The sequence below is a fragment of the Streptomyces scabichelini genome (genome assembly GCF_011045015.1).
GTDB classification, from domain to species: Bacteria; Actinomycetota; Actinomycetes; order Streptomycetales; family Streptomycetaceae; genus Streptomyces; species Streptomyces scabichelini.
Map to the genome: position 1 here is coordinate 1 of NZ_JAAKZY010000076.1, position 44,376 is coordinate 44,376.

Here is a 44,376-nt window from a genome sequence, read left to right on the forward strand (position 1 = left end):
CCCTGGCCCCCGAAACGGGGTCCGGGGCGGAGCCCCGAGAGGGGGCCAGGGGGCTACGCCCCCTGGCGGGGTCTGGGGCGGAGCCCCAGGAGAGTGGACGGGAACGGGTAGGGGCGGCGGGGGCGAAAACCCGCCCCTACGGCCTCACAGGCCGTACCGCTCGCGCGCTTCCTTCACAGCCGACGCCTTGACCTCGCCCCGCCGCGCCAGCTGCGCCAGCGCCGCGACGACGATCGACTGCGCGTCGACGCCGAAGTGGCGGCGGGCGGCCTCACGGGTGTCGGACAGGCCGAAACCGTCGGCTCCCAGCGAGGAGTAGTCCTGCTCGACCCACTGAGCGATCTGGTCCGGGACCTGACGCATGTAGTCGGAGACCGCGAGCACCGGCCCCTCGGCACCGTGCAGCGCCTGGCGGACGTACGGCACCCGCTCCTCGCCGCGCAGCAGCGCCGCGTCGGCCTCCAGGGCGTCCCGGCGCAGCTCCGTCCACGACGTCGCCGACCAGACGTCCGACGCCACGCCCCACTCCTCGGCGAGGGCCTTCTGGGCCTGAAGCACCCAGTGGATCGCCGTGCCGGAGCCCAGCAGCTGGATCCGCGGGGCGTTGGCGGCCGGGGAAAGGCCCGCCGACTCCGCTGTGTTGAAGCGGTAGAGGCCCTTGACGATGCCCTCGTCGATGCCGAGGCCCGCCGGCTTCGCGGGCTGCGGCAGCGGCTCGTTGTAGACGGTGAGGTAGTAGAAGACGTTCTGGTCCTCGCCCGGAGCCGCCTCGCCGTACATACGGCGCAGACCGTCCCGCACGATCGCCGCCACCTCGTACGCGAACGCCGGGTCGTACGTCAGCGCCGCAGGGTTGGTCGCCGCGATGACGGGCGAGTGGCCGTCGGCGTGCTGCAGGCCCTCGCCCGTCAGCGTCGTACGGCCGGCCGTCGCGCCGATCAGGAAGCCGCGGCCGAGCTGGTCGCCGAGCTGCCACATCTGGTCGGCCGTGCGCTGCCAGCCGAACATCGAGTAGAAGATGTAGAACGGGATCATCGTCTCGCCGTGCGTCGCGTACGACGTCGAAGCGGCGATGAAGTCGGCCATCGAACCGGCCTCGGTGATCCCCTCGTTGAGGATCTGCCCGTCCTTGGCCTCCTTGTAGTACATCAGCTGGTCACGGTCGACCGGCTCGTACGTCTGGCCCTTGGGCGAGTAGATGCCGAGGGAGGGGAAGAGGGATTCCATGCCGAAGGTGCGCGCTTCGTCGGGGACGATCGGTACCCAGCGCTTCCCTGTCTGCTTGTCGCGGACCAGGTCCTTGACCAGGCGTACGAAGGCCATGGTCGTCGCCACGTTCTGCGAGCCGGAGCCCTTGTCGAACGACGTGAACGCCTTCTCGGCGGGCGCGGGCAGCGGCGCGAGCGCGTGCGTGCGGCGGGCCGGGGCCGGGCCGCCGAGGGCCGCGCGGCGCTCCTGGAGGTAACGGACCTCGGGGGAGCCGGCGCCCGGGTGGCCGTAAGGCACCACACCATCCACGAACTGGCTGTCGGAGATGGGCAGTTCGAGAAGATCACGCATCTCCTTGAACTCGTCCACCGTCAGCTTCTTCATCTGGTGGTTGGCGTTCTTGGAGGCGAAGCCCTTGCCGAGCGTGAAGCCCTTCACCGTCTGGGCGAGGATCACGGTCGGGGCGCCCTTGTGCTCGACGGCGGCCTTGTAGGCGGCGTACACCTTGCGCGCCTCGTGACCACCGCGGGACAGGTGGAAGCACTCGAGGATCTTGTCGTCGCTCAGCAGCTTCGCCATCTCGGCGAGCGCCGGGTCGGCGCCGAAGAAGTCCTGGCGGATGTAGGCGGCGTCGCGCGTCTGGTACGTCTGCACCTGCGCGTCCGGGACCTCACGGAGCCGGCGTACGAGCGCGCCCGTGGTGTCGAGCTGGAACAGCTCGTCCCACGCCGTGCCCCACAGCGTCTTGATGACGTTCCAGCCGGCACCGCGGAACTGGGCCTCCAGCTCCTGCACGATCTTGAAGTTGGCGCGGACCGGGCCGTCGAGGCGCTGGAGGTTGCAGTTGATGACGAAGGTCAGGTTGTCGAGACCCTCGCGGGACGCCAGCGAGAGTGCGGCCGTGGACTCCGGCTCGTCCATCTCGCCGTCACCGAGGAACGCCCACACGTGGGACTGCGAGACGTCCTTGATGCCGCGGCTGGTGAGGTAGCGGTTGAAGCGCGCCTGGTAGATCGCGGAGAGCGGGCCGAGGCCCATCGAGACGGTGGGGAACTCCCAGAGCCAGGGCAGGCGGCGCGGGTGCGGGTACGACGGCAGGCCGTTGCCGCCCGCCTCCTGACGGAAGTTGTCCAGGTGCGTCTCGGTGAGGCGGCCGTCGAGGAAGGCGCGGGCGTAGATGCCGGGGGAGGCGTGGCCCTGGATGTAGAGCTGGTCGCCCGAGCCGTCACCCTCCTTGCCCTTGAAGAAGTGGTTGAAGCCGGTCTCGTAGAGCCAGGCGGCGGAGGCGAAGGTGGCGATGTGCCCGCCGACGCCGTGTTTCGAACCGCGTGTCACCATCGCGGCCGCGTTCCAGCGGTTCCACGCGGTGATGCGGTGCTCCATCGCCTCGTCGCCGTCCACGGTGGGCTCGGCGGCGGTGGGGATGGTGTTGACGTAGTCGGTCTCGAGGAGCTTGGGCAGCGCGAGACCGCCCGCCTCCGCGCGCTCCAGCGTGCGGCGCATCAGGTACGCGGCGCGGTGCGGCCCGGCCGCCTTGGTGACGGCGTCCAGGGAGGCCTGCCATTCGGCGGTCTCCTCGGGGTCGCGGTCCGGGAGCTGGTCGAGCTCGCTCGGCTGGATAGCGGTGGGGTCGGTCATTGCGCCGCCTTCCGGATGCGGAGGGGTGTTCCCTCATCGGTAAGGGGTTGAGGTGTGCCCTTTGTCTTTGGCAGGACAGGGCGGCGGGCTGTGGTGGCAGCCCGTCGGTGACTGTAACTCCCTGATCGATGATCGATCAAAGGGTTGACGGGCAAAACCTCTTGATCACGAGAAAGTAGGCACGGGGTGCCTTGGCGGCAGGCACGGGGTGCCTGGTTTTTGCAGGTGAGGGCACGTCTGAGCGGGGTGTCGCTCCTACGACGGCTCGCTACCCGTCCGCGGTGCGCAGCCCAGCACATGCGCCTTGACCAGCTCCGCGATCAGCGGATCGCGCCGCCGGAAGGCCTCCACCAGCGCCTCGTGCTCCTCCGCGTACGACTGCTGCACCGTGCCCAGCCACCGGATCGACAGGGCCGTGAACACCTCGATGCCCAGACCCTCCCAGGTGTGCAGGAGCACCGAGTTCCCGGCCGCCCGCACCATTTCGCGGTGGAAAGCGACGGTGTGGCGGACCTGGCCCGTGCCATCGGCGTGCCGGTCGGCCTCGTACAGCGCGGCGACATGCGGTTCGAGGGCCGAGCAGTCCTCGGCCAGCCGCTCCGCCGCCAGCTCCGCCGCGATCGCCTCGAGACCGGCTCGTACGGGGTAGCTCTCCTCCAGGTCGGCGGCGGTCAGATTCCGTACGCGTACGCCCTTGTTCGGCGCCGACTCGATCAGCCGCAGCGACTCCAGCTCCCGCAACGCCTCCCGTACGGGCGTCTGGCTGACCTCCAGCTCCGTCGCGATCCGCCGCTCCACGATCCGCTCGCCCGGCTTCCAGCGCCCGCTCACGATCCCCTCCACGATGTGCTCGCGGATCTGTTCGCGCAGCGAGTGGATGACGGGCGCGGTCATGAAGGGCTCCTTTGAAGGGGGCGTACGAGAGCCCCGGGGGCGCTGACGTCTAGACAATAAGGCCGAGTCCCCGTCGGGGAGAGGCGTGCGGGGGAGCTTTCGCGCAGGTGAGACAAGGCTTACACGGGCGCTCCGCTGGGAGAGCCGTTGGGTGCCGTGGGGGTTGCTTCGGTTTCTTGGCCGCGGGCTGTCTGTGGCTGGTCGCGCAGTTCCGCAAGGGCGCGGGCGTCCCTGTGAACATACGACGGTGCCCCGCCCGGAGAAACCCGGGCGGGGCACCGTACAGAACAGACGCTGGACTACAGGCCGAGCTCGACCTCGAACTCGCCCGCCTCCAGGATCGCCTTGACCGCCGTCAGGTAGCGGGCGGCGTCGGCGCCGTCCACCAGACGGTGGTCGTAGGAGAGGGTCAGGTACGTCATGTCGCGTACGCCGATGACGGAACCCTCGTCGGTCTCGATGACGGCCGGACGCTTGACCGTGGCACCGATGCCCAGGATCGCGACCTGACCCGGCGGCACGATGATCGTGTCGAAGAGCGCGCCGCGCGAACCGGTGTTGGAGATGGTGAAGGTCGCGCCGGACAGCTCGTCCGGAGTGATCTTGTTGGCCCGGACCTTGCCCGCGAGCTCCGCCGTGGCCTTGGCGATACCGGCGAGGTTCAGGTTGCCGGCGTTCTTGATGACCGGGGTCATCAGGCCCTTCTCGGAGTCCACCGCGATACCGATGTGCTCGGTGTCGAAGTAGGTGATCGTGCCCTCGTCCACGTTGATCCGGGCGTTGACGGGCGCGTGGGCCTTCAGCGCCTGGGCCGCCGCCTTCACGAAGAACGGCATCGGGGAGAGCTTGACGCCCTCGCGCGCCGCGAACGCGTCCTTGGCCTTGGCACGCAGCCTCATCAGCCGCGTGACGTCGACCTCGACGACCGAGGACAGCTGGGCCTGCTCGTGCAGGGCCTTGACCATGTTGTCGCCGATGACCTTGCGGATGCGCGGCATCTTGACGGTCTGGCCACGCAGCGGGGAGGCCTCCAGGACGGGGGCCTTCTTCGCGGCGGTGGCGGCGGTGGCGGCCGGGGCAGCGGCCGGAGCCGGAGCAGCGGCGGCGGCCTTCGCGGCCTCGGCGGCGGCGAGGACGTCCTGCTTGCGGATGCGGCCGCCGACGCCGGTGCCCTTGACGGTGGCCAGGTCGACACCGTTCTCGGCGGCGAGCTTGCGCACCAGCGGGGTCACGTACGCGCCCTCGTCGGTGGGCTGAGCGGCGGCCGGAGCCGCCGGAGCCGGGGTGACGGGAGCGGGCGCGGCCGGAGCCGCGGGCTGAGCCGGAGCCGGAGCCGCAGCGGCGGGCGCCGCCGGAGCAGCCGGAGCCGCAGGGGCAGGCGGAGCGGGGGGCGCCGCCGGAGCCGCGGGCTGGGCCGGAGCCGGGGCGGCAGCGGCCGGAGCGGGCTGAGCCGGGGCCGGAGCGGCGGCCGGAGCCGCGCCCGGGGCGCCGATGACGGCGAGCTTGGCGCCGACCTCGGCCGTCTCGTCCTCGGCGACGGTGATCTCCAGAAGCACACCGGAGGTGGGCGCCGGGATCTCGGTGTCGACCTTGTCCGTGGAGACCTCGAGCAGCGGCTCGTCGGCCTCGACGTTCTCGCCGACCTCCTTGAGCCAGCGCGTGACGGTGCCCTCGGTGACGGACTCGCCCAGCGCCGGAAGGACCACGTCGGTGCCCTCGGCGGTACCTCCGCCGGTGGCTGCCTCGGCCGTCGGGGCCGGCGCCGGAGCGGCGGCCTCGGTGGACGGAGCCGCCGGGGTCTGAGCGGCCGGAGCGGCCTCGGGGGTGGGAGCCGGAGCCGCGGGGGCCTCGGCGGCGGCCGGGGCCGGGGCGGCAGCGGGCGCGCCCGTGCCGTCGTCGATGACGGCCAGCTCGGCGCCGACCTCCACCGTCTCGTCCTCGGCGACCTTGATGGACGCCAGTACGCCGGCGGCGGGCGAGGGGATCTCGGTGTCGACCTTGTCGGTCGACACCTCCAGCAGCGGCTCGTCGGCCTCGACGCGCTCGCCCTCGGCCTTCAGCCAGCGGGTGACAGTGCCCTCGGTGACGCTCTCGCCGAGCGCCGGAAGGGTTACGGAAACCGCCATGGTTTCTGTTGCTCCTTACGAATTGCGGAAGTCTGTGTCGTCGCGGCGATCTGTTTCGACCGAGGGTCGGTCAGTCGTGCGAGTGCAGCGGCTTGCCGGCCAGGGCCAGGTGGGCCTCGCCCAGCGCCTCGTTCTGGGTCGGGTGGGCGTGGATGAGCTGCGCGACCTCGGCGGGCAGCGCCTCCCAGTTGTAGATCAGCTGAGCCTCGCCGACCTGCTCGCCCATACGGTCGCCGACCATGTGGACGCCGACGACGGCACCGTCCTTGACCTGGACGAGCTTGATCTCGCCCGCGGTCTTGAGGATCTTGCTCTTTCCGTTGCCCGCGAGGTTGTACTTCAGAGCGACGACCTTGTCCGCGCCGTAGATCTCCTTGGCCTTGGCCTCGGTGATACCGACGGAGGCGACCTCGGGGTGGCAGTACGTCACCCGGGGCACGCCGTCGTAGTCGATCGGCACGGTCTTCAGACCGGCGAGACGCTCCGCCACCAGGATGCCCTCGGCGAAGCCGACGTGCGCGAGCTGGAGCGTCGGGACCAGGTCACCGACGGCCGAGATGGTCGGCACGTTCGTCCGCATGTACTCGTCGACCAGGACGTAGCCGCGGTCCATCGCGACGCCCTGCTCCTCGTAGCCGAGGCCGGCGGAGACCGGGCCGCGGCCGATGGCGACCAGCAGCACCTCGGACTCGAAGGTCTTGCCGTCGGCGAGGGTCACACGGACGCCGTCCTGCGTGTACTCGGCCTTCTCGAAGAAGGTGCCGAGGTTGAACTTGATGCCGCGCTTGCGGAAGGCGCGCTCAAGAAGCTTCGAGCTGTTCTCGTCCTCGACCGGCACGAGGTGCTTCAGACCCTCGATGACCGTGACGTCCGTACCGAAGGACTTCCAGGCGGAGGCGAACTCGACGCCGATGACGCCGCCGCCGAGGATGATCGCGGACTGCGGGACGCGGTCCAGCGTCAGCGCGTGGTCCGAGGAGATGATGCGGTTGCCGTCGATGTCGAGGCCCGGCAGCGACTTCGGCACGGAGCCGGTCGCCAGAAGGACGTGACGGCCCTGGACGCGCTGTCCGTTCACGTCGACGGAGGTGGGGGAGGACAGCCGGCCCTCGCCCTCGATGTACGTCACCTTGCGGGAGGCGACGAGACCCTGCAGACCCTTGTAGAGGCCGGCGATCACATCGTCCTTGTACTTGTGGACGGCGTTGATGTCGATGCCCTGGAAGGTCGTCAGGACACCGAACTGGTCGGCCTCGCGTGCCTGGTCGGCGATCTCGCCGGCGTGCAGCAGGGCCTTCGTGGGGATGCAGCCGTTGTGCAGGCAGGTGCCGCCGAGCTTGTTCTTCTCGATCAGGGCGACGTCAAGGCCCAACTGCGCTCCGCGCAGGGCCGCGGCATAGCCGCCGCTACCGCCGCCGAGGATCACTAGGTCGAAAACGGTGCTGGCGTCGTTCGCCACGTCACGTCCTCCATGCATGTGCGCCGTACGCCGGTCTCCCGACCGGGCGGCGGCTGGTGTCCGGCCGCTCTTTCTTCGGCCCTGTGGTGGGGCCCTGTCCTGCCGAGAACCCATCTTCGCACTTGTCTGCGGGAACATGGACGCCGGGCCGCTGTGTGAGACGTCGCACTGCCGTCCCCCGAGCCCCGAAGGGGCGCGGGGAACTGCGCGATCAGCCACAGACGGCCCGCACTCGCCGTACGACAGAACGAACCGAGCTACTGGGCGGCTATTTGGCGCCCAAATCCCCCGAAGCCGCCAGCTCGGCAACCCGCACCAACGTGCGCACCGCCGAACCCGTACCACCCTTCGGCGTGTAGCCGAAGGGACCGGACTCGTTGAAGGCCGGGCCCGCGATGTCGAGGTGGGCCCATGTGATCCCCTCGCCCACGAACTCCTTCAGGAACAGCCCGGCGACCAGCCCACCACCCATCCGCTCACCCATGTTGGCGATATCGGCGGTGGGGGAGTCCATCCCCTTCTTCAGGTGATCCGGCAGCGGCATCGGCCAGGACGGCTCACCGGCCTCCTCCGCGGCCTCGACGACCGCGGTGCGGAACGCGTCGTCGTTGGCCATCACCCCGAAGGTGCGGTTGCCCAGAGCGAGAACCATCGCACCGGTCAGCGTCGCCACGTCCACGATCGCGTCCGGCTTGTCCTCGGACGCCTTCCACAGCGCGTCGGCCAGCACGAGGCGGCCCTCGGCGTCGGTGTTGAGGACCTCGACGGTCTTGCCGCTGTACATGCGCAGCACGTCACCCGGGCGGGTGGCGGAGCCCGAGGGCATGTTCTCGGCCAGGGCGAGCCAGCCGGTCACGTTGACCTCGAGACCCAGCCGAGCGGCGGCGACCACCGCGGCGAACACGGCGGCGGCGCCGCTCATGTCGCACTTCATCGTCTCGTTGTGCCCGGCCGGCTTGAGCGAGATGCCGCCCGAGTCGTACGTGATGCCCTTGCCGACGAAGGCCAGGTGCTTCTTCGCCTTGGAGGAGGTGTACGACAGCTTCACGAGGCGGGGAGCGGACGCGGATCCGGCGCCGACGCCGAGGATGCCCCCGTATCCGCCCTTCTCCAGCGCCTTCTCGTCGAGCACCTGCACCTTGATGCCGTGCTCCTTGGCCGCGGTCTGCGCGACGGCGGCGAAGGCCTCGGGGTTCAGGTCGTTCGGCGGGGTGTTGACGAGGTCACGGGCGCGGTTGAGCTCCTCGGACACGGCGACGGCACGCTCGACGGCCGCCTTGTACGCCTTGTCGCGGGGCTTGCCGCCGAGGAGGGCGACCTCGGCGAGCGGGGGCTTGCCGTTCTTCCCGTCCTTCTTGCCGTTCCTGCCGTTCTCCTTGTACGTGTCGAAGGCGTACGCGCCGAGCAGCGCGCCCTCACCGATGGCGCCCGCGTCGGCGGCGTCGGCGACCGGCAGGGCGAACGCGGCCTTCTTCGAGCCGGCGAGCGCGCGGGCGGCGGCACCGGCGGCGCGGCGCAGCGTCTCCGTGTCGAACGAGGCGCCCTTGTCGGGCTGCGCACCGAGACCGACCGCCAGCACGACCGGTGCCTTGAAGCCGGACGGCGCCGGCAACTTCGTCACCTCGCCCTCGCCACCGGAGGCGCCGAGGGTCTCCAGAACGCCGGCGAGCCCGCCGTCGTACGCCTTGTCCACGGCCTCGGCGCCCGGCGCGACAACCAGGTCACCGGACTTGGCGGAGCCGCCCTTGGCGACACCGACGACGATCGCGTCGGCCCGCAGGCCGGGCGCTGCGGCGGTGCTGAGAGTGAGAGCAGTCACGGTGGTGAAATCTCGCTTCCATTGAGTTGCTGTGGCCGAGAAGGGTGGCTCGGCCGGGCCCGACGAAGGAGCCTAGAAGACGGCGGATCGGCAGGCTGGACCGGACCGGAGGGGTATCGGACATGAGCCTACGCGCGGTGGCGGGTTTCGCTCACTCCGCGGCCGTTCATCGGGGGCGTCCTACCAGGAGGGCATGGGCGCGGGAGGCGGCGGCGGTGCGAGCCGGAAACCCGTGACCGACGTCCCGGCGACGCGGTCCGCGAGGGAGCGGCGGGTCGGAGACAGGACGGGCAGGGCGTTCAGGAGGAAGGCGGCCACGGCGACGGCCCAGCACAGGAACGAGACCACGAACCAGCCCTCGACCAGCAGACAGCACGCCAGCGCGAACAGGCCGACGTCGGCCGTGGTCGTCACGGCCGCGCGCACGGCGGCCCGGTGCGGCGGGCACTCGGCGACCTTCAGACCCAGCAGGGCCTTGCCGAGGGTGCGCTTGGAGAAGGCGAGCGTCACCCACTGGTAGAGGAAGGTGGCGAGCACCAGCAGCCCGAAGGCCTGCTCCACGTACAGCACGGCCTTGTTCCACAGCGAGAGCCCCAAGTCCTCGGAGGCCTCGACGAGTTCGCCGCGCGAGGTGAGGATCTCCCAGCCGCTCGCCGTCGCGAGGTCGGGCAGATCCGTCACGAGCGCGGAGATCCGGTTGAAGGTGAACACGGCGAGCGCGGTGGCGAGTGCGAGCACCAGCGCGAAGTCGATCAGCCAGGCTAAGGCGCGACGAGATTTCGGCACAATTGTCCCCCGAGCATCATCAGTTGTCCGGTGCAGTTGTCCGTTCGGCAGGTTATGCAGATTATTGGGTCTGCCTTCAGCCCAGGGCCAGAACGACCAACGAAATCGTCGCCGCCGTCTCCGCAAGCCCGCCGAACACATCGCCCGTGACGCCGCCGAACCGGCGGACGCAGTGCCGCAGCAGGAGTTCGGCCGCCGCGCAGGCGGCGAGCACGGCGATCGCGCCGCGGACGATGCCGTACGTCCCGTCGTACGCCCCGAAGAGCGCGCCCGCGCCCGTGACGACGGCCGCCGTGATGAGTGCGGCACGAACGGGGACCGTGCCCGCGACCGCGGCGCCCAGGCCCTCGGGGCGGGCCGGCGGCACCCCCGCACGGGCGGCAAGGGTGAGCGCGAGCCGGGCGGCGGTCGCCGAGACGACGGCCGCGAACATGCCACGGGCCCAGGAGGACCCGTACGCCTGGGAGAGCGCCGCGACCTGGGCGAGCAGCACGAAGAGCAGGGTGATGACCCCGAACGGGCCGATGTCCGACTGCTTCATGATGCGCAGCGCGTCCTCGGCGGGCCTGCCGCTGCCGAGGCCGTCCGCGGTGTCGGCGAGCCCGTCGAGATGGAGTCCGCGCGTGAGGACGGCGGGTATCGCGGCGGTGACCACGGCGGTGAGCAGCGCGCCGGCACCCAGAAGCAGGAACAGCCCGCCCGTCGCGGCCGCGCACAGGCCGACGGCCAGACCCGCGACGGGCGCGCAGAGCATGCCCGCGCGGGCGGCCTCGCGGTCCCAGCGGGACACCGTCACGGGGAACACGGTGAGGGTGCCGAAGGCGAAGCGGAGACCGTCCTGCCAGGGGGCCTTGGACGTGTCGGACGCGGGCTCGTCCCCTGGCTCGTTCCCCGGTTTGTTTGCGGGTTTGTTCTCGGGTTTGTTCTCCGACTCGGACACGGGCGCAGGGTACGGCACGGCAGGCGGCGGGCCGGATCCGGTCGCAGGATGGGTCCATGGGCGACTGGTGGTATCAGAACATCGTCGAGCCGGGGAAGCTGCCGCTGCTGCTGGCGCTCGCCTCGTTCGTGCTGACGTTCGCGAGCACGCGGGTCATCACCCGGCTCATCCGCGCGGGCAAGGGCCCCTTCCGCAACGTCACGCCCGGCGGCGTGCACGTCCACCACGTCGTCCCAGGAGTGATCCTCACCGTCGTCGGCGGCTTCGGCGGGGTGGCCGGCGGAGGGCACGGCGTCGGCTCGATGGTGTGCGCGGTGCTCTTCGGGATGGGCACGGGCCTGGTGCTCGACGAGTTCGCGCTGATCCTGCACCTCGACGACGTGTACTGGACCGAGGAGGGCCGCAAGAGCGTCGAGGTCGTGGCGATCACGGCGGCGCTGGGGGGCCTGCTCCTCCTCGGCTTCGTGCCGTTCGGGGTCAACGACCTCAGCGAGGAGGAACTGCAGGACCGCGGCGCCCTCATCAGCAGCATGGTGGGGAACTTCCTCATCGCACTGCTCGCCCTCAGCAAGGGCAAGGCACGTCTCGCGATCTTCGGCGTGATCGTCCCGCTCATCGCCCTGATCGGCGCAGTCCGCCTCGCCCGCCCCGGCTCCCCGTGGGCCAAACGCTTCTACCGCCGCCGCCCGCGCGCCCGCGCCAGGTCAAGCCTGCGCGCATACCGCCACGACCGCCGCTGGGCGGGCCCCCGCCGCCGACTGGAGGACTTGATCGGCGGCAGACCGGACCCGGCCCCGCGCTCTTAGGGAGGCCGCAGGCCTCCTAGGGGCGCCGGGCTGTATCAACTTGCGGCTCCGCAGCGCCCTTCAGGGGCGCGGGGCTGTGTCAATTTGCGGCTCCGCCGCGTGGGCGCGACCAGCCACAACGAACCCGCAGCTTCGAAACCACCTCACCCAGCGGAGCGCTCACGCACTCTCCGAGCCCTGCGGCTCAAGGCTCGTGGACTCCTCCTCCGCGTCCTCCGCGTCCTTCGCCTCCTCCGGCTCCGCCATCTCCGGAAGCTCAGCGGCCAGCGCAGCCGCGGCCTGGACCAAGGGCAGAGCGAGCAGCGCCCCCGTACCCTCGCCGACCGTGACCCCGTGGTCGAGCAGCGGCTCAAGGGCCATGCGGTCGAGGGCCTTCGCCTGGGCGGGCTCCCCGCTGTTCTGGCCCGCGAGCCACCAGTCGGGAGCGCGGAAGGCGACCCGCTGCCCGACCAGGGCGCACGCGGCGGACACGACACCGTCGAGGATCACCGGCGTCTTGCGTACCGCGCTCTGCAGCAGAAAGCCGGTCATCGCGGCGAGGTCCGCCCCGCCCACCGTCGCGAGCAGTTGCAACTGGTCCCCGAGTACGGGCCGGGCGCGCCGCAACGCGTCCCGTACGGCCGCGCACTTGCGCATCCAGGCCAGGTCGTCGATCGCGCGCCCGCCACGCCCGGTGACCACGGACGCATCGGTCCCGCACAGCGCGGCGATCAGTACCGCCGCGGCCGTCGTCCCGCCGACGCTCACATCCCCCAGTACGACCAGATCGGTCCCGGAGTCCGCCTCCTCGTCCGCGACGGCGACCCCCGCGCGGAACGCCGCCTCCGCCTCCTCGACGGACAGCGCGTCCTCCACGTCGATCCGTCCGGAGCCACGCCGCACCCGATGGCGCCCGACCTCGTCGGGCAGCGTCTCCGGCTCGCAGTCGAGCGCCATGTCGACCACGCGGACGGGCACGCCGAGCCGCCGGGCGAGCACCGCCGCGGGGCTCTCGCCGTCGAGCAGGGCGCGCACCAGCTGGTCGGCGCTGCCCAACGGCCGTGCCGAGACACCGAGTTCGGCAACCCCGTGGTCACCCGCGAACACCACCACACGCGGACGCTCGATCGCCCGCACCGGCACGGCCGACTGCGCGGCCGCCAGCCACTCACCGAGTTCGTCGAGGCGCCCGAGGGACCCGGGCGGCACGACCTGCCGCTCCCGGCGCGCCTCGGCATCACGGCGCACGCCACCGTCGGGGCGCTCGATCAGATCGGAGAAGTCGTCGAGATTAAGCGAGCTCATTCGCCGAACAGTACCGGCAGCTTCATTGCATCCAAGATCGTGATCCCATACGTTCCGGTTTGCAGTGGATTGTCGTACCGGGTCCTCTCGAGTCGTACTGCTTGCACCGTCTCGTACTGCACCGTCTCGTACTGCACCGTCCCTGGCAGGAGCCCCCCATGTCCCCCACACTCACACCCACACCCACACCCACACCGCAGACCGTGGCCGCGCGTCGCGCCGCGTATCGCGTCGAACTCGCCCTGGAGACCGACCAGTTCCACGAACCGCGCAGACCCGACTGCCCCTGGTGCGGTTCGCGGCGGCTGCGCACCCGGCTGCGTACCCCGGACCTGCTCCAGCGCATGCCCGGCACCTTCGTCGTCGACGAGTGCGAGGACTGCGCGCACGCCTTCCAGAACCCCCGCCTCACCGCCGAGGGCCTGGCCTTCCACCACCGGGACTTCCGCGACGACACCCTGCCCGCGCGACTCCTCCGCACCAGGGGAGGCCGCAGAAGCCACGAGGCGGCGGCTCGCGCGATGCTCCCGTATCCCGAGCCCGAGAGCTGGCTGGACGTCGGCACCGGGTACGGCCGTTTCCCGGCCGTCGCCAGGGAGGTGCACCCGTACACGGCCTTCGACGGGACCGACCCCACCCCGCGGGTCGAAAGGGCGCGGGTGGCGGGCCGGATCGAGGAGGCGTACCGCGGCCGGCTGCCCGACCTCGTCGAGCGGCTGCGCGCCCGCTACGACGTAGTGAGCCTCTTCCGCCACCTCGAATACAGCCCCGACCCGCGCGAGGAGCTGCGCGCCGCGCTCGCCGTGCTGCGCCCCGGCGGACATCTGCTGGTCGAGGTCCCGGACCCCGACTGCGCGTTCGGCGCGCTGCTCGGCAAGTGGTGGCTGCCGTACGGCCAGCCGCGGCACCTGCACCTCATGCCGCTGCGCAACCTCCTCGGCGAACTCGACGCACTCGGCTGCACGGTCGTCTCCACCGACCGCCGCGAACCGCACATCCCGTACGACCTCACCGGCGCGCTCGCGCTCCGCCTGTCGGGTGCCCGGTTCTGTACGCCTCTGTTCGCCGCCGCGTTCGCCCTGGACCAGGCCCTGGCCCCGCTGCTGCGCCGCACCCGCTTCTCGAACTCGTACCGGGTGATCGCACGCAGGGGTATGTCGGCCTGAGCGGAGTATGTCGGCTGAGCCTCGTGCCGCTCCGCGGCCCGGAGCCGGTCCACTCCCCGGCCCCTCACCCCCGCAGCGACAGCGCCTGCCCCGCCACCACCAGCAGCACGTGCTCGCACTCGGACGCGAACGCCGCGTTCAGGCGGCCCAGTTCATCGCGGTAGCGGCGGCCGGAGGGGGTGGCGGGGACGATGCCGGAGCCGACCTCGTTGGAGACGGCGACGAGGGTACGCCGGGTCTCCCGGACGGCGGCCGTCAGCTCCTCGACCCGGGCCCGCAGCGCCTGTTCGCCACCGCCGGCCCACTCGTCGTCGTCCCAGGCGTCGACGGCGTCCATCGCGTCCGTCAGCCACAGCGACAGACAGTCGATCAGCAGCGGCGGCCCGTCCTCCTTCAGGAGGGGTACGAGGTCGCAGGTCTCGGCGGTACGCCAGGAACCGGGGCGCCGCTCGCGATGGGCGCTCACCCGGGCGGCCCATTCGCTGTCCCCGTTGCGGGCACCACCCGTCGCCACGTACAGCACATCCGGGAAGGCCTCGAGCCGCCGCTCCGCCTCCACCGACTTCCCGGACCGCGCCCCGCCGAGCACCAGGGTCCGGCGCGGTACGTCGGGCACGTCCTCGTACACCCCCACGATCAGCGTCGTCCCGTCCGGCACCGCCCGCGCCCCCGCCGCCGCGAGCCGCCGCCGCAGTTCGGGGCCCGGCGGCACGTCGTGGCCGACATGCACCGCGATCACGTCCGTCGTGGGCCCGACGGCCCCGACCGCGCGCAACCGGGCCAGCGCGTCCGGCCGCCCCAGAACATCGGCGACCACCATGTCGTACGCCTCGCCGCTCCCGCCCGGCCCGCCGGTCCCGTACGTTCCGTCCGTCCCGTCGAGCCCCGAGGGCGCCGCGCCCGGCGGCAGATACAGCAGCCGCTGCCCGTCCGGCCCGCTCACCGCGTACCCCGTCCCCGGCGCGTCCAGCGGCACAGCCCGCACCCGATGCCCGGTCAGCAGCGCCAGCTCCCGCCCGTCCGGCACCCGTCCGGGCTGCGGCAACCCGGCCGGCACCTCCACCGCGGGCCCGTCATGGGGATGCGACAACAACACCTGCCGCACACCGCCCAGGGACCGCCCCACCCGAGCAGCCGCGAACGCCGCCCCGGGAGTGAGGTCGAGCAACAACGTGCCGTCCACAAGAACCGCGGTCGCCGCCCGCGCATACGCCCCGAGCGCGACCGCACAGGCCGCACAGGGACAGCCGGGACGAGGCAGGCCATCGGGAGCACCGGTCCCGAGCAGAGTGATGTCCACGGAACCGATTTTTCCGCCTCAACTCAGCTCGTGCGCGACAGGGGGCACTCCGTTACGCGACAGGGGGCGCCCCTTCAGCCGTGCATCCGGGCCCACGACAGGCGCCCCGTAAGGGGCGCGGGGAACTGCGCGACCAGCCACACACGACCCGCACCCACCACACAACACTCCCCGACCTGCCCCTTTGAACACCGCACCCCAAGCGGAGCGCCTAGGCTTCAGCAAGGCAACCGGATCTTGCTCGGTACTTGGGAGGCGACATGGCGGCATGGACGTGGCGGTTCGAGAAGTCCGACGGGACGGAGGTCCAGCCCGCGGTACAGCCCGAGGAGTTCACCACGCAGGGGGACGCCGAATCCTGGCTCGGTGAGTACTGGAAGGCGCTGGCCGAAGGGGGAGCGGACCAGGTACGGCTGTTCGAGGACGCCACGGAGATCTACGGCCCGATGAGCCTGCACGCGGAAGCCTCGCAGGACTCGTAAAACCTCGTAGCTCGTAAGGCCTCGTAGGAGGCGCGGTGCGCGGCTGGCTGACGCAGGACTCAGCCGCGCACCCCGCACAGGTGCAGCAGCGCCGCCACCGCCCGATACGGATCCGTCCGCCCGGCCCGCTCCTCGGCGGCCAGCAGCACGTCCACGTCGTCCGGAACCGCCGCGTCGTCCGCGGCCAGGTCCGTGAAGACCCGCACGCCGTACCAGGCGTGCAGCGGCGCCCCGATCCCGGCGAGCGTGCCGGTGAGCGCGTCGAGCCGGTCCGCGCGTACGTCGAGGCCGAGCCGATTCGTGTACGCGCTGCCGTCGAACGAGGCCAGGGCGCCGGCCCAGTCACCCGAAAGGCCCGGCCGCATCGCCAGCGCGTCCCCGTTCCGTACGAGCAGCGACAGCAGCCCGCCGGGGGCCAGCATGCGGGCAAGACCGGCGACCAGCGCGTCGGGATCCTCGACGTACATCAGCACGCCGTGGCACAGCACCACATCGAAACTGCCGGGCAGGAAGTGGACGCCGGTGTCCCGCCCGTCCCCCTCGAAGAGCCGCACCCGGCTCCTGATCCCCTCGGGTTCGGCGGCGAGCGCCTCGCGGGCCGCGGCGACCATCTTCGGGTCCTGCTCGAGGCCGGTGACCTTGTGCCCGGCCCGCGCCAGGCGCAGCGCCTGCGTGCCCTGGCCCATGCCCACGTCGAGGACGCGCAGCCGCTGCCCCACCGGGAACCGCCCGGCTATCTGCTCGTCCAGCTGCCGGGTCACCAGCTCCTGGCGTACGACATCACGCAGCCCGCCCAGCTTGCTGAGCCAGGCGTCCGCCGCACCACCCGTGAAAGATGCCGCGCTCAGGGCCGCTCTCCGCGCTTGACCTGCGGCTTCGGCAGCCGGAGGCGACGCATCTGGAGGCTGCGCATCAGCGCATAGGCGGCCGCGCCACGCTTGGGCTCGTCGGGGTAGCGCTCGTTCAGCTGCTTCTTCAGGCGGATCACGATGCCGATCGAGTCGACCACGATCAGCACGATCACGAAGAGCCACAGCAGCAGCGCGACGTTCTGCAACTGCGCGATCTGGACCATGCTCAGTACGAGGATGATCACAGCCAGCGGCAGGAAGAACTCGGCGATGCAGAACCGCGAGTCGATGAAGTCACGCGCGAACTTCCGCACCCGCCCCTTGTCACGGGCGGGCAGATAACGCTCGTCACCGCTGGCCAGCGCCTCGCGCTGTTTCGCGAGCGCGGCGCGGCGGTCTTCGCGCTGCCGCTTGGCCGCCTCTTTGCGGTTCGTCGGCGTATGCGCGACGCTCCGCCGTCGGGGCTGGGCCTCACTGCGCTTCGGCGTGGGGCGCCCCTTGGGGGCCTGCGGATCACGGGGCTGATTGGAGTCGGTCACCGTCGCCTTGTCGGCAAGGGCCTTCTCTTCTTTGGCACGGCTACGGAACACAAAACCCAAGGGTAAGGGGTACCCGCGCATGGACCACAGCCGAGTGGGGAACGATCCGGCAACACCGGTCGTCTGTAGGAGGACAGTGGGGAGGGGCAAAAGGGGTGTTGCCTTCGGTTCGCCCGGGGTGGGCCTGAGGTAATCCCGAAGTTGTCCCGTACCTAACCCTGGGAGGCACCTACTCCCTACGCCGGAGCGGTGCCGACCACAGTCGTCCTTGGGGATGAGCGCATCCGTCCCCGAACAGTGCGGTAATGGATGCAGAGCCCGTACCGTGGGTTCTGTTGCAGTCGCTGGAGCTGGAGTCCGTCAGAAGGGGGCGCGCGAAGCCCATGAGCGGTGTCATGAAGCGTATGGGGATGATCTTCCGCGCGAAGGCGAACAAGGCCCTTGATCGGGCCGAGGACCCGCGCGAAACCCTCGACTACTCGTACCAGAAGCAGCTGGAGCTGCTGCAGAAGGTGCGCCGCGGAGTCGCCGATGTGGCGACGTCCCGCAAGCGCCTGGAGTTGCAGCTCAACCAGCTCCAGAGCCAGTCCTCGAAGCTGGAGGACCAGGGCCGCAAGGCGCTCGCCCTCGGCCGTGAGGACCTGGCCCGTGAGGCGCTGTCGCGCCGTGCCGCGCTCCAGCAGCAGGTCACGGACCTGGAGACGCAGCACCAGACCCTCCAGGGAGAGGAGGAGAAGCTCACGCTCGCCGCCCAGCGGTTGCAGGCCAAGGTCGACGCCTTCCGTACGAAGAAGGAGACCATCAAGGCCACGTACACCGCCGCCCAGGCGCAGACCCGGATCGGCGAGGCCTTCTCCGGGATCTCCGAGGAGATGGGCGACGTCGGCATGGCCATACAGCGTGCCGAGGACAAGACGGCGCAGCTGCAGGCCCGGGCCGGCGCCATCGACGAGCTGCTCGCCTCCGGCGCCCTCGACGACTCGTCCGGACTGGCCAAGGACGACATCCAGAGCGAGCTGGACCGGCTCTCCGGTGGCACGGACGTGGAGCTGGAGCTGCAGCGCATGAAGGCCGAGCTGGCCGGCGGTTCCTCCTCGTCCCAGCAGGCGATCGAGGGCGGTCAGGGCCAGACTCAGTCCCAGGACCAGCCGAAGGACACTCCGCGCTTCGACAAGCAGTAGTCCCACGCCTTAGGAGGGCGTCGTGATCGTACGGATCATGGGAGAGGGACAGGTGAAGCTGGACAACGCCCACTTCACCGAGCTGAACAAACTGGACGACGAGCTCCTCGCGGAGATGGAGTCCGGCGACGAGGAGGGCTTCCGGCGCACGCTGGGAGCACTCCTCGACGCGGTACGCCGCATGGGCACGCCACTGCCCGACGACGCCCTCGAACCATCGGAACTCATCCTCCCGTCCCCGGACGCAACGCTGGAGGAGGTCCGGGAGATGCTGAGCGAGGACGGCTTGATTCCGGGCTGACTGAGAACTCCGGCACCTTTGAAGGCGGGCGACCGCTGTACGGTGCCCCGTAAGGGGCGCGGGGAACTGCGCGACCAGCCACAGACGACCCGCAGCCAAAATACGGCCCAACCGGCGGAGCCAAGCGTGAGCACAATCGAGCGCACCCGGGACCGGCTGCGGGCACATCCGCTGGTGGTGGACGGAGCGCTGGCGGCAGCCGTACTGCTGTGCATGATCATCGCGTCGTTCGTCGCCCCGGACGGCCACGGCGGGAAAACCTGGGGCACGCGCGCACCCGACGCGCTCGGCCTCACCCTGATGACGCTGGGCGCCGTCGCCCTGGTCTTCCGCCGCCGCGGCCCCATGCCGGTCCTCGCCGTGACGAGCGCCCTCTCCCTGCTGGAGTTCGTCACCGGCGACCCGCGGACCCCGGTGGCGATGTCCGCCGTGATCGCCCTCTACACGGTCGCGTCGACGACCGACCGGCCCACCACCTGGCGGGTCGGACTGCTCACCATGACCGTTCTGACGGGCGTCGCGATGCTCGCGGGCTCCATGCCCTGGTACGAGCAGGAGAACCTCGGCATCTTCGCCTGGACCGGCATGGCCGCCGCCGCGGGCGACGCGGTACGCAGCCGCCGCGCCTTCGTGCACGCCATAAGAGAGCGCGCCGAACGCGCCGAGCGCACCCGCGAGGAGGAGGCCCGCCGCCGCGTGGCCGAGGAGCGGCTGCGGATCGCCCGGGACCTGCACGACGTCGTCGCCCACCACATCGCGCTGGTCAACGTGCAGGCCGGAGTCGCCGCGCACGTCATGGACAAGCGGCCCGACCAGGCCAAGGAAGCCCTCGCCCACGTCCGAGAGGCCAGCCGCTCCGCGCTCAACGAACTCCGCGCCACCGTCGGCCTGTTGAGGCAGTCCGGTGACCCGGAGGCGCCCACCGAACCGGCCCCGGGACTGCACCGCCTCGACGAACTCGTCGGCACCTTCCGCAGTGCGGGCCTGCCCGTCGAGGTGGCCCACACCGACCACGGCACCGCCCTGCCCGCCGCCGTCGACCTGGCCGCGTACCGCGTCATCCAGGAAGCCCTCACCAATGTGCAGAAGCACGCGGGTACGGAGGCGAAGGCCGAGGTCAGCGTCGTACGCGTGGGGCCGAATGTGGAGATCACCGTCCTCGACAACGGGCCCGGCGACGATGTGGAGGCCCGGCAGGACGAGAACGGCGGGCACGGGCTGCTCGGCATGCGTGAGCGGGTCACCGCGCTCGGCGGCAGCTGCACCGCCGGACCCCGCTACGGAGGCGGCTTCCGGGTCCATGCGATCCTGCCGGTCAAGAACCGCACCGGGAACACGGCATCGCCCACCCAGGCATCGGCGACTCAGGCATCGACGACCCAGACATCGCCGAGCGCGGCACCCACGAAAACCGCACCCACGAAGACGACATCCACGAAAACGGCACCCACGGGGGACCCCGCATGACCATCCGCGTCCTGCTCGCCGACGACCAGGCACTGCTGCGGAGCGCGTTTCGCGTGCTGGTCGACTCCGAGCCCGACATGGAGGTCGTCGCGGAGGCCTCGGACGGCGCGGAGGCGGTGCGGCTGGCGCGCGAGGAGCGGGCCGACGTCGTCCTGATGGACATCCGCATGCCCGGTACGGACGGTCTCGCCGCCACCCGGCTGATCAGCGCCGACCCGGGCCTCACGCACGTACGCGTGGTCATGCTGACGACCTTCGAGGTCGACGAGTACGTGGTGCAGTCGCTGCGGGCCGGGGCCTCCGGCTTCCTCGGCAAGGGCTCGGAGCCCGAGGAACTGCTGAGCGCCATCCGGATCGCGGCGGGCGGCGAGGCGCTGCTGTCGCCGGCGGCCACGAAGGGGCTGATCGCCAGGTTCCTCGCGCAGGGCGACGACGACAGGGATCCCGCCCGCACCGAGCGTCTCGACGCGCTGACCGGGCGGGAGCGAGAGGTCCTCGTCCAGGTCGCGGGCGGGCACTCGAACGACGAGATCGCCGAGCGGCTCGAGGTCAGCCCGCTGACGGTGAAGACGCACGTCAACCGTGCCATGGCCAAACTGGGCGCGCGTGACCGGGCTCAACTGGTCGTCATCGCGTACGAGTCGGGGCTGGTACGTCCAAGGGTGGAGTGAGCTCCGGCCGGGCGTACTGCGCCCGCAGTATGAGCCGGATAAGGAAATGGACTCAGGGGCGACGGATCGGCCTTCGCCGATGGCTCAGGGTGTAGGGGCGGGCGCTCACATGTGCCCCTCCAGCCGCTCCGGCACACCCAGCCACAGAAGAGAGATCCGCCACCCATGTCCTGGCTGTCCAGGTTCAGCCTCGCACAACGGGCCCTCATAGGGCTGATGTCGATCGTCGCGCTAGCTTTCGGAGCGATCGCGATCCCGCAGCTCAAGCAGCAGTTGCTGCCCACCATCGAACTGCCCATGGTGTCGGTGCTTGCGCCGTACCAGGGCGCGTCCCCCGACGTGGTCGAGAAGCAGGTCGTCGAGCCCATCGAGGACAACCTCGAAGGGGTCGACGGCATCTCGGGCGTCACCTCCACCGCCAGCGAGGGCAACGCCCTGATCATGGCGTCCTTCGACTACGGCAATGACACCGAGCAGCTCGTCGCCGATGTCCAGCAGGCCGTCAACCGGGCCCGCGTCCAGCTCCCGGACGACGTGGACCCGCAGGTCGTCGCCGGTTCCACGGACGACATCCCGACCGTGGTGCTCGCCGTCACCTCCGACAAGGACCAGCAGGCCCTCTCGGACCAGCTCGACCGCACCGTCGTGCCCGAGCTGCGCGACATCGACGGCGTCGGCCAGGTCACGGTCGACGGCGTACGGGATCTCCAGGTCACGGTCACGCCCGATGACGCGAAGATGGCGCGCGCCGGGGTCACCCCGCCCGTCCTCGGCCAGGCCCTTCAGGCGGGCGGCGCGACCGTACCGGCCGGCTCCTTCGACGAGAACGGCAGCAACCGCACCGTCCAGGTCGGCGGCGGCTTCACCTCGCTGAAGCAGATCCAGGACCTGATGGTCACCGGCGAGGGCGTCGAGAAGCCCGTACGCCTCGGTGACATCGCCGCGGTCGAGGAGCAGCCCGCCACGGCGGAGTCCATCACCCGCACCGACGGCAGGCCCAGCCTCTCCGTCTCGCTGACGATGGACCACGACGGCAGCGCGGTCGCCATCTCCGACGCGGTCCAGGACAAGCTGCCCGACCTGCGCAAGGACCTCGGCTCCGGTGCGACGCTGACCGTCGTCAGCGACCAGGGTCCGGCGGTCTCCAAGTCCATCTCGGGCCTGACGACCGAGGGCGCGCTCGGCCTGCTCTTCGCGGTCGTGATCATCCTGGTCTTCCTGGCCTCGATCCGCTCGACCCTCGTCACGGCGGTGTCGATCCCGCTGTCGGTGGTCCTCGCGCTGATCGTCCTGTGGACCCGCGACCTGTCGCTCAACATGCTCACCCTCGGCGCGCTGACCATCGCGATCGGCCGCGTCGTCGACGACTCGATCGTGGTCCTGGAGAACATCAAGCGCCACCTTGGTTACGGCGAGGAGCGCCAGGAGGCGATCCTCAAGGCGGTACGGGAGGTAGCGGGCGCGGTCACGTCCTCCACTCTCACGACGGTCGCCGTCTTCCTCCCCATCGGCCTGACCGGCGGCATGGTGGGCGAACTGTTCGGCTCCTTCAGCCTGACGGTGACGGCGGCGCTGCTGGCCTCGCTGCTCGTCTCGCTGACGGTCGTACCGGTGCTCTCGTACTGGTTCCTGCGCGCCCCCAAGGGCACGCCCGCGGACGCCGACGAGGCGCGCCGCAAGGCCGAGGAGAAGGAGGCCCGCAGCCGCCTCCAGCGCTCGTACGTCCCTGTCCTGCGGTTCGCCACCCGGCGCCGCCTGACCAGCGTGGCCATCGCGGTGGTCGTCCTCATCGGTACGTTCGCCATGGCGCCGCTGCTGAAGACGAACTTCTTCGACCAGGGCGAGCAGGAAGTCCTCACCGTCAAGCAGGAGTTGAAGCCCGGCACCAGCCTGGCCGCGACCGACGCCCAGGCCAAGAAGGTCGAGCAGCTGCTCGACGGTGTGAAGGGCGTCGAGGACTACCAGGTCACGGTCGGCTCCTCCGGCTTCCTGGCCGCGTTCGGCGGGGGCACGGACACCAACCAGGCCTCGTACACGGTTAAGGTCGCGGACTCGGCCTCGTACGACGATGTCCAGGACCGGATCGAGGAGGGACTCGGCAAGCTCTCCGGGATCGGTACGACGACGATCTCGGCCGGGGACGGCTTCGGCGCCCAGGAGCTGAGTGTGGTCGTCAAGTCCGCCGACGCCGAGGTGCTGCGCGAGGCCGCGGAGGAGGTCCGGGACGCGGTCGCCGGGCTCGACGACGTCACGGACGTGACGAGCGACCTCGCCCAGTCCGTACCGCGGATCTCCGTCAAGGCCAATGACAAGGCCGCGGCGGCCGGGTTCGACGACACGACGCTCGGCGCCGCCGTCGGCCAGGCGGTGCGCGGCACCACCAGCGGCAAGGCGATTCTGGACGACACCGAGCGGGACGTGGTCATCAAGTCGGCGAAGCCAGCCCGGACGCTGGACGAGCTGAAGAAGCTCCAGCTGGGGCCCGGTGTGGAGCTCGGTGACATCGCCACGGTGGAGCTGGTCGACGGCCCGGTCTCGATGACCAGGATCGACGGGCAGCGGGCGGCGACGATCACGGCGAAGCCGACGGGCGAGAACACCGGTGCGGTGAGCGCGGATCTCACCACGAAGCTCGACGCGCTGAAGCTCCCGGACGGGGCGACGGCGGAGATCGGCGGTGTCTCGCAGGACCAGGACGAGGCGTTCGGATCCCTCGGCCTGGCGATGCTCGCGGCGATCGCGATCGTCTTCATGCTGCTGGTGGCGACCTTCCGGTCCCTCATCCAGCCGCTGATCCTGCTGGTGTCGATCCCGTTCGCGGCGACGGGCGCGATCGGCCTGCTGGTCGCCACGGGCACCCCGATGGGCGTACCGGCGATGATCGGCATGCTGATGCTCATAGGCATCGTGGTCACGAACGCGATCGTGCTGATCGACCTGATCAACCAGTACCGCAGGCAGGGTTACGGAGTGGTCGAGGCCGTACTGGAAGGCGGCCGCCACCGCCTGCGCCCGATCCTGATGACGGCACTGGCGACGATCTTCGCCCTCCTCCCCATGGCGCTGGGCATCACGGGCGAGGGCGGCTTCATCGCCCAGCCCCTGGCCGTGGTGGTCATCGGCGGCCTGATCACGTCGACACTCCTCACCCTCCTCCTCGTCCCGACGCTCTACGCGATGGTCGAACTCCGCAAGGAGCGGCGGGCGAAGAAGCGGGAGGCCAAGCGGGCGAAGAAGGCGGAGGCGCCTGCGCAGTCGGAGCCGGAGCCCGCGGGCGTGTGACGGTCTGACCCGCACAGCCTGATCCAGGGCGGCCGGGCCCCGAACCCAAATGGTTCGGTGCCCGGCCGCCGTCGTGTGCCGTTACGTATCCTGTGGGCTCGAACTGCTTTATGGGGGAAGGGGATTCGGGCGGTGCCACTGCACAGGGACGACCCGAAGTCGGTCGGCGGATACAAGCTGGTCGACCGGCTCGGAGCCGGGGGCATGGGGGTCGTCTACCGGGGCAGAGCGCGTTCGGGGCGCGAGGTCGCCGTCAAGGTGGTGCACGCCCAGTACGCCGCGGACGGCGTCTTCAGGGCCCGGTTCCGGCAGGAGATCGAGGCGGTCCGCAAGGTGAGCGGCGCCTTCACCGCACCAGTCGTGGACGCCGACCCGGAGGCGGCGCGGCCGTGGATGGCGACCCAGTACGTGTCCGGCCGCTCGCTCGCGCAACGGATCCAGGACCGCGGCCCGCTCCGGGACGCCGAGCTGCGGCAGTTGGCGCTCGGTCTGGTGGAGGCGCTGCGCGACATCCACCGGGCCGGGGTCGTGCACCGCGACCTGAAGCCGGCGAACGTCATGATGGCCGAGGACGGCCCCCGGGTCATCGACTTCGGCATCTCCCGCGCGGCGGAGAACCAGACCCTGACCGAGACCGGCCAGATGATCGGCACCCCGCCGTTCATGTCCCCGGAGCAGTTCACCGACGCCCGCACGGTCGGTCCGGCCTCGGACGTGTTCTCGCTCGGGGCGCTGCTGGTGTACGCGGTGACCGGGCGGGGCCCGTTCGACACCGACAGCCCTTATCTGACGGCGTACCGGGTGGTCCACGACGAGCCTGTGCTGGACGGGGTGGGCGGGCCGCTGCGCACGATCCTGGAGCGCTGCCTGGTCAAGGACGAGGCGGAACGGCCCGGACTCGACGCGTTGGCATGGGAGTTCGCGAGGGCCCTGCCCGAGGGGGACGCGGGCGACCTGCCCACCGTGACACTGGGCCGGGCCGCACAGGCGGTGGCGGAGATCCGCCCCGGGACGGTGGCCGACTCGGGCCGTGACGGCCGGCCCGGCCTGCGGAGCCGTATCCACCCGCTGTGGGCCGCGACCGGCACGGTCGGCGCGCTGGTCCTCGGGCTGACGGCCTATCTGCTCATCGGGCCGGGGCAGGCGGACGGCCAGGGGGCGGCGAGCCCGTCCTCCCGGTGGGCGGCGCTACCCGACGGCTGGAAGCCGTGGCAGACAACGGTGTACGAGAGCGCCCCGCGAGGCGCGAAGAAGGCCATGAGCGTGCACGGCGGGACGGAGGGCGGGCCCGAGTGTCTGGTGCACGAGGACGCCGTCTACTGCGGGGGTGAAGGAGTCCTTCCCGTACGCCTGGACGGCCGGACCGGCAAGACCGTCTGGCGCGCCGGCATCGCGCCCTCCGGCACCGACAGCGCGATGTACTCCGCTTCCCCCCTCGCCGTACGGGACGGCGTGTTCCTGGTGCAGCAGCAGATCATCGGCGAATCCACCGAGACCGACCCGACCGACATCATCGCCCTCGACGCCGAGACCGGTGAGCGGCTCTGGAGCCGCAGGGTGACTGAGTCCTACGTCGACATGACCTTCTCCGGCGGCGTGGTCGTGACGCCGGACAAGAGCGGCCGCTCGCTGGTGGCCCTGTCGCCGCGTACCGGCGCCGAGCGCTGGACGAAACCTTTGCCCGCGAACCACTACTGCGCGTTCACCGAGGCCGGCGAGGGCCTGTATCTGGAGTGCCTCCCGGACACAATGAAACGCGAGGACAACCGGATCCTGCAGCTGGATCCGACCGACGGCTCGGCACGGCGTCTGACGGCGCCGAACAGCGCCGGCCTCCTCGGGGTCCTCGACGGCCGGCTGCTCTTCCTGCAGTCGACCGAGAACGAGCGAGGGGAAGAGCTGGCCGGCGAGGAGGCGCCGTACGACCGGATCCTGTTGATCCATCCGGTCACCGGTGCCCGCAGCACGACCAAGCTGGCCAAGGAGTACGCGGGACAGGTGACTCTGGTGGACAGCACGCTGTGGTTCGCCGCATCCAGTGGCCGGGTGACCGCCGTGTCGGCCCGCACGGGCAAGCCGCTGCAGCAGACCTCGACCAGCCTGGAACAACCGAGCCCGCCCACGTACGACCCGCGGACAGGGGCTCTGTACCTGGCCAGTGCCAGCGGCCGCGCAGCCGCCCTCGACACGCGCAAGGGCACGCTGCTGTGGGAGACGCTGCCACGGGCCGAGAAGGTGTCGTCCGGCCTCACTGCCGGGCCCGAGGTGCTGCTCCAGGCAGGGGCGCTGCTGGTGACCATCCCGGACGGCACGGTCTTCAGCCTCGATCCCGCTCACCCCGAGCAAAAGCCCGCCTCGGGGTGAGCGGGATCGGGCACCGGGTTACGGCAGCGCCAGCATCCGCTCCAGCGCCAGCTTCGCGAACTGCTCGGTCTCCCGGTCGACCTCGATCTGGTTGACGAGATTGCCCTCGGCCAGCGACTCCAGCGCCCAGACCAGGTGCGGCAGATCGATGCGGTTCATGGTCGAGCAGAAGCAGACCGTCTTGTCGAGGAAGACGATCTCCTTGTCCTCGGACGCGAAACGGTTCGCCAGACGGCGGACCAGGTTCAGCTCCGTACCGATCGCCCACTTGGAGCCCGCAGGAGCCTCCTCCAGGGTCTTGATGATGTGTTCCGTGGACCCCACGTAATCGGCGGCGGCCACGACCTCGTGCTTGCACTCGGGGTGCACGAGCACATTGACGCCCGGAATCCGCGCACGCACGTCCTCCACGCTCTCCACCGAGAAGCGCCCGTGCACCGAGCAGTGCCCGCGCCACAGGATCATCTTCGCGTCGCGCAGCTGCTCGACGGTCAGGCCGCCGTTCGGCCTGTGCGGGTTGTAGACGACGCAGTCGTCGAGCGACATCCCCATGTCCCGCACCGCGGTGTTCCGCCCCAGGTGCTGGTCGGGCAGGAAGAGCACCTTCTCGCCCTGCTCGAAGGCCCACTCCAGGGCCCGCTTGGCGTTCGACGACGTGCAGATCGTGCCGCCGTGCTTGCCGGTGAACGCCTTGATGTCCGCCGAGGAGTTCATGTACGAGACGGGCACGACCTGCTCGGCTATCCCGGCCTCGGCCAGTACGTCCCAGCACTCGGCGACCTGCTCGGCCGTCGCCATGTCGGCCATGGAACAGCCGGCGGCGAGGTCGGGGAGTACGACCTTCTGGTCGTCGCCGGTCAGGATGTCCGCCGACTCCGCCATGAAGTGCACACCGCAGAAGACGATGTACTCGGCCTCGGGGCGGGCGGCGGCGTCCCGGGCGAGCTTGAAGGAGTCCCCGGTGACATCCGCGAACTGGATGACCTCGTCGCGCTGGTAGTGGTGGCCGAGCACGAAGACCTTGTCCCCGAGCTTCTCCTTGGCCGCACGGGCGCGCTCCACCAGGTCCGGGTCGGACGGCGAGGGCAGGTCACCGGGACACTCGACGCCCCGCTCGCTCCTGGGGTCGGCCTCACGGCCGAGCAGCAGCAGGGCGAGGGGCGTCGGCTGTACGTCGAGCTCCTGGGTCTGGGCGGTGGTCACGAAACACGCACCCTTTCTGTTCTGCGGCTCGCTTGAATCACCTGGAACGATCAAGCGGAACAAGCCTTTTCGTCGAAATGACGTTATCTATCATAACCGCTTCACGTCACTTTGACGATGCCCATAGCGTCGATGTGACGTGAATCCCGGTGACTCGTACGGCAGGTGACAGGGAAGCGTCTTTCGGGTTGCCCACCGGTCTGCCACCGGGTTGTCCACAGGACGTTTTCCGCTTCCAGCCGCGTGTGCGAGCATGAGGAGGGAGAAGAGAGAACCGAAAGACACACGCTCGGCCCGGAATGAATCCGCGGCCCCGCCGGTTGCAACCGTCGGCAAGCAGTCTCCGTACAACCCGGGAGAGAAGCAGATGTCCGTATCGGACGAGACCACCACCGTGAGCGACGGCATCCTCCTGTCGGACGCCGCCGCGGCCAAGGTCAAGGGCCTGCTCGAGCAGGAAGGCCGCGACGATCTGGCACTGCGCGTCGCCGTTCAGCCCGGCGGCTGCTCCGGCCTGCGGTACCAGCTCTTCTTCGACGAGCGCTCCCTTGACGGCGACGTCGTCAAGGAGTTCGGTGGTGTGAAGGTCGTCACCGACCGCATGAGCGCTCCGTACCTGGGCGGCGCCTCCATCGACTTCGTGGACACGATCGAGAAGCAGGGCTTCACGATCGACAACCCGAACGCGACGGGTTCCTGCGCCTGCGGCGACTCCTTCAGCTGACCCCGAGCCCGGCCTCGTAACGCAGAAGGCCGCGTGACGCAGAAAGGCGGCGCCCCCTCCAACGGGGCGCCGCCTTCGCGTGTTCAAGGCCTCCTTGGCGGCCTACTTGGTCAGCTTCGGCAAGTCCTTCTCCAGCGGCAGCGCCTTGCCGTCCGTACTCACAACCTTGCGGTCCCCGAGCGGTTCCTTCAGCTCGACCGTCTTGTGGAAGGTTTTGGCGATCATGATGCAGACCTTGTCCTTCCACGGCTTCTCGGTCACCTTGACCGTCACGGTGTCGCCCTTCTCCTCGGCCGACGCCGAGTAGTCGCTGCACACCCCGCCCGTGAAGCGCACGGTCAGCTTCTTGTCGTCCGCGCTGTAGCCCTCGACCCTGACATCCCGCTGCGTCGGCGCCGTGCTCGGCTCGGCGGGAGGCTCGTCACCGGGACCGCTCGGCTGCGGGCTCGGCTTCGCCGTCGGGGTGTCGCCCGGCTGCTCCGGCGAGGTCAGATACTTCGGCTCGACCGCCGGATGCGTCACCGTGAAGCTCTCCCCGGCACCCTTGGCCCCCTCGGGCCGTACCTCGAAGAGCCAGGAGGGCACCAGCGCCTGCCGCCCGTCCACGAGCTGCGCCGCCAGACCGAACGTGGCGCGCTCGACGACCGCGGCAGGCTCGATCATCAAGGTCGTCGGCCCGCACGGGTCCTCGACCGTCTCCGCCAGGGGTACGGGGCTGGCGCACCCACCGATGCCCACGCGCCCGTCGGTCCCGGACCGGTTCAGCAGTTCGAGCGTCTTCTGCGCACCGAGGACGGGATACGTGTCCCCCTTCACCGGCGCCTTCAACTGGCCGCTGCCGCCCACCACTTGACCGTCCGCGCCCACCTGGACACCGGTCGTCCAGCCGTACGTCGGCAGCCCGCCGACCTGCGGCTCGGCGTTCACCGCGCGTTTCGTGCCCATGAGCTGGGTCGCGTCGAGCTTGGCGTCGTCCTGGCCGACCGCCTTCAGGACGGGCGCGGCCGCCTTCTTCGCGGCGTCCACGCTCACCGGGTCGACCTTGGGGTCCTCGGCGGCCCCGCCGCTCTTGCACACCGTGGTGCTCTCGCAGTTGTCGGTGCCGGGGGCGAAACGGCTGAACGTCCAGATGCCGGGCGCCTTCTTGTTCACCCGGAGGCTCGGCCCCGAACCGTCCTTGGTGGCCCCGACCCTCCAGGCCTCGCCCTCCGCCGTCGGCTTGCCCTCCACACCGAGGGCCTTGGCGAGCGCGGCCACCTCGGCGGCCGTGACCTCGCCCTTCGCGCGATACACGGGCGCGGAGTCGGGACCGCCGGGGAGCTTGCCCTCGACGCGGTACTTCGTGCTGTTCGGGTCGGGCTCGCCGGGCGCGATGCCGTTCGTGTCGCCCGTACCGCTCTCTGTGTAGCCGTCCAGGGCGAGCGGTGGGGGAGGGCCGTCGCCTCCCGGCGTTCCGGAACCGCCCCGGTCATCGCCGCCGTCCGACGCGGTCGTGGCGAAGTACGCCCCGCCGCCTCCGACGAGCAGCACCGCGGCCGCGACCGAGGCGACGGCCACGAAACGCCTCCGGCGCGGCAGAACGGCTTCGTCCCGGACGGCTTCGTCCCGGACAGTTTCGTCCTGGACGGCTTCGTCCTGGGCGGCCTCGTCCCGGCCCGCTTCGTCATCGGGTCGCTCGGTGTTCACCGCATCGCTCCTTCTACCGCACCGCGGTCCCATGAGACCCAGCCCTGACGGGGGCAGGGCGCAGCAGGGTCGTATCTCATCTCCCCTTTACAGGGGACAGCGATGGGACGCGGCGGGGGAGCGCATGGTTCCCTTCCAGGAGGCCTTGGTAAGTCCGGTGCTGCCCCGCGCCCCGTAAGGGGCGCGGGGAACTGCGCGACCAGCCCCCACCGGCCCGCAGGTTCACACCGCCCTTCCAGCGGAGCGTTCCTGCGGAGCGCTCAGTCGCCGTAGTCCGACATGGCGTCCAGGAGCCGCGCAGAAGCCGGTGGGACCGTCACGCCGTGGATGAGTGAAGGGGACACCGGGAGGGCAGTGATCCGGGCGGGTGCGGTCCAGTGCGGCACCATCCGGGCACAGTCGCCGCGCAGCTCCGCGAGACCGCCTTCGAGCTCCAAGCCGCCTTCGAGCCCGACCGGAGCGGAGCCGTGGATCTTGAGGTTCGTCATAACGGAACCGTATGCACCGCAAGCCCTGCGCCAAAAGCCCTACTATCGGGTAGTTCTGCCCGCTTCGAAGTAGCAGGGCTGACCCGATAGCGTGAACTGTCAATCTCCCTCCTCGCAGGAGTGTGTTCCTAGCCGTGCGTATCGCAGTCACCGGCTCCATCGCCAACGACCACCTCATGACCTTCCCCGGCCGATTCGCCGACCAGCTGGTCGGCGACCAGCTGCACACGGTCTCCCTCTCATTCCTGGTCGACAAACTGGACGTACGCAGGGGAGGTGTGGGCGCGAACATCGCTTTCGGCATGGGCCAGCTCGGCTCCCGGCCGATCCTGGTCGGAGCCGCCGGCGCCGACTTCGACGAGTACCGGGCCTGGCTGGACCGGCACGGCGTCGACACCGCGTCCGTACGCATCTCGGAGGTGCTGCACACCGCCCGCTTCGTCTGCACCACGGACGCCGACCACAACCAGATCGGCTCCTTCTACACCGGCGCCATGAGCGAGGCCCGGCTCATCGAACTCAAGCATGTCGCCGACCGTGTGGGCGGGCTCGACCTCGTCCTCATCGGCGCGGACGACCCCGAGGCGATGCTCCGGCACACCGAGGAGTGCCGGACCCGCGAGATCCCCTTCGCCGCCGACTTCTCCCAGCAGATCGCGCGCATGGACGGCGAGGAGATCCGCATACTGCTGGACGGCGCGACGTACCTCTTCTCGAACGAGTACGAGAAGGGGCTCATCGAGTCCAAGACCGGCTGGACGGACGCCGAGATCCTCGCCAAGGTCGGCCACCGTGTGACGACTCTCGGGGCGCGCGGCGTCCGTATCGAGGCCGTCGGCGAGGACACGATCGAGGTCGGCGTCCCGGAGGAGACGGTGAAGGCGGACCCGACGGGCGTCGGCGACGCGTTCCGCGCGGGCTTCCTCTCGGGCCTGGCCTGGGGCGTCTCGCACGAGCGCGCCGCCCAGGTCGGCTGCATGCTCGCCACGCTGGTCATCGAGACCACCGGCACCCAGGAGTACGAGCTCCACCGCGCCCACTTCATGGACCGCTTCACCAAGGCGTACGGGCATGAGGCGGCGGCGGAGGTCCAGGCGCACCTGGCCTGACCGTTCCCGGTTACGACATACGGCGGACCACGTAGGCCGAACCGTGGTCCGCCGGCTCCTCCCCGACGTACTCCTGCCCCCGCATAGCGCACCAGGCGGGGATGTCGAGCCGGGCCGCCTCGTCGTCGGAGAGGACGCGGATCGTGCCGCCCGGCGGTACGTCGCCGATGACCTTCGCGAGTTCGATGACCGGGATCGGGCAGCGCTTGCCGAGGGCGTCCACGACGAGGGTGTTCTCGGCGGCGGGCGCCTTCGGCGCGTGGACCGGGGCGCCCAGCTTCTCGCGCACCGTCGAGACCGCGCCCGGCAGCACCTCCAGGAAACGGTCCACATCTTCCCCGGGCGTGCCCAGGGGCAGTGACACGCGGACGTTGCCCTCGGTCAGTACGCCCATCGCCTTCAGCACATGGCTCGGCGTCAGCGTGCTGCTTGTGCAGGACGATCCGGACGACACCGAGAAGTCCTCGCGGTCCAGCTCGTGCAGCAAGGTCTCTCCGTCGACATAGAGACAGGAGAACGTGAGCAGGTGGGGGAGCCGGCGCTCCGGGTCGCCCACCACCTCCACGTCCGGGACCAGTTCCGGCACCCGTGTACGGATCCGGTCCGTCAACTCCCGCAGACGGGCCGACTCGGCGGCCGCCTCCGCCCGCACGGCACGCAGCGAGGCCGCCGCGGCGACGATCCCGGGAATGTTCTCGAAGCCGGGAGCGCGGCCCGACTCCCGTTCGTCGACGGGGCCCTGAGGGGCGTACCGCACCCCCTTTCGTACGACGAGAAGCCCGACACCCGACGGTCCGCCCCACTTGTGGGCACTGCCCGTCAGCAGCGACCAGTCGCCCTCGACCGGCCCCCAGGCCAACGACTGCGCCGCGTCCACCAGAAGCGGTACGCCCGCCTCACGGCACGCGGCGGCGACGGCGGCGACCGGCTGCTCCGTACCCACCTCGTGGTTGGCCGACTGGAGGCAGGCGAGCGCGGTGTCGGGGCGGAGGGCGGCGGCGTATGCGTCCGGGGAGACCGCGCCTGTGCGCAGAACGGGCACTTCGGTCACCGTCCCGCCCTCGGCCCGGTGGACCTCCGCCGTGTGAAGCACCGAAGAGTGTTCGACGGCGGACACGATCAGGTGGCGTCCGACACGGCGGCGCCCCGCCAGCGCGCCCGCGATCCCGGAGTGCACCGCGCGCGTGCCCGAGGAGGTGAAGACCAGCTCGTCCGGCCGGCACCCCACCGCCTCGGCGGCCGCCTCACGCGCCGCGTCGAGCAACAGCCGGGCACGCCGCCCCTCGCGGTAGAGCCGGGCGGGATCGGCCCACCCCTCGTCGAGCGAGGCCTGCAGGGCCTGCCGGGCAACGGGATGGAGAGGGGCGGCGGAAGCAGCATCAAAGTAGGCCACACAACAACGCTACTTCCAGCGGGGCAGCAGACCTGAGGGCAGCGGACCCCAGGGGCGCGGGGAACTGCGCGATCAACCACAACGCACCCGCACTCGCGACACATAGCCGCACCCCCGAGCTATTAGGCGCCCCAACGACCCTTCGGCTAACCGGCGGCACGGAGGGGCCCCCTCCCCGCGAACCCCCGGAGGGCGTCGGCTAGGGTTTGGTCCGCATAAACATCCAAACCCCTGCCCGACGCAGGGCGGCGACCGACCACCGAGAAGGCCGCAGCCAACACGCGCGGGCGAGACTCTCGGGAAGGCGCTACGTGAGTCCCAACGGCTCCGACCTCCCCCACGCCCCGGGGGGCGCGGGCGGTACCCCCACGCCGCGGCGCCCGCTCCGGCGGAAGCTGCTGCAGGCACTGACTGCGGGCCTGGTTCTGGCGACAGCCTCTGGTTGCTCGTACAACTGGGAAGACTTCCCCCGCCTCGGTATGCCGACCCCGACCACGGAAGAGGCTCCGCGGATCCTCTCCCTGTGGCAGGGCTCCTGGGCTGCCGCGCTCGCCACCGGCGTGCTGGTGTGGGGCCTGATCCTGTGGAGCACCATCTTCCACCGGCGCAGCCGCACCAAGGTCGAGGTTCCCCCGCAGACCCGGTACAACATGCCCATCGAGGCGCTGTACACCGTGGTCCCGCTCATCATCGTCTCGGTGCTCTTCTACTTCACCGCCCGCGACGAGTCGGAGCTCCTCGACACCTCCAAGAAGCCCGACGTGACGATCAACGTCGTGGGCTACCAGTGGAGCTGGGGCTTCAACTACATCGAGAACGTCGAAGGTTCGGACGGCGACGCGAAGACCAACGAGAACCTGGACGCGATTCCGACCCGGTTCAAGGACGACTTCCCGGCGAACGCCGGCGGTGTCTACGACGTCGGCACGCCCGGCACGCGGAATCCGCAGACGAACAACCCCGGTCCGACCCTCTGGCTCCCCAAGGGCAAGACGGTCCGCTTCGTCCTCACTTCGCGTGACGTCATCCACTCCTTCTGGGTGGTGCCGTTCCTGATGAAGCAGGACGTCATCCCGGGCCACACCAACGCCTTCCAGGTGACCCCCAACAAGGAGGGCACCTTCCTGGGCAAGTGCGCCGAACTGTGCGGCGTCGATCACTCCCGGATGCTCTTCAACGTGAAGGTCGTCTCTCCCGAGCGTTATGAGGCCCACCTCAGGGAGCTCGTGAAGAAGGGCCAGACCGGTTACGTCCCGGCCGGTATCGAGCAGACGGACCACGAGAAGAACCGGGAGACGAACCAACTGTGAGCATCCTCAACGAACCTCAGGGTGCCCCCGCGCCGGAAGAGACGTACCAGAACGAACTCCCGGTACGGCGCAGGCAGCCGGGCAACGTGGTGGTCAAGTGGCTGACGACCACGGACCACAAGACGATCGGCACGCTGTATCTGGTCACGTCGTTCGCGTTCTTCGTCATCGGCGGCGTGATGGCGCTGCTGATGCGCGCCGAACTGGCCCGTCCCGGCAACCAGCTGATGTCGAACGAGCAGTTCAACCAGGCGTTCACGATGCACGGCACGATCATGCTGCTGATGTTCGCGACGCCGCTGTTCGCCGGCTTCACCAACTGGATCATGCCGCTGCAGATCGGCGCCCCGGATGTGGCGTTCCCGCGGCTGAACATGTTCGCCTACTGGCTGTACCTGTTCGGCTCGCTGATCGCCGTCGGGGGCTTCCTCACCCCGCAGGGCGCCGCCGACTTCGGCTGGTTCGCCTACTCCCCGCTGTCCGACGCGGTCCGCTCGCCGGGCATCGGCGCCGACATGTGGATCATGGGTCTGGCGTTCTCCGGGTTCGGCACCATCCTCGGCGCGGTCAACTTCATCACCACCATCATCTGCATGCGCGCCCCGGGCATGACCATGTTCCGCATGCCGATCTTCGTGTGGAACGTGCTGCTCACCGCGGTGCTGGTGCTGCTGGCCTTCCCGGTGCTGGCGGCCGCGCTGTTCGCGCTGGAGGCGGATCGGAAGTTCGGGGCACATATCTTCGATGCCGCGAATGGTGGCGCGTTGCTGTGGCAACACCTCTTCTGGTTCTTCGGCCATCCAGAGGTGTACATCATCGCGCTGCCGTTCTTCGGCATCATCTCCGAGGTCATCCCGGTCTTCTCCCGCAAGCCGATGTTCGGCTACATGGGCCTGATCGGCGCGACCATCGCGATCGCCGGCCTGTCGGTGACGGTGTGGGCGCACCACATGTACGTCACCGGCGGTGTGCTGCTGCCGTTCTTCTCCTTCATGACGTTCCTGATCGCCGTCCCAACAGGCGTGAAGTTCTTCAACTGGATCGGCACCATGTGGAAGGGGTCCTTGTCGTTCGAGACCCCGATGCTGTGGGCCACCGGCTTCCTGATCACCTTCACCTTCGGTGGTCTGACCGGCGTCATCCTGGCCTCGCCGCCGATGGACTTCCACGTCTCGGACTCGTACTTCGTGGTGGCGCACTTCCACTACGTGGTGTTCGGCACGGTGGTGTTCGCGATGTTCTCCGGCTTCCACTTCTGGTGGCCGAAGATGACGGGCAAGATGCTCGACGAACGCCTCGGGAAGATCACCTTCTGGACGCTGTTCATCGGCTTCCACGGCACCTTCCTCGTCCAGCACTGGCTGGGTGCCGAGGGCATGCCGCGGCGGTACGCGGACTATCTCGCGGCCGACGGCTTCACGGCGCTGAACACGATCTCGACGATCAGCTCGTTCCTGCTCGGCCTGTCGATCCTGCCGTTCTTCTACAACGTGTGGAAGACCGCCAAGTACGGCAAGAAGGTCGAGGTCGACGACCCGTGGGGCTACGGCCGTTCGCTTGAGTGGGCGACGTCCTGCCCGCCGCCGCGGCACAACTTCCTCACCCTGCCGCGGATCCGCAGCGAATCCCCGGCGTTCGACCTGCACCACCCGGAGATCGCCGCCATCGACCAGCTCGAGAACGTCGGTCCCGCCGAGAAGTCCCTCGCTGGTGGCAAGGAGGCCGGCAAGTGAAGATCCAGGGCAAGATGTTCATCTGGCTGGCCGTCTTCATCCTCGCCATGGCGATCGTCTACGGCGTGTGGTCGAAGGAGCCGGCCGGCACCACGGCGCTCTTCCTGGGCTTCGGCCTGAGCATCATGATCGGCTACTACCTGGCCTTCACGGCCCGGCGGGTCGACGTGGGTGCCCAGGACAACAAGGAGGCCGACGTCGCGGACGACGCCGGCGAGATCGGCTTCTTCAGCCCGCACAGCTGGCAGCCGCTCTCCCTCGGCATCGGTGGCGCGCTCGCCTTCATGGGCGTCGTCTTCGGCTGGTGGCTGCTGTACTTCTCGCTGCCGATCATCCTGATCGGCCTGTGGGGCTGGGTCTTCGAGTACTACCGCGGTGAGAACCGCACCCAGTAACACGCGCTGAGCGCTCTGGAGCCCGGACACTCCGTCAGGAGGGTCCGGGCTCCCTCGTTCGCCGGGCATCGCGTCCCCCACACGGGCCACTCGCCGCGCCGGAGTGGACGGGCGTTCTTACGTTGAGCCCATGAGCCACTCACCGCGAAACCGCACCGTCACGAGCTGCACCCTGCTGGTGGTCTCCCTGGGCGCGGGCATCACGGCCTGCAGCTCCGACGGCCACCCGCTCTCGGCCGAGCCGTACGACGCGGCGGAACAGGTCTCCCTCAACGCCCCCGTGGACGACGGCAAGAAGGCCGACCCGGACAAGCCCCTGGAGATCACCGCCGAGGGCTCCGACGGGCGCATCACCGACGTGACGGCCACGGACGCGGCAGGCAGGTACGTGGCGGGCGAACTCTCCGCCGACGGCACCCGCTGGCACAGCACCTCACCGCTCGCCGCGGGCGCCCGCTACACGGTGCGGGTGAGCACGGAGGACGAGGACGGAGCGCCAGGGCGCAAGGTCCTCGCGTTCGACACCAGCAGGCCCACCACGAAGAAGCGGCTCAATGTGAAGTTCGGCCCCGACGCGGGCACGTACGGCGTCGGCCAGCCCGTCACCGCCGAGCTCAGCGCCCCCCTCAAGGACAAGGTGGCCCGGGCGGTGGTCGAGCGCGCCCTCAAGGTCGTCTCGCAGCCCGCGGTGGAGGGCGGCTGGCACTGGGTGGACGCCAAGACCCTGCACTACCGCCCCAAGGAGTACTGGCCCGCCCACGCCACCATCCGCGCGTACAGCAACCTCGCCGGCATCAAGGTCGCCGAGCGGCTCTGGGGCGGCAGGGCCAAGCCCCTGAAGCTCACCACGGGCGACCGCGTCGAGGCCGTGACGGACGCCTCGGCGCACTCGATGGCGGTCTACCGGAACGGCGAGGTGATCAAGCAGATTCCCGTCACCACCGGCAAGCCAGGCTTCGAGACCCGCAACGGCGTCAAGGTCGTGCTGGGCAAGGAATACTTCGTACGGATGCGCGGTACCAGCATCGGCATCGCCGAGGGCAGCTCGGAGTCGTACGACCTGCCCGTGTACTACGCGACCCGGGTCACCTGGAGCGGCGAGTACGTGCACGCCGCACCCTGGTCCACCGGCTCCCAGGGCTCCGCCAACGTCAGCCACGGCTGCACCGGCATGAGCACCGGAAACGCCGCCTGGTTCTTCAAGACCGTACGCCCCGGCGACATCGTCAAGGTCGTCAACTCGTACGGCGACACGATGCCCGCCTTCGGCAACGGCTTCGGCGACTGGAACCTGCCCTGGCAGAAATGGCGCAAGGGCAGCGCCCTGGTGGAGGGCCCCCGCCCGGAGGACAGGGCACGGCTGCAGCCGGAGTCGGTGTAGCTCTCAGGCGCCCGGAGTCGGTGTAGCTCTCAGGCGCTCAAAGCCTTCTGCCGCAGCAAAGAGGCCAGAGCCGACGCGAACTCCACCGGCTCCACCGGCAGGATCGCGGTGGCGTCCGCACGGCTCCACGTGGCCAGCCAGGCGTCCTGAGGCCGCCCGATGAGCAACAGCACGGGCGGGCAGTTGAAGACCTCGTCCTTGATCTGCCGGCAGACCCCCATGCCCCCCATGGGAACGGCCTCGCCGTCCAGCACACAGACGTCGATCCCACCCCGGTCCAGCTCCTTCAGCACCGCCGCGGGCGTGGCGCACTCCAGGAACTCGACCTGCGGAACGTCACTGGCCGGCCGGCGGCCGGTGGCAAGCCGCACCTGCTCCCGGGTGTTGGAGTCGTCGCTGTAGACCAGCACCGTGGCGGTCGGCTGCATTGTTCCTCCGTGACTTCGACTTCGGCGTCGTACGGACATGGACCGATCGGACATGGACCGATGCGCGGATGCTACTCCCTCGAACACCCCGCACACACCGGTCCCGACAGCGCTTCCATGAGCCATACGGGCAGCACACAGCCCACAGACACCCCGAACGGCACCCCCCGGGGTGAGGGCGGGATAAGCGACCGACATAATGTCGGTCGTGGCGACAGCAACGACAGTAGATACCGGGCACGCGCACCCGTCGGTCAACCGGCCGAACCTCACCAGCGTCGGAACCATCATCTGGCTGAGTTCCGAGCTGATGTTCTTCGCGGCCCTCTTCGCGATGTACTTCACCCTGCGATCGGTGACCGGGCCGGATCACTGGAAGGAGATGGCGGACACCCTCAACTTCCCGTTCTCGGCGGCCAACACCACGATCCTGGTGCTCTCCTCCCTCACCTGCCAGCTCGGCGTGTTCGCCGCCGAGCGCGGCGATGTGAAGAAGCTCCGGGGCTGGTTCATCGTCACCTTCATCATGGGTGCGATCTTCATCGGCGGTCAGGTGTTCGAGTACACGGAGCTGGTCAAGCACGAGGGCCTCTCGCTCTCGTCCGACCCGTACGGCTCGGTGTTCTACCTGACCACCGGCTTCCACGGCCTGCACGTGACGGGTGGTCTCATCGCCTTCCTGCTGGTCCTGGGGCGCACCTACGCGGCCCACAGGTTCACGCACGAGCAGGCGACCGCCGCCATCGTCGTGTCCTACTACTGGCACTTCGTCGATGTCGTCTGGATCGGCCTCTTCGCCACGATCTACATGATCAAGTAGCCGGGCCCGCTCCCGCGCACAGTCCAGAAGCATCGACGCAGAAGATCCTGACACCGGGGTAATCCGTGAAAAAGCTCTCCGCACGACGACGCCATCCGCTGGCGGCGCTCGTCGTCCTACTCATCGCGCTGGCATGCACCGGGGGGCTGTACACCCTGGTTGCCCCCGCGGACAAGGCCAAGGCCGATGAGACCGCCCAGTCCCTCACCATCGACGAGGGACAGAAGCTCTATGCCGTGGGCTGCGCCAGTTGCCACGGCACCGGCGGTAAGGGCACCTCAGACGGTCCGAGCCTGGTGGGCGTGGGCGCCGCGGCCGTCGACTTCCAGGTCGGCACCGGCCGTATGCCGGCGCAGCAGCCCGGCGCTCAGGTGCCGAAGAAGAAGAACATCTACTCGCAGGCCGAGATCGACCAGCTCGCGGCGTACATCGCCTCGCTGGGTGCCGGTCCCTCCGTGCCGACCGAGAACCAGTACAACCCGGAGGGCGCGGACATCGCCAAGGGCGGCGAGCTCTTCCGTACCAACTGCGCGCAGTGCCACAACTTCACCGGCAAGGGCGGCGCGTTGACGAACGGCAAGTACGCGCCGAGCCTGGAAGGCGTATCGCAGAAGCACCTCTACGAGGCCATGCAGACCGGCCCGCAGAACATGCCGTCCTTCCCCGACACGACGCTGTCGGAGAAGAACAAGAAGGACATCATCGCGTACCTCGACGAGGTCAACAGCGACAAGACGGAGAGCCCCGGCGGTCTTGAGCTGGGCGGCCTCGGGCCGGTCAGCGAGGGCCTGTTCGGCTGGATCTTCGGTCTCGGTGGACTGATCGCCGTCGCCGTGTGGGTCGCCGCCCGGACCGCAAAGGCCAAGAAGTCATGAGTAGCCAAGAAACTCCAGAAGAGAACCTGCCCGAAGAGCGGGCCGCCGACGAGCACGGTGAGGTAGCCGTCCCGGGCGAGAAGCATCCGTTCGCGGACCCGGGGCTGCCGCCCCACGAGCACCGGATCCAGGACATCGACGAGCGGGCCGCCAGGCGGTCCGAGCGTGCGGTCGCCCTCCTGTTCACGCTGTCGATGCTGGCCACCGTCGGCTTCATCGCCTCGTTCGTGGCGATCCCGGTCGACAAGGCGGTCTACATCTGGCCGCTCGGGCACATCAGCGCGCTGAACTTCGCGCTCGGTATGACCCTCGGTGTGGCGCTGTTCGCCATCGGCGCGGGCGCGGTCCACTGGGCCCGCACCCTGATGTCCGACGTGGAACTCGTCGACGAGCGGCACGCGATCGAGGCCACGCCCGAGGTCAAGGCCAAGGTCATGGAGGACTTCCGGCAGGGTGCCAAGGACTCCGCGCTCGGCCGCCGCAAGCTGATCCGCAACACGATGTTCGGCGCGCTGGCCCTGTTCCCGCTCTCCGGCGTCGTCCTCCTGCGTGACCTCGGTCCGCTGCCGGAGGACAAGCTGCGGCACACGCTGTGGGCCAAGGGCAAGCTGCTCGTCAACATGAACACGGACGAGCCGCTGCGTCCCTCCGACGTCGCGGTCGGTTCACTGACCTTCGCCAAGCCCGAGGGCCTGGAGGAGCACGACCACGATTTCCAGAACGAGATCGCCAAGGCGGCCCTGATGATCGTCCGGCTGCAGCCGGACGACATCAAGGACAAGCGCGAGCTCGAGTGGTCCCACGAGGGCATCGTGGCGTACTCGAAGATCTGCACCCACGTCGGCTGCCCGATCTCCCTGTACGAGCAGCAGACGCACCACGTCCTCTGCCCCTGTCACCAGTCCACCTTCGACCTCTCCGACGGTGCCCGAGTGATCTTCGGCCCCGCTGGTCACGCCCTTCCGCAGCTGCGGATCGCCGTGAACGACGAGGGCTACCTCGAGGCGCTCGGCGACTTCGAAGAGCCCGTCGGTCCTGCTTTCTGGGAGCGCGGATGAGCACCTCACACGACGACGACCGCCGCAAGGCACCCGCGGGCGAGCGGGTCGCCGACTGGGCCGATGGCCGCCTCGGCATCTACGGCCTGGCCAAGGCCAATATGCGCAAGATCTTCCCGGACCACTGGTCCTTCATGCTGGGTGAGATCTGCCTCTACAGCTTCATCATCATCATCCTCACGGGTGTGTATCTGACGCTGTTCTTCCACCCGTCGATGAACGAGATCGAGTACCACGGCAGTTACGTGCCGATGCAGGGCCAGCTGATGTCGGAGGCGTACGCCTCCACGCTGGACATCAGCTTCGACGTACGCGGCGGTCTGCTCATCCGGCAGATCCACCACTGGGCCGCGATCGTCTTCCTGGCCGGCATGTTCGTGCACATGATGCGCGTCTTCTTCACCGGCGCGTTCCGCAAGCCGCGTGAGATCAACTGGCTGTTCGGCTTCCTGCTGTTCGTCCTGGGCATGTTCACCGGCTTCACCGGCTACTCGCTCCCGGACGACCTGCTCTCCGGCACCGGTGTCCGCTTCACACAGGGCGCGATCCTGTCCGTGCCGATCGTCGGTACGTACATCTCGATGTTCCTGTTCGGCGGGGAGTTCCCGGGCGGCGACTTCGTCGCACGGTTCTACTCGATCCACATCCTGCTGTTGCCGGGCATCATGCTCGGGCTCGTGGTCGGCCACCTGATCCTGGTCTTCTACCACAAGCACACGCAGTTCGCGGGCGCCGGCCGATCGAACAAGAACGTCGTCGGCATGCCGCTGCTGCCGGTCTACATGGCCAAGGCCGGAGGCTTCTTCTTCCTGGTCTTCGGGTTCATCTCCGCCCTCGCCGCGGTCGCGACCATCAACCCGATCTGGGTACTGGGCCCGTATCGCGCGGACCAGGTGTCCACGGGTGCTCAACCCGACTGGTACATGGGCTTCGCCGAGGGACTGATCCGCGCCATGCCCGGCTGGGAGATCAATATCGCGGGCCATACGCTCGTCCTGGGCGTGTTCATCCCGCTGCTGCTCTTCGGCGTCTTCCTCATGATGATCGCGGCCTATCCGTTCATCGAGTCCTGGATCACCGGGGACAAGCGCGAGCACCACATCCTGGACCGGCCGCGCAACGCCCCGACGCGTACCGCCTTCGGCGTCGCGTGGATCACCGGCTACATGATCATGCTGATCGGCGGTGGCAACGACATCGTCGCGACGTCCTTCCATCTGTCGATCAACGCGGTCACCTGGTTCGTCCGGATCGGGTTCTTCCTCGGACCGGTCGTCGCGTTCATCGTCACCAAGCGGATCTGTCTCGGCCTGCAGCGCCGTGACAAGGACAAGGTGCTGCACGGCCGCGAGTCCGGCATCATCAAGCGCCTGCCGCACGGTGAGTTCATCGAGGTCCACGAGCCGCTCAGCCAGGAGCAGCTGCACGTGCTCACCTCGCACGAGCAGTACGAGCCCGCCGAGATCGGCCCGGCGGTCGACGAGAACGGCGTCGAGCGCAAGGTGAAGGCCCCGCAGAAGCTGCGGTCCAAGCTCAGCAAGGCGTACTACGGGGAGGACAGCCAGATCCCCAAGCCGTCCGCCGAGGAGTACCGGGAGATCACGAGCGGCCACGGCCACCACTGATCTCAGATCGTTCGACCGTTTCGCCACGGCTGGAGCCCCGTCCAATGCATGGACGGGGCTCTTTGCCGTCCCGGGGCTGGATAGGGTGGGCCTCATCCCTACAGGAGTCCCTTTCCGGGACGGACCCAGGAGCGGCTTATGAGCGCTGTGAACCCCGCTGGAGGCGACACCGCGGCGGGCCGTTCCTGGCCTGCGCTGCTGAACGGACTGCTGGACGGACGCGACCTGAGCGCGGACGACACGGCCTGGGCGATGGACCTGATCATGCGCGGCGAGGCGACCGACGCGCAGATCGCCGGGTTCGCGGTGGCGCTGCGGGCCAAGGGAGAGACCGTCGAGGAGATCTCCGGCCTCGTACGGACGATGTACGAGCACGCCAATCTGATCGAGGTGTCGGGGGACACCGTCGACATCGTCGGTACGGGTGGGGACGGGGCGAAGACCGTCAACATCTCCACGATGTCGGCGATCGTGATCGCCGGGACCGGGGCGAAGGTCGTCAAGCACGGCAACCGGGCCGCCTCGTCGGCCTCCGGAGCCTCGGACGTGCTGGAGAAGCTGGGCGTCAATCTGGAGCTGACGCCGCAGCGGGTGGCCGAGGTGGCCGAGGAGGCCGGGATCACCTTCTGCTTCGCGGTGAAGTTCCATCCGGCGCTACGGCATGTGGGCGCGGCGCGGGCGCAGTTGGGCATCCGGACGACCTTCAACCTCCTGGGGCCGCTGACCAACCCGGCCCGAGTGAAGGCGCAGGCCGTCGGAGTCGCCGACGCGCGGATGGCACCCATCGTGGCCGGCGTCCTCGCCGACCGCGGCAACTCGTCCCTCGTCTTCCGCGGCGACGACGGCCTCGACGAGCTGACCACCACGTCCACGTCCCGTGTCTGGGTCGTACGGGACGGGAAGGTGCGGGAGGAGTCGTTCGATCCGCGTGACGTCGGCATCGAGTTGGTACCGGTCGAGGCGCTGCGGGGCGCTGACGCGTCGTACAACGCGGACGTGGCACGGCGGTTGCTCGGTGGGGAGACCGGTCCGGTTCGCGAAGCGGTGCTGCTGAACTCGGCGGCGGCGCTGGTGGCGTTGTCCCCGGGGGACGGTCCGCTCGCGGACCAGCTCCGGGCGGGGATGGAGAAGGCGGCGGAGTCGATCGACTCCGGGGCGGCGAAGCGGACGCTTGATCGTTGGGTGGCAGCTACCAACGTTTGACGGTGCCTACGGGGCTGGTGGGCAGGGGTTCGTGGGCGGCTGCAGCGCCGTCGTGGCTGGTCGCGCAGTTCCCCGCGCCCCTGCCTCCGGCGGTCGGGCGGGTGCCTACGGGGGTGGGGGTGACACGTCGTGTCGCGGCTGCGGGTGCGTCGTGGCTTGTCGCGCAGTTCCCCGCGCCCCCGAAAAGCGAAAGCCTGCGGCTCACCGCGCCCGGAGGAAGCACGCACCCCGAGGGAAGCCCGCACGCCCAACTACCCGCCACTTGCCCACCGGCGGGAGGGGGCGTGGGTCGGTGCGTCGTATGCCCGTCGCGTAGGTTCGGTCTCAGGAAACCCGCCCCTTGTACCAGCCCAGGGCCGTATGCCCACCCTGCGACGGGC

The 44,376-nt window shown here is 69.7% G+C and carries 36 protein-coding genes; 20 read left to right on the forward strand and 16 right to left on the reverse strand.

The features are described 5' to 3' along the window. Positions 1–144: 144 nt before the first annotated feature. The 7 genes from aceE to G5C60_RS23570 all read right to left on the reverse strand — a co-directional run bounded on the left by aceE (position 145) and on the right by G5C60_RS23570 (position 10,736). Positions 145–2,847, reverse strand: coding sequence for a pyruvate dehydrogenase (acetyl-transferring), homodimeric type (gene aceE / locus G5C60_RS23540; protein ID WP_165262508.1), 2,703 nt, complete (start codon positions 2,845–2,847; stop codon positions 145–147). A 255-nt stretch (positions 2,848–3,102) separates the two neighbouring features. Next, the gene (locus G5C60_RS23545; protein WP_165262510.1) at positions 3,103–3,741 is read right to left on the reverse strand and encodes a GntR family transcriptional regulator; all 639 of its coding nucleotides are present in this window, start codon (positions 3,739–3,741) and stop codon (positions 3,103–3,105) included. A 299-nt stretch (positions 3,742–4,040) separates the two neighbouring features. Beyond that, positions 4,041–5,867 carry a 2-oxoglutarate dehydrogenase, E2 component, dihydrolipoamide succinyltransferase gene (sucB, locus tag G5C60_RS23550; RefSeq protein WP_165262512.1) on the reverse strand — a complete coding sequence of 609 codons (1,827 nt, stop codon included), beginning with the start codon at positions 5,865–5,867 and terminating at the stop codon, positions 4,041–4,043. A 70-nt stretch (positions 5,868–5,937) separates the two neighbouring features. After that, positions 5,938–7,326: a dihydrolipoyl dehydrogenase gene (gene lpdA, locus G5C60_RS23555; RefSeq protein ID WP_165262514.1), complete on the reverse strand. Its 1,389-nt coding sequence runs from the start codon at positions 7,324–7,326 to the stop codon at positions 5,938–5,940. 268 nt (positions 7,327–7,594) lie between these two features. Continuing rightward, positions 7,595–9,145 (reverse strand): leucyl aminopeptidase, encoded by a 1,551-nt coding sequence (locus tag G5C60_RS23560; RefSeq protein ID WP_165262516.1) that lies wholly within the window; start codon positions 9,143–9,145, stop codon positions 7,595–7,597. 180 nt (positions 9,146–9,325) lie between these two features. Then, the gene (locus G5C60_RS23565; protein WP_338145899.1) at positions 9,326–9,931 is read right to left on the reverse strand and encodes an RDD family protein; all 606 of its coding nucleotides are present in this window, start codon (positions 9,929–9,931) and stop codon (positions 9,326–9,328) included. 76 nt (positions 9,932–10,007) lie between these two features. Further along, the gene (locus G5C60_RS23570) at positions 10,008–10,736 is read right to left on the reverse strand and encodes an adenosylcobinamide-GDP ribazoletransferase (RefSeq protein ID WP_338145901.1); all 729 of its coding nucleotides are present in this window, start codon (positions 10,734–10,736) and stop codon (positions 10,008–10,010) included. A 191-nt stretch (positions 10,737–10,927) separates the two neighbouring features. Here G5C60_RS23570 and G5C60_RS23575 point away from each other — a divergent pair, with 191 nt between their 5' ends. After that, complete coding sequence (locus tag G5C60_RS23575; RefSeq protein ID WP_165262522.1) at positions 10,928–11,677, forward strand: hypothetical protein; 750 nt, start codon at positions 10,928–10,930, stop codon at positions 11,675–11,677. Between the two features lie 159 nt (positions 11,678–11,836). Here the strand turns inward: G5C60_RS23575 and cobT are convergent, their stop codons facing one another. After that, on the reverse strand, positions 11,837–12,961 hold the full coding sequence (cobT, locus tag G5C60_RS23580; protein WP_165262524.1) for a nicotinate-nucleotide--dimethylbenzimidazole phosphoribosyltransferase: 1,125 nt from the start codon (positions 12,959–12,961) through the stop codon (positions 11,837–11,839). Positions 12,962–13,119: 158 nt separating this feature from the next. On the opposite strand from cobT, the gene G5C60_RS23585 reads away from it, so the two are divergent. Next, a complete protein-coding gene (locus tag G5C60_RS23585) occupies positions 13,120–14,127 on the forward strand; it encodes a class I SAM-dependent methyltransferase (protein ID WP_165262526.1) in 1,008 nt (335 codons plus the stop codon). A gap of 64 nt (positions 14,128–14,191) precedes the next feature. On the opposite strand, the gene G5C60_RS23590 is transcribed toward G5C60_RS23585, so the two are convergent. Then, positions 14,192–15,427 carry a bifunctional adenosylcobinamide kinase/adenosylcobinamide-phosphate guanylyltransferase gene (locus G5C60_RS23590; protein ID WP_165262528.1) on the reverse strand — a complete coding sequence of 412 codons (1,236 nt, stop codon included), beginning with the start codon at positions 15,425–15,427 and terminating at the stop codon, positions 14,192–14,194. A 260-nt stretch (positions 15,428–15,687) separates the two neighbouring features. Between G5C60_RS23590 and G5C60_RS23595 the strand changes: the two genes are divergently transcribed. Further along, positions 15,688–15,909, forward strand: coding sequence for a hypothetical protein (locus G5C60_RS23595; RefSeq protein WP_165262530.1), 222 nt, complete (start codon positions 15,688–15,690; stop codon positions 15,907–15,909). A 59-nt stretch (positions 15,910–15,968) separates the two neighbouring features. Here the strand turns inward: G5C60_RS23595 and G5C60_RS23600 are convergent, their stop codons facing one another. After that, positions 15,969–16,670 (reverse strand): methyltransferase domain-containing protein, encoded by a 702-nt coding sequence (locus G5C60_RS23600; RefSeq protein ID WP_165262532.1) that lies wholly within the window; start codon positions 16,668–16,670, stop codon positions 15,969–15,971. 83 nt (positions 16,671–16,753) lie between these two features. Then, positions 16,754–17,380, reverse strand: coding sequence for a DUF3043 domain-containing protein (locus tag G5C60_RS23605; RefSeq protein WP_165262534.1), 627 nt, complete (start codon positions 17,378–17,380; stop codon positions 16,754–16,756). Positions 17,381–17,682: 302 nt separating this feature from the next. Between G5C60_RS23605 and G5C60_RS23610 the strand changes: the two genes are divergently transcribed. The 6 genes from G5C60_RS23610 (at position 17,683) to G5C60_RS23635 (ending at position 26,565) form a co-directional block, all read left to right on the forward strand. After that, a complete protein-coding gene (locus G5C60_RS23610) occupies positions 17,683–18,480 on the forward strand; it encodes a PspA/IM30 family protein (protein WP_165262536.1) in 798 nt (265 codons plus the stop codon). Between the two features lie 22 nt (positions 18,481–18,502). Then, positions 18,503–18,781, forward strand: coding sequence for a PspA-associated protein PspAA (gene pspAA / locus G5C60_RS23615; protein ID WP_165262538.1), 279 nt, complete (start codon positions 18,503–18,505; stop codon positions 18,779–18,781). A 126-nt stretch (positions 18,782–18,907) separates the two neighbouring features. Next, a complete protein-coding gene (locus G5C60_RS23620) occupies positions 18,908–20,248 on the forward strand; it encodes a histidine kinase (RefSeq protein ID WP_165262540.1) in 1,341 nt (446 codons plus the stop codon). Next, on the forward strand, positions 20,245–20,919 hold the full coding sequence (locus tag G5C60_RS23625; RefSeq protein WP_165262542.1) for a response regulator: 675 nt from the start codon (positions 20,245–20,247) through the stop codon (positions 20,917–20,919). The genes G5C60_RS23620 and G5C60_RS23625 overlap by 4 nt, the downstream gene beginning before the upstream one ends. Positions 20,920–21,084: 165 nt before the next feature. Next, entirely contained in the window at positions 21,085–24,201 is a 3,117-nt protein-coding gene (locus G5C60_RS23630) for an efflux RND transporter permease subunit (protein WP_165262544.1), read from the forward strand. A 132-nt stretch (positions 24,202–24,333) separates the two neighbouring features. Further along, positions 24,334–26,565, forward strand: coding sequence for a protein kinase domain-containing protein (locus G5C60_RS23635; RefSeq protein WP_165262546.1), 2,232 nt, complete (start codon positions 24,334–24,336; stop codon positions 26,563–26,565). A gap of 18 nt (positions 26,566–26,583) precedes the next feature. Here G5C60_RS23635 and nadA read toward each other — a convergent pair whose 3' ends face one another. After that, a complete protein-coding gene (gene nadA, locus G5C60_RS23640; protein ID WP_165262548.1) occupies positions 26,584–27,768 on the reverse strand; it encodes a quinolinate synthase NadA in 1,185 nt (394 codons plus the stop codon). A 367-nt stretch (positions 27,769–28,135) separates the two neighbouring features. Between nadA and G5C60_RS23645 the strand changes: the two genes are divergently transcribed. After that, complete coding sequence (locus G5C60_RS23645; protein WP_165262550.1) at positions 28,136–28,492, forward strand: HesB/IscA family protein; 357 nt, start codon at positions 28,136–28,138, stop codon at positions 28,490–28,492. A gap of 102 nt (positions 28,493–28,594) precedes the next feature. On the opposite strand, the gene G5C60_RS23650 is transcribed toward G5C60_RS23645, so the two are convergent. Together G5C60_RS23650 and G5C60_RS23655 are read right to left on the reverse strand one after the other, a co-directional pair. Then, positions 28,595–30,178, reverse strand: a complete 1,584-nt coding sequence (locus tag G5C60_RS23650) for a hypothetical protein (protein ID WP_165262552.1) — start codon at positions 30,176–30,178, stop codon at positions 28,595–28,597. Between the two features lie 260 nt (positions 30,179–30,438). Beyond that, positions 30,439–30,666 (reverse strand): hypothetical protein, encoded by a 228-nt coding sequence (locus G5C60_RS23655; protein ID WP_165262554.1) that lies wholly within the window; start codon positions 30,664–30,666, stop codon positions 30,439–30,441. A gap of 134 nt (positions 30,667–30,800) precedes the next feature. On the opposite strand from G5C60_RS23655, the gene G5C60_RS23660 reads away from it, so the two are divergent. Beyond that, the gene (locus G5C60_RS23660) at positions 30,801–31,775 is read left to right on the forward strand and encodes a PfkB family carbohydrate kinase (RefSeq protein ID WP_165262556.1); all 975 of its coding nucleotides are present in this window, start codon (positions 30,801–30,803) and stop codon (positions 31,773–31,775) included. 10 nt (positions 31,776–31,785) lie between these two features. Here the strand turns inward: G5C60_RS23660 and G5C60_RS23665 are convergent, their stop codons facing one another. Further along, complete coding sequence (locus tag G5C60_RS23665) at positions 31,786–33,168, reverse strand: aminotransferase class V-fold PLP-dependent enzyme (RefSeq protein ID WP_165262558.1); 1,383 nt, start codon at positions 33,166–33,168, stop codon at positions 31,786–31,788. Between the two features lie 311 nt (positions 33,169–33,479). Here G5C60_RS23665 and ctaC point away from each other — a divergent pair, with 311 nt between their 5' ends. The 4 genes from ctaC to G5C60_RS23685 all read left to right on the forward strand — a co-directional run bounded on the left by ctaC (position 33,480) and on the right by G5C60_RS23685 (position 37,987). Continuing rightward, positions 33,480–34,478: an aa3-type cytochrome oxidase subunit II gene (ctaC, locus tag G5C60_RS23670; protein WP_165262560.1), complete on the forward strand. Its 999-nt coding sequence runs from the start codon at positions 33,480–33,482 to the stop codon at positions 34,476–34,478. Continuing rightward, positions 34,475–36,211 carry an aa3-type cytochrome oxidase subunit I gene (gene ctaD / locus G5C60_RS23675; RefSeq protein ID WP_165262562.1) on the forward strand — a complete coding sequence of 579 codons (1,737 nt, stop codon included), beginning with the start codon at positions 34,475–34,477 and terminating at the stop codon, positions 36,209–36,211. Before ctaC ends, ctaD begins: the two co-directional genes overlap by 4 nt. Further along, positions 36,208–36,606 carry an aa3-type cytochrome oxidase subunit IV gene (locus G5C60_RS23680; RefSeq protein WP_165262564.1) on the forward strand — a complete coding sequence of 133 codons (399 nt, stop codon included), beginning with the start codon at positions 36,208–36,210 and terminating at the stop codon, positions 36,604–36,606. Before ctaD ends, G5C60_RS23680 begins: the two co-directional genes overlap by 4 nt. Positions 36,607–36,736: 130 nt before the next feature. After that, positions 36,737–37,987, forward strand: a complete 1,251-nt coding sequence (locus G5C60_RS23685; RefSeq protein ID WP_165262566.1) for a L,D-transpeptidase — start codon at positions 36,737–36,739, stop codon at positions 37,985–37,987. A 29-nt stretch (positions 37,988–38,016) separates the two neighbouring features. Here G5C60_RS23685 and G5C60_RS23690 read toward each other — a convergent pair whose 3' ends face one another. Next, positions 38,017–38,415 carry a response regulator gene (locus G5C60_RS23690; protein ID WP_165262568.1) on the reverse strand — a complete coding sequence of 133 codons (399 nt, stop codon included), beginning with the start codon at positions 38,413–38,415 and terminating at the stop codon, positions 38,017–38,019. 199 nt (positions 38,416–38,614) lie between these two features. On the opposite strand from G5C60_RS23690, the gene ctaE reads away from it, so the two are divergent. From ctaE to trpD, 5 genes are all read left to right on the forward strand, one after another. Continuing rightward, positions 38,615–39,235: an aa3-type cytochrome oxidase subunit III gene (ctaE, locus tag G5C60_RS23695; protein WP_165262570.1), complete on the forward strand. Its 621-nt coding sequence runs from the start codon at positions 38,615–38,617 to the stop codon at positions 39,233–39,235. Positions 39,236–39,300: 65 nt separating this feature from the next. Beyond that, positions 39,301–40,110, forward strand: a complete 810-nt coding sequence (gene qcrC, locus G5C60_RS23700) for a cytochrome bc1 complex diheme cytochrome c subunit (RefSeq protein ID WP_165262572.1) — start codon at positions 39,301–39,303, stop codon at positions 40,108–40,110. After that, complete coding sequence (qcrA, locus tag G5C60_RS23705) at positions 40,107–41,168, forward strand: cytochrome bc1 complex Rieske iron-sulfur subunit (protein ID WP_165262574.1); 1,062 nt, start codon at positions 40,107–40,109, stop codon at positions 41,166–41,168. The genes qcrC and qcrA overlap by 4 nt, the downstream gene beginning before the upstream one ends. Beyond that, the gene (qcrB, locus tag G5C60_RS23710) at positions 41,165–42,793 is read left to right on the forward strand and encodes a cytochrome bc1 complex cytochrome b subunit (RefSeq protein WP_165262576.1); all 1,629 of its coding nucleotides are present in this window, start codon (positions 41,165–41,167) and stop codon (positions 42,791–42,793) included. The genes qcrA and qcrB overlap by 4 nt, the downstream gene beginning before the upstream one ends. A gap of 138 nt (positions 42,794–42,931) precedes the next feature. After that, entirely contained in the window at positions 42,932–43,996 is a 1,065-nt protein-coding gene (gene trpD / locus G5C60_RS23715) for an anthranilate phosphoribosyltransferase (protein ID WP_165262578.1), read from the forward strand. Positions 43,997–44,376: the final 380 nt, after the last annotated feature.

Bases quoted from the DNA above. Each gene is read 5' to 3' on its own strand.
- aceE (WP_165262508.1), bottom strand. From the start codon at position 2,847: ATGACCGACCCCACCGCTATCCAGCCGAGCGAGCTCGACCAGCTCCCG.
- G5C60_RS23545 (WP_165262510.1), bottom strand. From the start codon at position 3,741: ATGACCGCGCCCGTCATCCACTCGCTGCGCGAACAGATCCGCGAGCAC.
- sucB (WP_165262512.1), bottom strand. From the start codon at position 5,867: ATGGCGGTTTCCGTAACCCTTCCGGCGCTCGGCGAGAGCGTCACCGAG.
- G5C60_RS23575 (WP_165262522.1), top strand. From the start codon at position 10,928: ATGGGCGACTGGTGGTATCAGAACATCGTCGAGCCGGGGAAGCTGCCG.
- cobT (WP_165262524.1), bottom strand. From the start codon at position 12,961: ATGAGCTCGCTTAATCTCGACGACTTCTCCGATCTGATCGAGCGCCCC.
- G5C60_RS23585 (WP_165262526.1), top strand. From the start codon at position 13,120: ATGTCCCCCACACTCACACCCACACCCACACCCACACCGCAGACCGTG.
- G5C60_RS23595 (WP_165262530.1), top strand. From the start codon at position 15,688: ATGGCGGCATGGACGTGGCGGTTCGAGAAGTCCGACGGGACGGAGGTC.
- G5C60_RS23605 (WP_165262534.1), bottom strand. From the start codon at position 17,380: ATGCGCGGGTACCCCTTACCCTTGGGTTTTGTGTTCCGTAGCCGTGCC.
- G5C60_RS23610 (WP_165262536.1), top strand. From the start codon at position 17,683: ATGAGCGGTGTCATGAAGCGTATGGGGATGATCTTCCGCGCGAAGGCG.
- G5C60_RS23625 (WP_165262542.1), top strand. From the start codon at position 20,245: ATGACCATCCGCGTCCTGCTCGCCGACGACCAGGCACTGCTGCGGAGC.
- G5C60_RS23630 (WP_165262544.1), top strand. From the start codon at position 21,085: ATGTCCTGGCTGTCCAGGTTCAGCCTCGCACAACGGGCCCTCATAGGG.
- G5C60_RS23645 (WP_165262550.1), top strand. From the start codon at position 28,136: ATGTCCGTATCGGACGAGACCACCACCGTGAGCGACGGCATCCTCCTG.
- G5C60_RS23655 (WP_165262554.1), bottom strand. From the start codon at position 30,666: ATGACGAACCTCAAGATCCACGGCTCCGCTCCGGTCGGGCTCGAAGGC.
- G5C60_RS23685 (WP_165262566.1), top strand. From the start codon at position 36,737: ATGAGCCACTCACCGCGAAACCGCACCGTCACGAGCTGCACCCTGCTG.
- G5C60_RS23690 (WP_165262568.1), bottom strand. From the start codon at position 38,415: ATGCAGCCGACCGCCACGGTGCTGGTCTACAGCGACGACTCCAACACC.
- ctaE (WP_165262570.1), top strand. From the start codon at position 38,615: ATGTCGGTCGTGGCGACAGCAACGACAGTAGATACCGGGCACGCGCAC.
- qcrA (WP_165262574.1), top strand. From the start codon at position 40,107: ATGAGTAGCCAAGAAACTCCAGAAGAGAACCTGCCCGAAGAGCGGGCC.
- qcrB (WP_165262576.1), top strand. From the start codon at position 41,165: ATGAGCACCTCACACGACGACGACCGCCGCAAGGCACCCGCGGGCGAG.
- trpD (WP_165262578.1), top strand. From the start codon at position 42,932: ATGAGCGCTGTGAACCCCGCTGGAGGCGACACCGCGGCGGGCCGTTCC.